A 57,671-nucleotide genomic window follows, 5' to 3' on the forward strand; every position below is an offset into this window, starting at 1 on the left:
GGTGTAGGCTTACCTTATTCAAGAAGCTTAGAAACAAGAGCTGACTATGGTGGTTTAATTCTGATGGCGAAAGCAGGGTATAACCCTCAAGCTGCAATTACTTTATGGCAAAAAATGAATAAATTAGAAGGGCAAGGTGGTGTAAGTTTCTTATCTACGCATCCATCAAATGTTCAACGAATTGAAGCAATGCAAAAGAACTTACCCGCAGCTATGGCAATTTATAATCAGCGCATACAGCAACATTAATGAGTAAAGATGATATTCATCTTTACTCAAAGAGGAGGTTATGGAGCAGGGTTAGGCTGTTGTTTATGAATTTGCTCAATCTCTTCTAAAATTTCTGGACTTAGGTCGACGGAAAATGCACTAATATTTTCTTTAAGTTGATCTAAGTGAGTGGCACCAATAATGGTACTGGTGACAAAAAACTGTTGTTTAATAAAAGCAAGTGCCAATTGTACTAATGAAAGTCCATGCTTTTCTGCAAGTTGAGCGTATTGTTCAGTTGCCCATTCACACTGCGGGTTCGTATAGCGAGTAAAGCGTGAAAACTCGGTAATTCTTGCTCCAGTAGGTCTTGCTCCATGTCTGTACTTACCTGAAAGCATTCCAAACGCCAAGGGTGAGTAGGCTAAGAGGCCTACATTTTCATATTTCGCAATTTCAGACATACCGACTTCATATGTACGGTTTAATAAGCTATAAGGGTTTTGTACGCTGACAAATTTTTGTAAATTTAATTTTTCAGCAATTTGTAAGAACTTCATAGTACCCCATGGGGTTTCGTTAGATAGCCCAATATGACGGATACGACCATGCTTGATTTCTTGTTGTAATGCTTCAAGCGTTTCAGTAAAGGCTGTGATTTGTGCTTCACTTTCTGCAAGTGTATTGCCGTACCCGAGTTTACCAAAGAAATTCGTTGTACGTTCTGGCCAGTGTAATTGATACAAGTCAATATAATCTGTCTTTAGCCTATTCAGAGAGCCATCTAATGCATTTGCAATATCTTTTGCATTGAATTTGGTTTCTCCGTGACGAATATGACTCCCACCAAAGCCAGGTCCTGCAATTTTTGAAGCTAAAAATATATTTTCTCTGTTCTTATTTTTTTTAAACCATTCTCCAATAATTTTCTCTGTTCTACCTTGTGTTTCTATTTTTGGAGGAACAGGATACATTTCAGCAGTATCCCAAAAATGTACATCTTGGCTAAGCGCATAATTTAATTGTTCGAAAGCTTCTTCAAGCGTATTTTGTTCACCAAAAGTCATTGTACCTAGACATACTTCAGGAAGTTTTACGTGGGTATCTGAGAGTGGGTTGAACTTCATATTAGACCTCTGATGCACTTAAATATAAGAGAATAAAAAAGCAAATCCTAAGATTTGCTTTTTTGTCTTAACTTTCTTTGTGTTGTGGCTCGCTTGAGCTTTCTAAAGCACTGTCGTAAATTAGAATAGCTTTGCCTTCTGTTTCAATCATACCTTGCTCTTCTAAGGTTTTGAGAACACGTCCAACCATTTCACGTGAACAGCCGACAATACGACCGATTTCTTGACGTGTAATACGAATCTGGCGACCATTTGGCAATAGCATTGCTGCTGGCTGATGGGCAAGATCGATAAGACAACGTGCAATACGACCAGTAACATCAATAAATGCTAGATCAGTCATTTTACGTGTTGTATTTTTGAGTCTACGAGTGAGTTGCTCAAAAATGGCATAATTAAGGTCAGGATATTCTTTCGTTAACTCTGTAAAGTGTTCATATGAGATTTCAGCAATCTCAGATACTTCACGTGTACGAACCTCAGCTGTTCTATGAGACTCATTGTCAAATAGACCCATTTCACCAAAGAAGTCACCTGCATTTAAGTATGCAATGACGATTTCACGTTCATCATCTTCACGAAGAACAACTGACACAGAACCTTTTAAAACAAGGTAAAGCGATTTAGACTCTTTACCTGCTTCAATAATCGTTGTGCGTTTTGCATAGCGGTTAATATAAGCGACTTTTAGTAAGGCCTTGATAGATTCAGGGAGCTGGTTGGGAGAGAGTGCATCGTTTGCAAATGGACGAAAATTAGCTACCATGATTGTTTATTCCGATATTTAGTATAATAGACACATCGATGTCTTTCACTCATAACTGAGTGTGTGGAAACTCCTTGTGCGTAAAGTATGTTAATATACTTTTGAACACTCATGTAATTTATAATTTTTTTTAGGTAGTTGCAATGCAGTCAACAGTTCAATGGCTTGGGAATGTTGCATTTGAAGCCAAATCTCAAAGCGGTCACACCATAATTATGGATGGTGCACCAAGTTACGGTGGAGAAGACCGCGGTGCTCGTCCAATGGAATTAATTCTAATGGGATTAGGAGGATGTGCATCATTTGATATTGTGACGATATTGAAAAAATCCCGTCAAGATGTGGTTGATGTCAAGTGTGAACTACAGGCAGAGAGGGCAGAGACAGTTCCTGCTGTGTTTACAAAAATACACTTACATTTTGTGGTAACTGGGACATCCGTCAAAGAAAAACAAGTTGCTAAAGCAGTCGAACTTTCTGCCGAGAAATATTGTTCTGCAAGTAAAATGCTTTCAGACGGTGGTGTCGAAATTACGCATGATTTTGAGATTATCGAAACTCAAATATAAAAGTAGCCAAAGGCTACTTTTGTGGGGCTAAGAAAAGCTGTGGGTCGACTCGCGCATCATTTAAGCTCATACCCCAATGTAGGTGAGGGCCTGTAACACGGCCCGTTTTTCCGACTTTTCCTATTTCTTCACCTTGTTTAACCACTTGTCCTTTATGTACTTCAATTTGACTTAAATGACAAAACATACTAATTAAACCTTGGCCATGGTCAATAAGAATTGTATTACCATTAAAGAAGTAGTGACCTATACCAACCACTGTCCCATCCGCTGGTGCAATTACTTTTTGTCCGATTGGTGCTGGAATATCTAAACCTGAATGTGGTGCTCGTTCCTCATTATTAAAAAAACGTTTTCTTCCAAAGGAGTTGGTAAACTTTCCTTGAGTTGGAGTAATAAATTGTGGAAGTGTTTTCCATTTACTTTGGCTAAAAGACGTATAAATTAAGTTTTGCTCTTGAGCTTCTGTTTTATAACGTGCTAATTGGTCACTTGATGGTTCTACGAAATGCTGATCTTTAAGTTTGATATGCTGTTCTGCATAAGGATAAGGTTGAATATCTAAAGGAATAATTTCTTGATCTACTTTGATGTTTATTGTACCAATAGGTGTTGAAAGAGGAATTCCGACAACAGCATATTTCTTGTTATTTTCTTCAGTGATTAAAACACGATGATCTTCATAGGAAACATGTTGTACTTGGTCTGTTAAGGGGATAATAGCTATACCGCCTGGACGAAGTGAGCTTTCAGGAAGCGCAGCGAATGATGTGTTCGTGTATAGTATAGTAAGAAATGAAAGGGCAATGAGCTTGTGCATTTTTTATAAGATAAAATAATGGTTAACTTTTATTTAACGATAATTTATAAGTTTTGTCTAAAAAGTTTAGTATTAAATTGTTATGTATAAGTGGGATTGCGATGAACAAAGGCCATCGCAATCTTGATGTTTTATTAAAACTCGTAATTCAATCTGACTAAGAAATTACGAGGTGTACCCGGCATGGCGACAGAGCGCCAGTAAGATTTGTTTGTGAGATTGTTTACAGCTGCAGTAACACCCCAACGTTCATTTTTATAACCAACAGCCGCATCTAAACGATTAAAGCCAGGAATTTTAATGACGTTAGTAATTCCTGTGTATTGCGAACCCATATAAGTAACGCCTGTTTCAACATATACATTATCTGTAGGTAAGTAGCGAATAAATAAGTTTCCTGTGTTTTTTGCAACCAACGGTAATCTATTACCTATATTTGTTGGTGTTGCTTTATCTTTTTTCACTTTTGCATCGGTGTAACCATAGCCACCACGCACAAAGACGTTATCGATTAGACGACCAATAAAGCTAAACTCTAAACCTTTAGATTCATGCTGTCCAGCAACAGCCCAGTAGTCTGGTTGGTTTTGAGAATCTGGCTGGTAACGGATATTGTTCTTACGAATGTCATAGATAGAGAATTGAGTATTTAAGCGATGATTAAACCATGTGCTTTTAACACCCATTTCATATTGTTCATTGTATTGCGGTGATGAATCTAAGGCAGCAGTTTGGCTAGATGGCACAGCACTTACAGCCATTGAGCCACCAAATGGTGCAAAACTCTTGCTGTACGATGCATAGAAACTTTGGTTTTCCGTAGGTTGCCATACAAAACCGATATTTGGACTGGTTGAACCATTCGTTTCGGAGCGATGTTCCGAAATAGGAATAATTTTTCCGCTTTTGTCTTTACCAATATATTTATCAGATGAAAAATCGTAGTAATCGTAACGTAAACCAAGCATTACTTTGAACTGATCATTAAGTGAAATCAGATCTTGTATAAATACGCCGTAGGTCGTACCTTCGTTATAATTATGCGTGTTATATTGTAGGTCACCTGAACCGCGTGAGCTGAAACGATCACCTGTGAGTGGATTTACAAAACCATAAATTAAAGAGCCATCTTTATTGGTATTTGCTAGGTACGGTTCACGTTGTTCGTATGAAATATCTGAACCAATGAGTAAATTATGTTTAATACTTCCTGTATTAAATTCACCTGAAATATCAAATGTATTGGTGGTGGTTTTATTGTTAGTTTTTTGCCAGTAATAAATTTGTTTAACATAGCCTTGGTAACAGCCTGCATTGGTTGCTGTTGGTTTTGTCGTTGTGGTACACATAGAGCCTGCATAAAAATGATCGAAATTCTGTTTGGCTTCTCTATAGCTTAATGCCCAATGAAACTTCCAATTGGGTACAAATTCATATTTTAAATCGGTTCTTACGGTTTGTAATTCATCGTCGACATAGTCGCCATTTTGTGCATAAGCTGTCTTAATGGATGTGCCTGCAGGTAAAATTGTAAAGTCTGGGCCACGATCTGGAATACGATGTAATTTGTCATACGTATATTGGGTTGTCCATTTTAATGTCTGATCATCATTTTGGTATGTCACACTAGGTGAAACCATGACTTGGCGGTTATGAATGCCCTTACGAAAACTATCTGTTTCTGAGTATTCACTGGTTAGTCGTGCCGCCCAGTTATCATTAATAATACGGTTTAAGTCTAAAGTAGTTCCTCTGTTGTCCCAAGAACCGCCATAGATACCAATTGTACTTTTAGACTTAAAGTTGGCTTCTTTACTGACCATGTTTACCACACCGCCACCTGCGCTGCGACCATACAGTACAGAAGCAGGACCTTTTAAGATTTCAATACGTTCTATGTTTGCTGTACTACGTCTAACTTGTCCACTTTCGCGAATACCATCGCGGTAAATATCGCCTGTATCTGCATTGAAGCCACGAATCGTAATACCATCACCACGCATGTCGTAGTTAGTCGAAACCCCTGGTGTACCCTGCAACATAACACTTAAATCGTTGGTGCCGTAGATCTTATATTTTTGTACATCAATCGTATCTATTGTTTGAGGAATGTCTTTTTTCTTTAACCCATTACGAGAGACACTTGCTTCATCATAATCGATATAACTTTTTACAGGATCAAGCTCACTCATTGCTTCAATTTTTATTGTAGGGAGAGTTGAAGTCGTATTAGGTTCAACCTCAGTTGCCCATGTCATTTGAACTTGAGAGATGAGTAAAGCAATCAGGCTCATTTTAAATAGAGGTGGATGGATAGGCGACATGCGAACTCCTAAGGTTAATATTAATGCTAATAATTCTCATTAGACATATTTTTGTGTCGCAGATTATATTCATAATTAATTCATATTTCATCTACTTTTTAAGAATAATTTAATATTCAATTATTTTTTGGTGAAAATATAGATTTGAACTTGAAAAATGAACCCAATGCACAGATATCTATATAGTCCTTTATTTTTATTAAAGGTAAAATTATTTTATTGAAATATAAAAAGATATTGAATTTTTTAAATGAGACCCTATATAGAAGTTAATTGAAAATTTGTGAGGATAAAAACAATGCAGTTCGAGAAGTTCACAAAAGGTTTAACCCATGCTTTAACTACGGCTCAGTCACTTGCGACAGGCAAAGATCATACGGCAATAGATGCCATTCATATACTTGCTGTGTTGCTAGAAGATTCTGCAAATATTAGCCTTTTACAACAAGCAGGGGCACGATTACCTGAGCTCAAAGAGAAGCTAACGCAGGCACTAAATAATGCACCAACAACGAATACACCTACAGGTGATGTGAACTTAAATCCAGATGCAGTAAAAGTTTTGAACTTGGCTGATCGGCATGCACAAAAAGCAGGCGATGGATTTTTGTCGACAGATTGGGTATTGCTTGCCATGACGGAAACAGCATCAACAAAGTCAATTTTGTCAGATGTTGGTGTAAAAACAGCACAGCTACGTAGTGTAATTGAACATATTCGAGGAAATGAAAAAGTTATGAGTGACAACTACGAAGAACAACGTGACTCATTAAATAAATATACGATTGATTTAACAGAGCGTGCATTGGCAGGCAAACTTGACCCTGTAATTGGTCGAGATGAAGAAATCCGTCGTACTGTACAAGTACTTTCACGTCGTACTAAGAATAATCCTGTTCTAATTGGGGAGCCAGGCGTTGGTAAAACTGCAATCGTTGAAGGCTTGGCACAGCGCATTGTCAATGGTGAAGTACCCGAAGGTTTGAAAGGTAAACGTGTACTGTCTTTAGATTTAGGTGCGTTATTGGCTGGTGCAAAATACCGTGGTGAGTTTGAAGAACGTCTTAAAGCAGTTTTAAATGATCTTGCTAAACAAGACGGTCAAGTTATTTTATTTATAGATGAATTGCATACACTGGTTGGTGCAGGTAAAACAGATGGTGCAATGGATGCAGGTAATATGCTTAAACCTGCGCTTGCACGTGGTGAGCTTCGCTGTGTGGGTGCAACAACGCTCGATGAATACCGCCAATTTATTGAAAAAGATGCAGCATTAGAGCGTCGTTTTCAAAAAGTATTAGTCGATGAGCCAAGTGTTGAAGATACGATTGCAATTTTACGTGGTTTAAAAGAGCGCTATGAAGTCCATCATGGTGTAAAAATTTTAGACTCTGCCATTATTTCAGCAGCAAAAATGTCGCATCGTTACATTACAGATCGTCAGTTGCCTGATAAAGCAATTGATTTAATTGATGAAGCTGCATCACGCATTAAAATGGAGATTGATTCTAAACCTGAGTCTTTAGATCGTTTAGATCGTCGTATTATTCAGTTGAAAATGCAACTTGAAGCAGTTAAGAAAGATGAAGATGCGGGAAGCCAAGCAGAGGTAAAATTACTTACAACACAGATTGATGACTTACAACGTGAGTATGATGATTTAGAAGAAGTTTGGCGTAAAGAAAAAACACTTGTCGAAGGTACAAAGCAGGCTCAAGTGAAACTTGATCAGGCACGTATTGCACTTGAAAAAGCACAACGAGAAGGGAATTGGGCTGAGGCAAGTCGTTTACAGTACGGCGAGATTCCTGAACTTGAAAAAGCACTTGAGCAAGATGAGGGTATTGAAGAAAATGAAGAACCAAAACTCATTCGAACTAAAGTCACGGAAAATGAAATTGCAGAGGTTGTGAGTGCGGCAACAGGTATTCCCGTAGCTAAAATGCTTCAAGGGGAGCGTGAGAAATTACTACAGATGGAAACCTTCTTACATAATCGTGTAGTTGGGCAAGATGAAGCCGTACATGCAGTCTCAAATGCAGTTCGTCGATCTCGTGCAGGGCTATCAGATCCAAACCGACCAAGTGGTTCTTTCTTGTTTTTAGGACCAACAGGGGTAGGTAAAACCGAATTGACCAAAGCATTAGCAAATTTCTTATTTGATAGTGACGATGCAATGATTCGTATCGATATGAGCGAATTTATGGAAAAGCATTCTGTAAGTCGCTTGGTCGGTGCTCCTCCAGGATATGTAGGTTATGAAGAGGGTGGTGTTTTAACAGAAGCTGTACGCCGTAAACCTTATAGCGTTATTTTGTTTGATGAGGTCGAGAAAGCGCATCCAGATGTGTTTAATATTCTTTTGCAGGTATTAGATGATGGTCGTTTAACGGACTCGCAAGGCCGTATTATTGACTTTAAGAATACCGTTATTGTAATGACCTCTAACTTGGGCTCACAAGATGTACGAGAATTAGGTGATAACGCTTCTGAAGATGAGGTTCGTACAGTTGTAATGAATGCTGTAAGTCATCATTTCCGTCCTGAGTTTATCAATCGTATCGATGAGCTGGTGATTTTCCATTCATTGAAAAAATCACAAATTCGTGGCATTGCAGACATTCAGTTGTCTCGTTTACGTTCACGTTTAGAAGAGCGTGAGATTGGTTTAACGATAGATGATACGGCTTTTGATGTATTGATTGAGGCTGGCTTTGATCCAATTTATGGTGCACGTCCACTGAAACGTGCGATTCAACAGCAAATTGAAAATACATTGGCGCAGAAGATATTAGGGGCAGACTTCCAAGCGGGTGATAATATTGTTATTCGTGGCGAAGATGGTCATCTTATTTTTGATCGTATGAAACTCAGTTAATTATTTAAAAAATCCCACTTCATTGTAAGTGGGATTTTTTATGGTCTATTCTCATTCAATAAAGAAAAAAACGTAATTATGATGATTGTGTTACACTGAAGGAATCCAAAGACAGCAACAATAAGAGATGGACATGGATAATATTTCATCTGAGGTTGACCGTTTTATAAAAATAAAAAACTTACTTAATACGTTTATAGAAAAGAATGATTTTCGCCGTGTAAACCAGTATTACCAAGTCATCTATCAAAATAATCTACGATCTATTGAAAAATATGATATTCCATTATATGAAGATGCTGTGTTACTTAGGAATTTCAAGACATTATATTTAGATTCAAATGTTAAAGCGCAGTCTTATATAGAAATACTAAATCTTTGGTTAACCAATGATGAAGGTTTCTTAATTTATATCTTACTCGGAGATTATTGGGCCGAAGTTGCATTACAATATGATTTAGATAACCCTGAGTTTTCTGAGTTGATTCAGCTATTTACTCATGTGAGTACATATTGGTATTTGCGTGCAATCGCAGATACAATTCACGCGCCAGATATTTATTTGGCACTCATGCACTTATATGAAAAAACCAATCAACATTGCGATTTAAATCTAGTATGTCAACATTACAGGTTTGATCCCAGCCAATATAGTACACAAGCATTAAATATTTTTTATCAACAAAATGGTGTACTGCCTCCCCAAGAAAAAATTAGTTTAATTTTAAGGGTGCCCACTGAAGCAGAAAAGGTGAAGCCATGTCTTTATTGGTTTAACCTGAGTATAGAACGTCAACCTTCTGTGATGGCGTTTTCAAGTTACTGTAACCATTTATTAGATAAATATGATAGCTACGAGGAAATTGATAACTTTTTATATAGCTCGGTTTGCCAAGAGCAATCTCACTTACTACTACAGCAATTATATTACTTGCGTTACATTCATGAGTTTAAGGCTCTAATACACGAAACAGAAAAAAATTGGCAAGAAAAACGAGAGAATGGTCAGGAATTAATTTGTTACTTTAATACATTGGTTTTGAATAAAAAACTGATGGCAGACTGTTATATACAACAGATTCTATTTTTTTGTTCTCTTTTAAGTGAAATATCTACATTTGATTCGAAAAATGAATATTTAAAAATACAAGAAAATATTTTCCAATTAATTCAAAGTATTCTTCAAGATTATTCAACTGAATTACAGAGTAATATTGATATTCATCATACATTTTTTAAAGCGGTAATTTTATTTTTTGCAGATAATAGATTTCCTTTTATTGATAAGACATACATACGAGGAAAAATACTTGCTTTGATGGGTGTGTGGAACAATGATATTAGTTTTGCAGTATTACTCTATGCACTTAGATCTTCAGATGAATGGCAAATCTCTGAGGAAACAGCTTCATATATCACACTGTATAATATCTGGGAAAAAAACGCATGTTCTACTTTTGATAGTCAAGTTTTTCAAGCCTATGATTATCTTTATTTAAGTTGTGAATACGATATTCTGATTGAGTTGTTAGAGAAATTTGCGAACTATGGCCATACACCAAGTATGATGTATTTGTTTAAGATCTATTCTGGATTGAGTGACCATAAAAATTTAAATCAATATATACAGATCGATCATGCAGAACAATGGCTTGCACGTGCTTTAGCATTAAAAAATGTTGAGGCATTATTGGTGCAAGGGCGAAGATTGTTGACGCAAAGTTTAAATCAAAGTAATGAGCAAGAACAGAAATACTTAGCACGTAATGCACAAGGACTTCTTGAGCAGACCTTTTGTAAAAAGTCGGTACAAGCCGAAATTAGTTATGGTTATGCACAGTTTTTGATGGAAGAGAGTCAGACAAAACAAAGTGAAGTTCTTCGGCTATATTTTCCTATGTTGATGGAAAATAATAAGTTTAATAAAAAAATGTTGGCTGAGATTGCATATATTTATGCCTTTGCAAGTTATTATGGTAAAGGGATAGAAAAAAATTTATACCTTGCTTATTACTGGGGAAATAATGCAATGTCACTTGATCCTGATGAAGATCGGTATAAAACATTATATGAAGATTTGATTAAACCGAAAACAGGTTGGTTTATTCAGAAAATACAGTATAAGAAAAGAATTAGAGTTTCTAGAGAACATTTACCTGAATGGATGAAAAAGACCATTCCACTTTTCGAGAGGCATTTGGTCTTTGAGTAATTTATTTAAAAAAGCCGAATCATCTGATCCGGCTTTTTAAATTATACGCTATGGTGTTTTATTTGCCATGAGCGATGAATCTTTTGATTACGTTTAAAATCTGACCCAATGGTTTCTTGGGTAATTTCAACCACATCAAACATGCCTTCGATCTCTTCACTCATTTCAAAGCCACGATAGTTATTTGAGAAATATAGTGTTCCATCTGTACTTAAACGGTTCATTGCACGCTTGAGTAAAGAAAGATGGTCACGTTGTACGTCAAATGTACCGTAAAACTTTTTTGAATTAGAGAATGTAGGTGGGTCAATAAAAATTAAGTCATATTGTTCATGACCTTCTTTGAGCCAGTCAAAACAATCACTGGCAAAGAACATATGTTGTTCATCTGCATGATCTACAGTAAGGCCATTTAAAACAAAGTTTTCTTTAGACCAATTTAAGTAGGTATTTGAGAGATCTACACTTGTTGTACTGGCAGCACCACCTAGCGCAGCATGTAAGCTAGCGGTTGATGTGTAGCTATATAAGTTAAGGAAGTGTTTTCCCTTAGCCTCTTGTGCAATACGTAAACGCATTTGACGATGGTCTAAGAACAAACCTGTATCTAGATAGTCTGTTAAATTGACTAAAAGATTGGCACGGCCTTCTTTAACTACAAAACGTTTGGATGCAGTACTCTGTTTCTCATATTGCGTTTTACCAGACTGGCGTGCACGTGTTTTAATGAAGATAGCATCACGGTTAAATCCAGTAACTGCACGGATAGCAGCGAGTGCAAGGTTAAAACGTTTTTTTGCTTTTTCAGGGTCGATTTGTTTTGGTGGTGCATATTCTTGAACATGCAGACGATCACCGTATAGATCAACGGCAACATTGAAGTCTGGTAAGTCTGCATCATATAGCCGTAGACAGTAGATTCCTTCATTTACCGCCCATTTTTTCAATGCTGTCATATTCTTTTGTAGGCGGTTAGCAAAATCTTGTGCGCCTTCAACTTCAACAGGTTGACTTGTCCATCTAGCAAGAAATGGTTGACTATTGAGCAATGGCTTAATAACACCAAAACGAATATAAATTGGCAGTTTACCATTCATTAAACGTAATGTTTGTGTTGCGTCAAATGCAAGCACATCAGCTTGTTCAATTTGAGCTGCAATGACTGCTGCATGTTGGTGAGGGAAGGTCTTTTGAAGTAAAGCAGAAATACCCAAGTACAGTGCACGATTTGATGCCTTGTCACCTAAGCGTTCGCCGTAAGGAGGGTTTGTAACAATAAATGCTTTTTCATCGGCTTCTAAATTAAACGCAGGCCAGTCTGCGAGTGTACGTTCTTCAATTTTTATGTTGTCTAGAATGCTTTCAAAACCTGCAGCAATTAGGTTTTGTCGAGTTGCTTTTACTGCATCCCAATCTGCATCGTAAGCATAAAATTTAGGTAAGGGTTTTGCCAAAGCATCTTGGTGTCTTTGAGCGGCTTCTGCTTTTAGGCTCATCCAAAGTTCATGGTCATGACCATGCCAGCCATTAAAGCCAAATCGTCGAACGAGCCCCGGTGCTCGGTCAGTCAGTATCATAAGAGATTCAATAATAAATGTGCCTGAGCCACACATTGGGTCAAGTACAAGTTTTGGCTGAAGCGCTTGTAATTTTGCCTTATGTAAAATTGCTGCGGCTAAGTTTTCTTTAATAGGTGCTTCAGTCATGACTTGACGATAGCCACGTTTATGCAGAGAGTCACCAGATAAATCTAGACAGTAGTAATGTGTTGTTTTACCTGCAAGAATATAAAGTGTAATTTCAGGTTGTTTGATGTCGATACTTGGACGGCGACCCACAGTTTCCATAAAACTATCAACCACACCGTCTTTGACACGTAGCGTCGCGAATTGTGTATTTACCTTAATATCACGTTCTACGTGAAGGCGTATGGCAAATGTACTTTGTGGTGCAAAAATTAAAGACCAGTCAAAATTAACCGCACCTTCATATAGCTCTTCTGCCACATCACGTACATCATGCGAATGTTCAATCGCATGTTCATAAATTGGCATAACAACGCGAGAAGCAAGGCGTGACCACATACAAATACGATAAGCGGTTTCTAACGTTCCTTTGAAAATTAAACGACCAGCTTTACGTTCTACATCGGTCGCACCTAATTGAGCAATTTCTTCTTCTAATAACAGCTCTAAGCCATCGGCACAAGTAACCCAATAAGTAGATAAACGTTGCGGTGAATTCATGCAAACTTCCAAACCAAAACAAGCAAACGAGGATTTTAACGCATTTTGACCCTCTTTGGCTTGTGTTATTTGTGGCTTTTTTACATGGAGATGACTGCGAATTATTCTTATTTTCCGATACAATATGTCAACTTAGCGCAAGACAAAGGAATCATTGATGCATTTCGCAAAATTGCATACTCCAAGTCAGATTCAACTTAACCAACATGGTCACTTGAAACACTTTGTAACGATCGAAGGGCTATTCAAAGAAACTTTAACTCAAATATTGGACACCGCAGAAACCTTTATTAATGAAAATAACCAGTTAATTACTTCTCCCGTTTTAGAAGGTAAAACGGTGATGAATCTTTTCTTTGAAAACTCTACAAGAACAAGAACAACGTTTGAAGCCGCTGCTAAGCGTCTTTCTGCCAATGTACTGAATATCGATATCGCACGCTCAAGTACATCTAAAGGTGAAACATTAAGAGATACGCTTTGGAATTTACAGGCGATGGCTGCGGATATTTTTGTTGTGCGTCACTCTTCATCGGGAGCGGCGCATTTTATTGCCAAAGATGTCTGTCCAACGGTTGCGATTATTAATGCAGGTGATGGACGTCACGCGCATCCGACACAAGCAATGCTTGATATGCTGACCATTCGTAGAGAAACGAAAAAACCATTTAGTGAGTTAAGTGTTGCAATTATTGGCGATATTAAACACTCACGTGTCGCACGTTCTGATGTGGCTGCATTACAAACGCTTGGGTGTCGTGATATTCGTGTAATTGCACCAAATACATTATTACCATATGGATTTGAAGAATATGGGAGCGAAGTGCGTTTATTTAATAATATGGATGAAGGTGTGAAAGATTGTGATGTCATTATGACATTGCGTATCCAAAATGAACGAATTGACTCGCCAGCACTCGCTTCTCAGCTTGAGTTTCATAAAATGTACGGTCTCAATGATGCACGTTTGGCTCTAGCGAAACCTGATTGTATTGTAATGCATCCGGGACCAATGAACAGAGGTGTAGAGATTACTTCAAAAATTGCCGATGGTTCGCAAGCAGTGATTCTAAATCAGGTAACCAATGGTATTGCTGTACGTATGGCTGTACTTGCATTGTCGATGCAAGGGCAACTTCAAGAGCAAGGTTTAATTGATTCAATTGCACTTTAAGGAAAAAAGACATGACTACCGTAAAAATTGAAAATGTACGTGTTCTAGATCCTGTAACACAAACCGATGCAATTGAAACCGTATACCTTAATAATGCGAAACGTGTTCCTCATTTGGATGAAGTTGCACATGTCATTAATGGGCAAGGTCAGTGGCTCATGCCAAGTATGGTCGATTTATGTGCCCGTTTAAGAGAACCTGGCCAGCAACAGCATGGAACACTTGCTTCTGAAGGAAATGCGGCACGATCGGCAGGAATTTTACATATTTTAACGCCTCCAGACTCAAAGCCAATTGTGCAAGACAATGGTGCATTAATTCATGGTCTTGTTGAAAAAGCATGGAATGATGGCAAGATTCATCTTGCAATTATGGGAGCCCAAACGCAAGGCTTGCAAGGTAAGCAACCTGCAAATATGGCAGGGTTGAAAAAGGGTGGGTGCCGCTTTGTATCTAATGCAAATGCACCTTTTGCCGATGATGATGTTGTATTGCGTACGCTTGAATATGCAGCGGGCTTAGATTTAACTGTTGTGTTTTATCCAGAAGAGCCACAAATTGCAAAAGATGGGTGTGTCCATGAGAGTTTTGTGGCATCCCGTCAAGGTTTGCCGATGATTTCTCCTTTGGCAGAAACTGTTGCTGTTGCAAAATACTTATTAATGGTTGAAGCAACAGGTGTAAAAGCACATTTTAGCTTGTTGTCTTGTGGTGCATCTATAGATTTAATTCAAGCTGCAAAAGAGAAAGGCTTACCTGTTACTGCCGATGTCGCAATGCATCAACTACATCTTATTGATGAATTAATTGATGGTTTTAATTCTTTAGCACATGTACGCCCACCATTGCGTACGTTAAAGGATCGTGAAAAATTAAGAGAAGCAGTTAAAACTGGGGTAATTGATGCAATTTGTACGCATCATGAACCTTTAAGCGGTTCTGCAAAATTAGCACCGTTTGCGGAAACAGAAGCAGGCATTAGTGCTTTTGATACCTATTTACCACTTGGTATTCAATTGGTTAAAGACAATGTTTTTACAGCACTTGAATGGGTAGAAAAAGTGACACTTGCCCCTGCGGTCGTATCAAATATGGTTGAACAGTGGCAAGCAGAAGCAGGTTGGATTTTATTAGACCCAGCTTTATCTTGGGAACTTACAGAAGACTCAATGCTTTCTCAAGGAAAGAATACACCTTTACTTGGACAAACGATGACAGGTCGAGTCATTGAGACCTTTTATCCTACCATTTAAGATGACTGAGGCTTGCACTACTTATGTGTAGTGTGAGTCATTATGTTGCTTTACATTATGCTTTAATTGCAAAAGTACGTTTATTTAAAATAGACTTTTTTTGAATATTGTAAACTTTTAGTGCGATATTCTTATTTTATGTTGAGATTTTTGGTGCAAATGTATCTTATTTGAGCATTTTATGATTAGTAGTCATTAACCCTTATTTTAATGAAAGTTCCTAGTCGTTTTAAAAAGACATTCCTCCACTAAAATTATTTTTTTAATATTAAGAATAAGTCATTTTTCGCTATACGATTTTTTTGTACTGAAATACTGTAAATTTCATGCATAGTCTTTATAAAATTATCATTCTATTTTTTTGAAAATCCTTTCCATACGCAACAAATTTTGAAATTAAAAAAGTTGGTCTGTTTATTGCACTGACTAGATCAGTTCATCAATTTTATCTCAGTCATTGTACTTGAAGGAGTCAGTATGAGAAATGTTTCAAAAAAATCAGTCGTTGTTGCATTAACAGCTCTACCTATGATGTTTCTTGCTGTATCTCAAGCAAATGCTGCAGATACATTGGCTAAAATTAAGAGCAAAGGTGTCCTTGTGATTGGTCACCGTGAATCTTCTGATCCAATTTCATATGTTGCAGATGGTAAAGCAGTTGGTTATGCGGTAGATATTTGTAAGAACGTTGCAGACCAAGTAAAAAAAGAATTAAACATGCCAAATTTAAGAGTGGAGTACAAGGCGGTTACTTCATCTACGCGTCTTCCTGAATTACTCTCTGGTAATATTGATATGGAGTGTGGTTCAACGACAAACTCTAAACAGCGTCAAGAACAAGCTGCGTTCTCAACCAATTATTATGCAACTGAAGTACGTATGGCGGTTAAAGCCAATTCAAATATTAAAAGCATCGCAGATCTTAATGGTAAAGCAGTTGTAACCACACAAGGTACGACTTCTGATAAATACATTAAAATGAGTGAGCGTGGTCAGAAAGTTAATGTAAATAATATTTATGGTAAAGACCATGCCGATTCTTTTGCAATTTTAGCTTCTGGTCGTGCTGCAGCTTTTGTGATGGATGACAATATCTTAGCTGGTCTAATTGCAAAATCTGCAAATCCTAAAGATTTTGCTATTGTAGGACCAGTTTTATCTTCAGAGCCGTACGGCATTATGCTTCCTAAAGATGATCCGAAATTTAAAGCATTGGCTGACCATGTGGTCACAAATATGTGGAAGTCGGGTCAAATGGAAAAACTCTACAAGAAATGGTTTGAAGCACCAATCCCACCAAAAAATATTAATTTACATATGCAACCAAGTGGTTCATTTAAGAAGTTACAAGCACATCCAAACGATACGGGTGTTTAAGACCAACGTTCAGTATATGTTGCACTCTCTTCAAGACAGTGCAACTTTAAATAGTTTGTCTTTATTCTTGGGGGCATTATGTCATTTGGTTCATTGAATTGGACGTCTTTTTGTTTACCATCAAATGAATATGGCTTAGATAAGTCCCAGTGGGCAGAATCTGTATGTAAAGCCATAGGTGGACAAAGTTATTCTCCTGCAGCTGATGCACCGACTTGGTTACAGATGCTTGGTCATGGTGTATTTACCATGGTTTGGACGGCCTGTGCTGCTTTTGTTATTGCATTTTTTTTAGGGTCTTTGTTTGGTATTTTGCGTACGGTTCCACATAAAGGACTGGCCGCAATTGGAAATGTCTACGTCGAAGTATTTAGAAATATTCCTTTAATTGTTCAGTTATTCTTTTGGGCATTCGTATTTCCTGAATTTCTGCCACATAGCTTGAGTGATGGTAGTGGTGAAGTAGTTGCTGGAGGATGGTGGAAGAATTTATTAAATACCCAGCCTGCTATTATTGGTGTTTTTGCACTGGGACTTTATACCGCTGCACGTGTTTCAGAGCATATTCGTGCAGGAATTTTAACAGTATCTCGCGGGCAAAAATTTGCAGCATCTGCCTTAGGGTTTACCGTGTGGCAAAGCTACCGTTATGTGGTTTTACCAGTTGCTTATCGTACTGTATGGCCAACCATTACATCAGAAGCGATGAATGTATTTAAAAATTCAGCGGTATTGTATGCATTAAGCGTCATGAATTTCTTTGCATACAGTAAAGTGATGCGTGAAGAAACTTCACAAGATATTGTCATTTTAGTTTTATCTACACCTGTTTATTTAATTGTAACTTACGCTATTAAGCTCATTATGGTCTGGATCGAACGCCGTATGGCTGTTCCTGGTTTAGGCTCAGGAGGTAAATGATGGATTTTTCATTACTCCAACAAGCAGATATTTATCAGGCTTTACTTAAGGGACTTGGTTTTACTTTATGGGTCACTGTACTTGCAATGATTGGTGGAATTTTAATTGGTACACCACTTGCAATGATGAGATTATCAAATAATGCTTTTGCGCGTAATTTTTCTAAAATATACGTAGATTGTTTTCGTGGTATACCTTTAATTCAAGTCATTTTTATTTTTTACTTTTTATTACCTAAAGTTTTTGAATTTCAGTCAGATACATATTGGGGACCCTTGTTCTCAAGTGTAATTACTTTTGCTGTTTTTGAAGCAGCATTTTTTGCAGAGATTGTACGCTCAGGAATTCAGTCAGTTTCAAGAGGACAGGTTTTTGCAGGTTCTGCACTTGGTTTTACTTATGGGCAGTCAATGCGTCATGTAGTGCTACCTCAAGCATTTCGAAATATGATACCTGTACTTCTTACCCAAACAATTATTTTGTTCCAAGACGTTTCTTTAGTTTATGTAATTAGTGCACCAGATCTATTAGGCAAGGCAGATACACTTGCCAATACATATGGGTCGCAAACCAAACCAACATTTTATTTAGTGGTTGCTATCGTATATTTCTGTAGTTCATTCTTTCTCTCAAAACTTGTCAAAAGACTGCAAGAAAGAATTGCCATTATTCGTTAATAGGGGATTAAAATGCCAATGATCGACATTCAACATATCTCTAAATGGTATGGTGATTTTCAGGTACTTACAGAGTGTAGTACAAGTATTGAAAAAGGTGATGTTGTGGTTGTATGTGGGCCATCAGGCTCAGGAAAATCTACACTCATTAAAACTGTGAATGCCTTAGAACCTATTCAAAAAGGCGATATTATTGTAGACGGCACTTCTTTACAAAATAAGAGTACGAATCTTGCAAAATTTCGTTCAAAAGTCGGAATGGTTTTTCAACACTTTGAATTATTTCCACATATGACTGTTTTAGAAAACTTAACTATTGCACAGGTAAAAGTGCTCAATAGAAATGTTGCAGATGCACAGAAAAAGGCAAAGCAATATTTAGAGCGTGTTGGCCTATTTGCACATAAAGATAAGTTTCCAGGTCAACTTTCTGGTGGTCAGCAACAGCGTGTAGCGATAGCACGTGGATTATGTATGGATCCAATTTGTATGTTGTTTGATGAGCCTACATCTGCTTTAGATCCTGAAATGGTGGGTGAAGTCCTCGATGTTATGGTGCAGCTTGCCAATGAAGGAATGACTATGATGTGTGTTACTCATGAGATGGGATTCGCAAAGAAAGTCTCAAATCGTCTAATTTTTATGGATGAAGGGAAAATTTTGGAAGACTGTCCAACAACAGAATTTTTTGAAAATATTGACGCAAGACACGAGCGTGCAAAGATATTTTTAGAAAAAATACAAGCAGTGCATTAATATCTATACGGGTATTGATTGAGATCAATACCCGTATGAATTTATTACTTAGGGGATTTCAACGTTTTACGACGTATTGAATTCTCAGTAACGACAACATCTTTTTCTTTGGTATTTTTCTTAGTATTTTTCTTTTTCTTTTTAGGTTTTTCTTCTTCAACCTCACCATCTTCGATAGCTTGCCAATAATTGAGTTGTTCCATGACCGCTGCATAGATCGACCCTTTGGTATATTCACCTTTTTTATCGAGCTGTCCAACAGGTTTAGCCATCAATATTTCCAGTGCTTGATCTATCGTTTCAATCGCATGAACATGGAATTTTCCTGCTTTAACATCATCGATAATATCTTGGCGTAGCATAAGGTGCTGCATATTCTGCCAAGGAATAATAACCCCTTGTTTGCCTGTAAAACCTTGCAAGCGACATGCATCATAAAAGCCTTCAATTTTTGCATTGACACCACCAATTGGCTGGACTTGCCCCAATTGGTTCATTGAACCTGTAATCGCCCATGATTGATCAATAGGTAGCTGACTAATTGCAGAAATAAGCGCTGATAGCTCCGCAACAGTGGCGCTGTCTCCATCGACTTGACCATAGCTTTGCTCAAAAGCAAGTGCAGCCGAGAAATGAAGTATTTGTTCACGTCCGAAATGTGCTTTTAAGAAGCTAGACATGAGTAAAACGCCTTTAGCATGTAATGAGCCGCCAAGTTCGACACTTCGCTCGATATCTAAAATATCTCCACCACCTTGATATACGGAGGCAGTTAATCGTGACGGTAGGCCAAACTCTACATCTGCATAATGAATAACAGACAGTGCATTGATTTGACCTAAACGATGTCCTTGCGTTTCGATGAGTTGTGTACCACGTGTGAGATCTTGCCAGTAAAGTTCACGTAAATAACCTAAGCGATATTGGCGATGTTGCAATGCGGTGTTGATATGTTCACTAGTCACAATCTTTCGATCAGCTTGTAAAGCATGATGATGTGACTCACGGATTAAGTCGCCCAATGTAGAAGCATGTAATGAAAGTGAACTTTGATCTTCTGCTTGTCGACTAGAGTCTGTTAGTAAAGCAGCAAGTGCAGAGCGATCAAAAGGAAGAAGTTTATCGACTTGAACATAGTCTGCAATCAGTTGCATATATGCTTGTTCGTTGTCTTCATTACGCTCTAGGGTGTCTGTAAAATCGGCACGTATTTTAAATACACTTCCTAGTTCAGGCTCTGCTTCTAGAATTTCATAATAGATTTCAGGTTCTGCCAAAAGAACGACTTTTAGTTGTAGTGGAACGGATTCGGGTTCAATTGAAATGCTTCCTGTAAGGGTGAGCATGTGCTCTAAAGAAGACAGTTTTAGTTGTCCTGACTTTAATGCACGTTTAAGACCTTGCCATGCATAAGGTTGTTCCAATAAATGTTCAGCTTCTAAAATAAGGAAACCACCGTTTGCACGGTGTAATGCACCTGAGCGAATGAGTGTAAAGTCTGTAGTAATGGTGCCATTTTGTGTCAATTGTTCGACATGCCCAAGCAAATTATAATGAGTAGGGAAGTCTTCAAAGATGACAGGCGCACCGCTGTTTGGTGTGTTACTCACAATGACATTGGCTTGGTAACGTGCAGGAATACGACTAAATTGTGCAGGTGCAAAGTCGTCTTCGTTTTGCTCTAGAATGAGTTCTACATGATCAATAACATCATTTGCATAATGCTCTAGGTAATGATGCAGTCCTTCTACCTGCTTATATTTTTTAAATAACTGTTCAATTTTTGGAATAACAATTTCTTGTGCGACTTCTTTATTTAAATCTGAAACGCGATCTCTCGCATCGTCTTCAAGATCACCTAAGTGTAGTCCAAGTCGCTCAAGTTTTTTATCCATATAACGGATATTTGTTGAAATTTCAGCACGTTTTTCATGACTTAAAGCATCAATGTCTACTTGAGTCATTTCTTGTAAACTATCATCTTTAAGGTGGACAGGCACAAAGCAATTTTGGTCATTACGTGAAACGAGCTTTACACCCATTGTTTCACCTTCTTTAGTCAGCTCTATTAAAGCTTCTTGCTGTTCTCGACCTGTTTGTTGACGTATTTTTTCAATCGATTCTCTGTAGTTTTCAGAGCTAAAACGACGTTCTAAGTGTTTTAACATCGTTTGCCAAGCTTCTTCTAACTGCTTTTGAAATTTAGTGGCTTGACCAGCAGGAAAACGTAAAACAATAGGCTGTCTGGCATTTTCAAAATTATTTAAATAGACCCAATCATCTGGCGTTGGCATGGTCTTCGCGTGTTGTTTGAGTAAGCGTTTAATCATTGTACGCTTACCTAAACCTGCTGTACCTACGGCAAAAATATTGTAGCCTGAGTAGGGCAATGCAATGCCTGCTTCTACAGAAGCACGTGCACGGTCTTGTCCTAGAAAATTGTTAAGAGGCTTAATGCGTCTTGTTGATGCTGGAATTTTATTTAATTTTGGAATATGCGTCAGTTGTTCTGGTTTTAAAGCCGTCTTTTTTAGTGTTTTTTGAATACTAGGTTGGTCAAAAGCGGATTTCAATGGATGTTGAAGTTCTGAGTTTTTTGTCACTGAGTTTACTGGTAATACTGAATTCATCTGATCACATCTATGAGTAAGTAAGAAATCCAAAACTAAACATGAATTGGTTTGATTAAAGGTATACAGATTTTATCTTAAAGATCAAGAAAACGAAGTGAAAAAAATAAATTTAACAATTGTACGGTTGCAACACCTAGTAGAAAAGTTTTGAATATCAGTTTTATATACTAAATATTACTGATAGATACAATGAAGACTTCTAGCCAAGACTGGGCTCAGGCCTTTCGGGCATTTCTTGATCGCCGTGCTTTAATTATGCTTTTTTTGGGATTTTCGGCAGGTGTTCCAATTTTATTAATTTTTTCGAGCTTATCATTGTGGTTGGGAGAGGCAGGAGTAGATAAGAGTGCAGTTACTTTCTTTAGTTGGGCTGCGCTTGGATACTCATTTAAATTTGTATGGGCACCTTTAATCGATGAACTTCCTGTTCCTATACTTACAAAAATTTTAGGGCGCCGTCGAGCATGGTTGCTGATAGCACAATTGTTAATTATTGCTTCAATTGTTGTGATGGCATCTTCAGATCCTTCGTTAGGCAATAGCTATTTAATTCAGATGGCTGTGGGTGCGGTCTTATTGGGGTTTTCAGCAGCAACGCAAGATATTGTAATTGATGCGTATCGTATTGAGCTAGGTGATACGCAAATGCAAACAGTCTTGGCATCTACATACAATGCAGGTTATCGTATAGGTATGATTGTGGCGGGTGCAGGCGCACTATTTCTAGCAGGATGGTTAGGAACATCTAAAGGAAATTATATTTATAATGCTTGGAAATATACCTATTTAATCATGGCGTGTGTCATGGTAGTGGGAGTAATTACGACTTTATGTATTCGAGAGCCAAATGTAACGCGGAAGAATAAAAACTATCATGCTGTGGATTATTTGCGATTAGTATTTGTTTTTTTTATTGCTGTTTCAGCATTTGTTATTAGTTATATTTATTTTGGTCAGATCAGCGAATATTTAGAAAAAGTATGGCTTGTTCAAGATGGCGCATTATTATTTTTATTTGAAATGATACGTTTTATTGTTGCCATATTCTGTGCAGTATTCATTGGAACATGTCTTGTCAAATTTGGTGCTGTTGAAAAGAAAATGGCTATAGACATTTGGATTAGCCCTGTACAAGACTTTTTTCAACGATATGGGATTAAGCTTGCACTATTTTTATTATTACTTATTGGGTTTTATCGTATTTCTGACATTATTGCAGGTGTTATTTCGAATGTTTTTTATCAAGATTTAAACTTTACCAAAGCCCAAATTGCAGAGGCAGTTAAAGTTTATGGCGTTATTTTCTCACTGTTAGGAGGGTTCTTAGGAGGACTGTTGGCTCAGCGTTTTAACATTATGAAATTAATGTTTATTGGAGCTGTATTTGCCAGTGCGACGAATTTAATGTTTATTGGACTGGTGAAGTCGGGAGAGCCTTTAAGTCCAGTGAGTATCTCTCTTGGAGAGAAGCAGTTTACAGCACAACCTGATGATGTCGGATACTGGCATGTAGATATTCCTGTTCAAGATTTTAATGATTTAAATAAGGTCTTAATTCAGAGTTCATATAGTACGCAACCACAAGAGTATGTGCGTACCGAGGTTCCTTTTCTATCTAGTGATAACCAGAAAAAGTTAGAACTTATTCCTTTTAACCATCAAAATACACTGAGTTTAGATACACTATCAAAAGAAGTCGTTATCAGAGGGCAATATGCTTCTTTTGAAGTACCTCTTCGTGAAAAAGATGCTGTACTTGTGTATGTGGGGGGAAAAAGTTTTCCTGCAAAAATAGAAGCATCGGGTAACTTTTCAGCAGTCATAGAAAGTAAATTATTGTTATCTCAAACTGATCATAAAATTCAGGTGAGAATATATGGCAAGAGTGATCAAGAATTAGCAACGAATGTATTAAGTTATAAAGTTGCAGATCATTTAACGACAGCATTAGATATAGATGTCAAACCATTAGATTTTATCCATAACAATAAGCATGAATCTATACGATTAGAGGGTAAAGTCATTAAGTCATATAGTTCTACATGGTTGTACTTTGCAATTATGATAGATAACTTGGCTTCTGGGTTGGCAGGTGCTGCTTTTATTGCATTTTTGTCAAGTTTGACCAGTGTATCTTTTACTGCTGTACAATATGCAATATTCAGCTCATTAATGACCTTAACACCAAAAATTCTAGGTGGATACTCAGGGACAATAGTCACCCATATTGGATATCCGAAATTTTTCCTCATGACAGCTTTGTTAGGAATTCCTATTTTAATATTGGTTTTATGGGTAGCAAAACTATTAAAAGCGCACAATGAAACTACTATCACACACAAAGGATGAATGATAATGCGTATGTTACATACCATGTTACGTGTAGGCAATTTAGATCGCTCTTTGGCATTCTATACTGAAGTATTGGGTATGAAGGTTCTTCGTCAAAATGATTATGAGGAAGGCCGCTTTACTCTGGCTTTTGTAGGCTATGGAAGCGAAGATACACACACTGTTTTAGAACTTACTTATAACTGGGATCAGAGTGAATATACGTTGGGTGATGCTTATGGTCATATTGCTATAGGTGTTGCAGATGCATATGTCGCTTGTGATGAAATTAAAGCAAAAGGTGGTCGTGTGGTACGTGAAGCAGGACCTATGAAGGGTGGTAAAACGGTTATCGCTTTTGTTGAAGATCCAGATGGCTATAAAATCGAACTGATTCAGCAAGATGAATATGCACGTGCATAAATACATTGAAGCTTTAAATAATATTCGCTTACTGGCAGAAAATTAGGTATAATTGTAAGACTTGTTGAGCCTTGCCCTAACCAAATGAGTTTCGGTGGGCCAAAAGAATGGTCTGTTGTGGTGTTGATCTGCACTTTTAGTGCTTTCCTCTAATACATTAGAGAGTGATCAATTGCGATGACAGCATAAGCCTTTCTTAACTTAGGAGTAATCGAGCATGCGTGCCGGTATTCACCCAAAATACGAAAAATTAGTTGCGACTTGTTCATGTGGTAACGTTATTGAAACTAAATCGTCTGTAGGTAAAGATACACTTTACTTAGACGTATGTTCTGCATGTCACCCTTTCTACACTGGTAAGCAAAAAAGTGTTGATACAGGTGGTCGTATCGATAAATTCAAACAACGTTTCTCTGGTATGTCTCGCTCAATCAAGCGTTAATATCTTAGAAATTAAGTTTAAAAAAACGGGCTATTTAGCCCGTTTTTTATTAGTCTTGATTATCTAATAATCTATCTAATTTCTTTTGGAAATAATTACCCTGTAAGAAGCGTGCGTCTACGTTCCAAGCGTTTGCAAAGGTGCTCATGCTATTTAATTGATTCAGAACAAATGCTGTATCTGCACTAAGTTCGGTATAGTACTCTAGGTGTTCCTGAAGTTTTTCTAAGTCTTCATCACTGTTGAGTGCATCAGTTAACTGATCATCTAGATAGCATAGGCTCGGTTGTAATTTTTCAAGTAGTTTGCCATGCGCTTGTACATTTGTACCAAACTGACGTAGTGCAATTTTAATACCTAGATCATCTAGCATTTTCCAAATAGAATGTGACTCTAAACCTTCTTCAATCAGCTCCAATGCACTGAATTTGAGAATGAGTGAATCTTGATTCGCACTACTGAGCATAGCCAGAATTTTCTGTAATAATGGAATAAGCTGATCGCCACCTGTAAGGATATGAGTATTCAGGTTAATGATTAACTTGGTTTCAGGATGCTGTACTGCAAAATTATTCAGTTGTTTACATGCTTCAACGATGACCCAACGATCTAAGATAATCGATAGTGCAGGAGAGTCACGTAAGTCTTTTAGATCAATTAGGTTTACCCACTCATTATTATGAATAATACCGTTCAGCACTTCATACATATAAAGTTGAGCGTCTGTTTTATCATATAACTGTTGGTATTTTAAATGGATATTATTGTCTGCGAGAGCTTCTTTAATATGATCTGTAATTTGTTCTGCAACTGTAAATGCTGAAGAAGCAGCTTGGCTAATTGCTGAAATTTCTACATCAGATTTAAATTTGATCTCAGAACTGATCCCATTTTTTTCTTCAAATGTGAGTGGGTGAGCAAACGCATTAATATAACATTCATTAAAATGTTCTTGTGACTGAATTGGCTGTGTAATATCTGTGACATTTAGATGAAATGAAACGGTATAGTTGTTTTTATTAATTTCAATTAAATTATCTTTAGATAAATGCTCTAAACTCATGAGTTTAGATTTAAGTTGTGTTTGGTCTTTAGCTTGTACTAAGCCAATGTAAATAGAAGGTGTAAGCTTGATAACAGTATTTTGAATCTGTTCATGAAGAAAGTTATTTATAGCAGTAATATAGTTTTCAACTTCATTTGACTGAAGTTTAGCAAGATGTGATTGCTCTTCTGATGAAATTTTGAGTCTAAATAATATAAGCGTATTGAAAGGAATATTTTCAGTTGTAATTTTATGATTAATTGATTCATAGCTATACACGCTACTGGTCGATGAAGAGATTTTTGAATCACCATGGTCTATAATAAGACGCAAACCTTCGTCATCGCTGTTTGGAAAAAAGTTTAGGTCTAAATTTTTATCTTTTAACGAAACATTTTTTGAAACAATAGAGAAATTCATTACCTCAGGTTGAGGTTGACTTACTTTTTTAAAGTTTTGCTTAAACTGTACGGCATCTTCAGGCTGTAATAAATCTAACAGTGGAAGTCCAATAATTTCATCTTCACTTTCAAGATGGAAAAGCTTGAGGTATTCCTCACTAGCTTCCATATGAATACCTTCTTGGATGAGCGCAATTGCATTTGCATTCTCTTTTGCACTTGTTTTTATTTGTGCATCAACTTGTTCTAATTCTTTCTCTAATTTTTTCTGTGATTGTAGCGCTCGACTAAAAGATAGAGTGCGTAATAGTCCAATATAAAAACGCTCAGGATAATCTAGATTAAAAAGGTCATATACACCTTTATTAATATAAGAAAGGTATTGTTCAGGTTGATAGTCTTCAGGATTCAACAACAGTAGTGGAAGCTGAGGCTGTTCTGATGCCTTAATTAAGGTAAGTGCTTGCTCAACTTTTAAATCGTAAGCGCGGCCAAATAAGATAATATCCCATGGTAGATTTAATTGTTTTTCAAAGCTGTTTAAATCATCGAGAAGACTTGCATGAACTTGATGCTTTTTTGTAGAGAGCAGCTCAGTTATTTGATTATACCGGATTTGGTTGTCATCAATAATGAGTAATCGTATTTCAGTTTGTTTCAGCTTATTTTGTAAAAAAGAATTTCTCATTTAAGACTATCCCATAAATCCAATTTTTTAAGAGACTCAGCATGCTTTTCAAGAAAAGTGTTCAGAGTAACTTCATCACTGTCATCAAGTAAATCAAATTCTAAAAGTGTGAAACTTTGATTAATTAGCTTCGCATTCATTAAATAAATTTTAATTTCCTTTTTACCCAAACGTAAAGAAACAGTTTGCTGTTCTTTAAATACTTGAGAACCAGGAACTATAATAGATAAGGATACCTCATTTAGTACATCTTTTCTAACAAGTAATGCAGGATGATAAGATGTAGATGTTTTATTTACAAAAAGTTGAACAGCACAAGGTGTAATATCTTGTGATAAGATTTCAATACCAAATTCAATATGATGGTTTTTTACTTGTTTTAACCAGCGAATCACACCTGCTCGCCAAGGACTTTGTTTATTTTCTTGAACGAGAATGAGTTCTCCTGTACGCAGTTGTTTCGGAATTTCTTGCGTCCATTTCATTCGATATCCATTTACACTGATATCTATAATCGTACAGCTATAAATTTGCTTTTGGCCTTCATCTTCAACAGATAGTTTTTTCGTTTTAATGAGAGGTTTTTGCTGTTTTTTTACATCTGTATCCCACATCGAAGACTGAAGCTCAGAATGCCATGAAGAAGTTTGTCTAGACTCTGAAGATTTAGGAAAATCTTTTAATTTTTCTAAAGTATCTTCGAACTCCTTGCCGTTAGATAAATAGTAATGGGCAGATTGAAGTCCAAATGTAATACAAATGTTAGATGTGAAGTTATAACGCTCGAAGCGACGTTCTGGAGAGTTATTTAGAATATTGAGTGTATGAAAAACAAGTGAGGAAGTTAAATTTTGCTGTTCTATCTTAGAAAGAGATTTTTGGCCTGGTAAATTTACTAAATTAATATGCTCATAGAGCGATTGTGTTTCTAAATAGAGCACACCATCTTCCATATCATTCTGAAAATGATTCATGACTGGTGGGAAGTCTTTATTTAAATCAATGGTGTATCTGGAAAAATTATTTTCTTTTAAAGACAGTTTTAAGAATTTTACCCACTGGAAACTGCATTGATAGAGCTCATAAATTTCGACAGGCCGTACTTGATGTGTATTTAAGATATCAAGTAGGCACATTTGTTTATAAACATCTAAAATTGTTTGTGGTGCTTTTATGCTAGAAGAGAATTGATATTTAGACTTGATGTCCTGATCATCAAAATCATTATCTTGAGCAATGTTATAGAGTTGATGAGCACAACGCCATTGTCCAATGAGTGCACCTTTATATAAAAGTAATTGCTGGTACCTTAATAAATTCAACTGCTCTAATGCAAGATAAATACTTACAATCCGTATTTGTTGTAAGTTCTTACGTTTGAGTACAGAAAATATCGAAAATTTTGCATGATTTAATGTCTTATCTAAATCATGAGCAATATGATTATAAATACGTGCGATATAGCATCTGAATAGCTGAGTAAGATCGGTAACGCCTTCTTGATGATTAATATTGAGTGTATAGCTCCCAATAAAATTCTTTTCTAAAAAACTGATCGTTTGTTCTAACAATGAATGTAGACTTTGAATGAATTGATATCTTAATTCAGGTGCACAATCTAATTCTGATATTTCGACAATAGCATTCAACAAAGCTTTGGAGGAGTCTCCAAGCTGAGAAGAATTAAGTTGGTCAGCCCACTGTTGAATACTTTTTACATTTGTTTCACAAAAGCTTAAAGTTTCGCGAGTGGTCTCATTTGGTATTGTAAAAAAATCTGGAGATAAATTCTGCGTGTCCATAACTCACCAGTTTATTTCAGGATTTCCCATATAAAGGGGTTTTATTAGGTTCTCCCGCAATCTCTCTTACAAGTTTCGGTACGAGATAGCCAGGTAAATTTGCAAGCATTTCTGTATAAATATCGTCTACATATTCGGAATCTAAATCGAAGTGGTGGGCGCCTTTTACCTTATCTAATACGTGAAGATAGTAAGGAGTGATATGGGCCTCAAAAAGACGATAGCTTAACTTTACTAAAGTTTGAGCTGAGTCATTCACACCTTTTAACATGACTGCTTGATTAAAAAGCATAATGTTAGGATGTAAAAGACTTTTAAATTTCTCAATGGTAAAGTCATCTAACTCATTGGGATGGTTAGAGTGTAACACTAGAATGATGCGCATCCTACTTTTTTTTAGTATTTTTGTTAACTCGTTATCAATTCTAGAAGGCAAAACAATAGGTGTACGTGAGTGAATACGTAATATTTTAATCTGTTGAATTGTTTCCAAGCGTTCAATCCATAGCGATAATTTTTCGTTAGAAATTGTAAGTGGATCGCCACCACTTAAGATAATCTCATTGATTTCTGGGTGAGATTCAATATATGTTTTTATATTTAGCCAATCTTGGCTCTTTGGTAAATTTTCTTGGTATGGAAAGTGCCTTCTAAAACAGTATCTACAATGAACTGCACATGCACCAGTAATGGTTAATAGGAATCTTGATTTATACTTATGTAGCACACCAGGCAATTGATTTGCTTCTTCTTCTCCAAGAGGGTCGACAACATATCCATCGTGTTCTTCGAGCTCTAAATGATGCGGTAGAATTTGTAAAAGTAGAGGATCAAGTGGGTCTTCTTTTTTTATTTTTTCTACGAAATGACGAGGCACACGTAATTTAAATGCCTTTGACGCAAGTAATGAACCTGACAATAATTGATCTTTTGATAGGTTTAATATATCAAGGAGCTCTTCTGGATCTGTAATTAGATCACTTAGTTGAGTTTTCCAGTTTTGCTCTTGGTACAAATAGTTTATCATGCCACTTGCTGAAAAAAATGCTAGTCTAGCATTAATCGATTTAAATTAGTAAGTTTGGAGTGTGCCAGCCATGGCCAATTATTCTACAAATGAGTTCAAGCAAGGCTTAAAAGTCATGCTTGATGGTAATCCATGTTCAATTATGGAGAATGAATACGTAAAACCTGGTAAAGGTCAGGCTTTTAACCGCGTTAAACTGCGTAATTTAAAAACAGGTAAAGTATTAGAAAAAACTTTCAAATCTAATGAATCATTAGAGTCTGCAGATATTGTAGAAGTTGAAATGGAATACTTGTATAACGATGGTGAAATGTGGCACTTCATGGATCCAGCATCATTTGAGCAAATTGCTGCAGATAAAACAGCAATGGGTGATGCGACTAAGTGGTTGAAAGACGACTCAAATGAAAAATGTACAATTATGCTATTTAACGGTGTTCCTTTAACTGTGAATGCACCTAATTTTGTTGTTTTACAAATTGTAGAAACAGATCCAGGTGTAAAAGGTGATACTGCTGGAACGGGTGGCAAGCCAGCCAAACTAGAAACAGGTGCGGTTGTACGTGTTCCATTATTTGTTCAACAAGAAGAAAAAATTCGTGTAGATACGCGCACTGGCGATTATTTAGAGCGTGCGTAATTATTTTATACTGAATCATCTTTAATATTAAGGGTCTCTTTATGAGGCCCTTAATTATTATAGTGCATTTGTTGAATTATTTTTGTGCTTTATATTATTTTTCGCACCATAATATTACTTTTATATATATTTATTATTTTTCATCTAATTCATTAGTCTAATAACAGTATTTAATTATTATTTTTATTTTTTAATTATAGTATATTGATTTTCCGCTACTTTTGAATGAATTTTGGGCGGATATATTTTAAGACTATTTTGTTTCTGACGGGGAAAGAAATGAAGAAAATACTATTGATGACGGTAATATTAACATCTTTATATGCAGCTCAAACACATGCCGAAAGTACATTAGATCGAATTAAAACATCAGGAAAAATTACTATTGGTTATAGAGATGCAGCCGATCCTATTTCTTATACAGTGAATGATAAACCTGTGGGTTACGCATTAGATATTTGTAATCAGGTCGTTAGTGATATTAAAAAAACACTAAATAAACCTGATTTGCAGGTGAAATATGAGTTAGTTCATCCAATGACACGTATTCCAGATGTAATTACTGGAAAAATCGATTTAGAGTGCGGAACAACAACCAACACAAAACAACGACAGGATGTAGTAGATTTCTCTACTAGCTATTTTGTAACTGAAGTGCGTATGGCTGTAAAGAGTAATACGAACTATACAAAAATCACTGACCTCAATGGCAAAGCAATTGTAACAACAAAAGGTACAACTTCAGATAAATATATTCGAACTTTAAAACGAAATGATTTAATTGATGTTAAGAATATTTTTGGTTCTGATAATAATGAAGCATTTGCTTTACTTTCTTCAGGTAGAGCTTCTGCATTGGTTATGGACGATAATACTTTGGCTGGTTTAATTGCAAAATCAGGACATCCACAAGATTATAAAATGATAGGTCCAGTATTATCAAAAGAACCATATGGGATAATGATTGCTAAAAATAATCCTCAATTAAAATCCATGGTAGATCATGTTATTCATAAAATGTGGATTTCAGGTGAAATGGCAAAACTATATAAAAAATGGTTTCAATCACCTATTCCACCAAATAACTTAAATTTAAACATTGCACCAAATAGCTCATTTAAACAATTTGAAAAAGTACCCAATGATGAAGGTATCGATTTATCCTAAATTGCTTTAGATAAAAGAGACTTCCTTGAAGTCTCTTTTTTATTAATATATAGAAAATATAACTATTCTTAATTAAAGTATTGTAAATTCTACACTCATTTTTTCACATAAATTTATATAATTGTGATGGAGTTTATATTTTGATTAGTTTTAGTAAGTTTTTATTATCAATGACGGTTATCTTCTCTGGTTTTACAACAGTGCATGCTGAATCAGGGTATCGTGTATGTGGCGCATTTGCATATGTTCCTGGTTCTGGACAGCTTACCAAGGGTTTAGTTACCAAAGTTTCCAAAGGAAATGGTGGAGACACTTGTGGTAAAAAAGTAAGTTTTATGACCAACTACTATGCAAATGCTTATAAAGGCGAGAAAGCAGACCAGTCTATGAAAATGATAACATGTGAAGATTTTTCTAATCATATGGGAATATCAGGTGACATTTGTAGATCTATGCAAGTGAACAAAATTTATAAATACAATACGATTTATGATCGGAATCCAGCTGTAAAGAATCCAACGGTAACATTTTGGCATAATTAAAATTAGACCACCTACGTTGTAGGTGGTACTTATAGATTAATAATAAATATACAAAAAAGATAAAATGTAAATAAATTTTATATTATTATTTAATTTGTGACATGTGTCACATTTTAATAATTTTGAGTTTTAGTTATGTTTAACAGAATTTTTTTATCTATTTTATTATTATCTGGAACAACACTTATTTATGCAGAACCTGGCTATCGAGTTTGTTCTGTCTTAAACCAAAGCGATATGCGTACTGGATTAGTGGTAAAGGTTGCAAAAGAAAATAAGGACGATACTTGCGGTAAAAAGGTCAATTTTATGCGTAGTTATTATGGAAACGCATATCCTGGCCAACAGGCAACATTTAATACGCGGTTAATGACATGTGAAGACTTTTCACAGGGTTCTATTCGAGCAACAGGCGATGTTTGTAAATCGATGCAAGTCAATAAAATCTATAAATATACAGTCAAAACACAATATACAGATGCTGGGGTTAAATTTTGGCATAATTAATTTATAAAATGTTATTTTTCAAATATGGAGTATTTAATTGAAAAAATTAAGAAAAACATTTTTTTATTCAATTTTTATGACGGTTATTTCTTTATTTGGTTTTACCACACTACATGCAGAATCTGGTTATAGAGTATGCGTGGTGACGAACGATACAATTTTTATCAATCCTGAAACTAATTTAGTGAGAGGTTTAGGACGAGGACTTGTTGTTAAAGTTGCGAAAGAAAATAAAGACAATACTTGTGGTAAAAAAATAGCATTCATGCAACAAAACTATGGTTTGGCTTACGCAGGCGATAAATCAAAGTATAAATTTGTGATGCAACAATGTGAAGCTTTTTCAGAAGTCATTGGTTTAGATAAAGCAGATTTATGTAAATCAATGGAAGTGAATAAAATATATAAATATAGCTCAAAATATGGATACCCACATGGGGTTTCCAATCCGAGCTTAGTGTTTTGGCATAATTAATACTAAACCGCCTATATGGCGGTTTTTTTAATGTTGGATGAATGACACAACATGAATAAATATTAGTTTTCTAATCATAATGATAATTTCAATATAGAGCAGTAAGTAAATGCTCTATTTATAAAATGATAAGGAATAAAACAATGACAACAAACAATGAAACCTCCGAAGAAAATACTACAGTCACAACTGAATCTATAGTGACTAATATTACTGATGCAACATCTCAAAGTATATTCAATCAAAAGAGTATTACGATTGTTGAAAGTAGTAATGAATTAGAAAAACTAGATAAATGGGATTTAAGATCCGTTTATGTCAATAACGATGGGAAATATGATTATTCAGTTTCGAAGTCATTATGGGTAAAAGATGAAACTTACAATACTTATGACTTTAAAAGTGCACAGCCGATTCAATATTATTTTGATCAATTGAATGATTGGAATGATGCAATTGAATTAGCGCAACTGAATATGTTTATTAAGGGTTATTCGCCTAAAATGATTTTCCCTTCCGGTGTGATTAAAATTAAAAGGCCTATTTGGGGTGCAGCAGCACTAGGAATGTACTTAAATGAAAAGTATCCAGATTTAGGGATATACAATAGTACAAATAATACTTTTTTAGCTTACCCGCCTTTAATTATTGAAGGTCAAGGGAGAGATGCGACAACAATTGAGTTTGCGGGAGGGAAAGGACGAGGCACTCCAGACGATTTGACTTGGGTAAATTATGGAGCAATTCATACAGCACCATATGATGTATTGGAACAATGTAGTGGAAATGCAAAGATTTTTTATCATCAGGGCTATTGGACTAGAGTAAATTTAAAAGGATTTACACTCTATGGTTATAACTCAGATACAAATGGTGATCGACCAAACTGTCATGGGATTGTGTTATTTAGGGGGAATCGTGCATTTGTAAGTGATGTTGTTATTAACTGTTTTAATGGTGCAGGGTTATTGTGTGATGGATATTACGATTCATTTTTAGAAAAGTTTGAAATTTTTCAATGTGGTCGAATGTCACCTGTTTATGGTGAATATAAAACAAAAAAATTAACCACATTAGATTATCAAACATATGCACCCTTACACGTGATGAAATCTGATATTGGTGATGGATGGGACAATTGTAACTTTCTACGTTTCTTAAACTTTCATATAGAAGATAATTATAATGCTGTAGCCGATATTATTGTAACAGGGGACTCCTCACCAATTTGGATTGAAAATATACATTTCGAATGTGATAGTTCTGATGGAATTGGCCAGTTAGGTACAAAAACCGTAATTGCTTTAGGTGAATATGGTGTGAGTCGATTTGCACAGGACGGTATTGAAAATTATGTATATGGCTCTGAGAAATTTACAGGTAATGGTGGAGGGTATGTATATTGGTCTAGAGGAGCTGGCTATGTACCAACCTATGCTGATGGAATAGTCTTAGGTCAATATACACAATTAAATATTGATAATTTAGAGTTTCCTAATGCTTTAAGTGTATCTATAAATGGAGGTAATGCAAGTGCCTTGCTAAAAGCAAATAAATGTAGCTTCGGTAGCATTAATAATTCAGCAAATGCCTCTCAGATACAGTTAACTGATTGTAATATTTCAAGTTATAAACAAAGCTACGGCTTGTGTCCTGTAATGAATAATGTAAATGTATCGGGACCTATAGAGATAAACTATAGTCTCAGTACTCTAGAAAATATGATTGTTTTGAATAATGTAACCTGTGAATATGCTACAGGAACAATTCAATATGGAAACGTAAATTTGGTGTCTACAAGCTCAACTACGGGTACGACATTATTTATATCTGATGGAAGCAATAATATATATGATAATTATATAGTAAATACATTAGGAGAATTAAAATGAATAATAAAACAATGAATATTTCAAGAAGTATAGATCTAAATGAATTTAATGCACTTGGTTCATATATTTTTACAGTAAGTTTAAATACTTGTTTAAATATACCTTCAGATCAATTAACAAATACAATAAAGAGTTGGAGGTTAGAGATTTTTTCTAACACAACTGATTTAACAATACGAACTCAAGTTCTTGTTATTCCGCAAGAGGGCAATGAATACGCAAGGTATGAACGTACTGTAAAAAATACTGTAGGCGGAAGCAATTTCGGAGGTGGAACTATTTCTGTTCAATCATGGCATAAGGTTTACTTCCAAGGAGATCTCATTAATACGAATTTAGAGTTTGATAAATCAGCAACTTATAATATCGGATCATCATCGAATACAGTAAACAATCTGTATATGCAAAATGCAGTTACAGTGGTTTCTGATGAAAATCATAAAACAGAAATACAAGATATTCCCGATAATGTTCTAGAAGCATGGTCTAAAGTTAACTTTCAAATGTATAAGCTAAATAGCGAAGTACAAGAAAAAGGTGAAATTGCTCAATTCCATTTTGGTGTAATTGCTCAGCGTATCAAAGAAGTGTTTGAGCATGCTGGGCTTAATTTTAATGATTATGGACTACTAACCTATGAAAAATGGAATGCAGTTCAAGCGGTTGAATATATGCCAGCAACCTACGATAAAGAAGGGAATCAAATCTCACCTGAAATAAAAGCAGTTGAAGCAAAAGAAGCAGGAGAGATTTACATGGTGCGTTATGATGAGTGTATAATTCTAGAAATGGCTTATCAACGGAAACGTCTTGCAAATTTAGAAGAGAAACTTAAAGCCTAGAGAATGTATTTGTTGGAAAACCCATCAATAGATGGGTTTTCTTTTTATAGAGGACTGCGCTATTTAAATTTTTATGAGTATAGTGATATTTGCCCAGAAGAAAAATAATCTAGTGAGTGTTATAAGATAATAAAGAAGTAAATAAAACTTTTAAACACAAATTATAGATTTTATGTAGAAATGAAACAGATGCATATGACTGTATTACAATGTGTGAAATCAATTATTTTTAAATTTTGGTCTACTCCCAAAATAGAATAGACCAGAAGCTATCTAAATGATTATAATTTTTAATATAAACAGAAATTTTTAACCACCAACCATCATCCCACCATTTGCATGAATGGTTTGGCCAGTGATGTAAGACGAATCGCTACTTGCTAAAAACACAAAAATTGGCCCCATTTCGCTCGGTTGCGCACAACGTCCCATTGGTGCACCACCACCATAGTTTTCAACCAATTGAGGATCTGTTTGTCCTAAGGTTGCAGGTTGAAGTGGGGTCCAAACTGGGCCTGGAGCAACCGCATTCACTCGTATACCACGATTCATAATCTGATTGGACAATGCACGTGTAAAGATAATTTGTGCACCTTTTGTGGTTGAGTAATCAATAAGATTGCCAGGTGCAAGGTAGCCGTTTACAGATGAGGTGTTAATGATAGTATCGCCTTCATGTAAGTGAGGTAATACAGCTTTACTTAAATAAAACATAGAATGAACATTCACTGCAAAAGTATCTAACCATTTTTCATCTTCTAATGTTGCTAGATCTTCATTAATAAATTGAGTACCTGCATTATTTACAAGAATATTTATTTTTGAAAAGTCTTTTAGAACTTGTTGTACTAAATTCTGACATTCTTCACTATAACGTAAATCTACTGGGTAAATCCGACATGTGCCTCCCTGATTTTCAACCCAACTTTTAACCCATTCAGCATCTATTTTTTCCATTTCACAGTCTTTTATATAAGTAATTGCAACCTCAGCTCCTTCTTTGACAAAATGCAAAGCTGCAGCGCGACCAATACCACTGTCTCCACCTGTAATAAGAGCAACTTTACCTACCAATTTACGGCTGCCTAAATAGTCTTCTGAAATAAACTCTGCTTGTGGTTGAAGTTGAGCATCACTGCCAGGAAATTCTTGTTTTTGAGCATGTATATTAAATTTATTCGTCATTATTTGAACCTTTTCATTTTTATATATTTAAGTGCAACACATTACTGCGCTTTAAGGCGAATCTGTGCAGTAAATATGTTTCATAAATTAAAAATTATGTAATTTATGTATAAGTTCTAAAAAATTGAAGTTATGAGATATATGGATTGAGAATAGTTAAGACAATATGAAATGCTAATATTCTGTAAAAATGTCTGAATCATTATAAAAGATATAGTACGATTGTTTTTGTGAACTAATTCACAATTTATTCGAGTTGATTTATGAAATTTTTTAAAAATAATTTACTCAAACTTCTGAGTTTTTTGACGGTTATTGGTGGGTTTGGATTAACAAATGCATATGCTGAATCTGGCTATAGAGTATGTGCAGTTTATCATCAGGTTGATGGAAAAGAGTTTCCTGCAGATGGTTTAGCGACAAAAGTTGCAAAGGAGAATAGCGGTGATACATGTGGTAAAAAATTATCATTTATGACTAATTATTTTGGAAATGCTTATCCTCGTGTAAAACCAACAAATAATTTTAAAATGGTTACATGTGAAGACTTTTCAAAGCATATAGGTACGGATTTTAATGAAGATATTTGTAGGTCGATGGAAGTAAATAAAATATACCAATATCACTACTACAGATATACATCTAATAAAGGAAAAACTTATTATTCTAGAATGCCAACACTTAAATTTTGGCATAATTAGATAATATTTTACATACTGTAATTAAAAACCAAATAATATTTATTATTTGGTTTTTTTCTATGTAATAGAAAATAAAATAGATTTATAAAATGTTGTATAGCGGTTAAGACAATAATAATTACTTAAAAATGATAAATAGATCACATATTATCGATTTGTATTTAATTTAATACATTTATAAATTTATATTAATATTTTAGGTGAAATATGATAACCAATGAAAATACTATAGCAGAAACAAATAATACATTAAATGAAAGTCAGTTTAATGAAACGTATGCGGTAGATCTAAAGTTAAAAGGTGCAAAAGGTGATGGTATATCAGATGATAGTAAGTATGTATTTGATGAATTAAATAAAGGATATCGTATATTCAATGGAGGTATATATGCAGTTTTTGATAGGACTATTATTCACTCTCTTAAGTTTACTTCAGGAAATGCATATTTAATGTATGAAGGAAATAAATATCCTTTTGGTAATATTGTAAATCAACATATTGAATTAAATGTACCAAGTGTTTTTTATAATATTCAACACTGCTTTGAATGGTTAGATGGTAAAAGAATTATTGGTGACTCCAGTGTGACTATTAAAATTGCCGATGGAGTTTATCAGCAATCATGGGTAAATACTGTGAATCATGTAGATGGTAATAACATATATATTCGTGGAAATGAAGCAGATCGATCAAAATGTATTATTGAAGTTGATAATTTAAATAATCGAGATTGCTTTCTTATTTCTAATAAATGCTCTTTAGGCTGGTTAAATGGAATAACAATTAAAGGAATGAAAGGCTGGCTGAGCGAAGGCACATGGGCAACACAATGTTATGGTAGTGGTATTCGAGCAATTGATGGCTCTTCGATTGTTTGTGGGACAGAAATTGAAATTGATAAAATGTACTACGGTATGCGCTCTATGCATGGTGCAACAATTTCAGCAATAGGAAAAAGCGCAGACAATATTAAGGGCGGTGGAGTTCGTGTTACAAATGCTGGTGATGTTGGTTTTCATGCTCATGCTGCGACCATTTATTGTAACTGTGCAGAAGCTTCAAATGTAGGTCATAAAACAGAAGGTTTAGGCTTCGGATTTTGTGCTGAGGCAGGAGGTTATATTGTCTGTGAATATGCATGTGCAACTAATAATATAAAAGCAGGATTTTATGCACTTAGTCAGGGAACGGTCTGGGCACATGGCGTCAATTCTAGTAATAATTTATATGGTGTTTTGGCTTGGGGTGGAACGGTCGAATGTAATAGTTTAGGAAAATATCAAACTATACTCAATAATAACTTAATTGCTGGTATCCGAGCTACATATGGGGGGTTGGTTGGTGCGAATTCAGCAAAAGTAATTTCAAATACAATGGGGATACTGGCTGACGAAAATGGAATCATTGATGTTACAGCTGTGCAATCTAATGACAATGCACAGCATGGTTTTAGTGCTATATCTGGTGGATATATTACAGGTAATTCTGCCGTTTCAGAGAGAAATAATATTAATGGGTTTAATGCCGAAGATGGAGGAATAATTAAATCCATTGACTCTAGTGCAAATGACAATGGAAGTTATGGTTATTTTGCTAAGAATCATTCAAAAATATTTTGTAAGGGATTTGGGGGAATGAGAAATACTCTATTTTGTTCTCCTTTACAAAACTCAATTACAGAATTGGCAGGAAATAATAGCTCATTTATTATTGATGTTTAATTTCAAGCATCCCATGAATGCAAAATTCATGGGATGCTTGAAAAATATGCGCTAAGAAAGGTCTATCTGTTTTAAGTAGTTGTAAATCACAATTTTTGCTGCTTCCATAAGCTGAGATGCATATCTTTCATTTTCTGTTCTCAGGTGTTTGATATCAATATTTGCTTGTTTTAATTCACAGTGATGTCCGATGAGCCATTTTTCTAAGTGTTCATCGTCTACTTCTAAATGAAATTGTAAAGCGAGCGTATTTTTAAATTGAAATGCTTGGTTGGCATAGTGAGCAGAGCTAGCAAGATGTTGAGCATTTTGAGGCAATTCGAATGTATCACCATGCCAATGTAAAACAGGAATGTTTAAAAGAGGAGACAATATGTTGTCATCTAATTGAGGTAGGGTGAGGGTACTCCAACCAATTTCTTTGATAGAACCAGCGTATACATTTGCACCAAGTGCTTTAGCAATAAGTTGGGCACCTAAACAAATACCTAATGTGGGTTTATTTTCTTCAAGTCTTTTTTTGAGAAGGTCTATTTCTTGTTGTAAAAATGGATAATCTTCGACGTCATTGACACCAATAGGACCACCTAAAATAATTGTTAGTCCATCATAGTTGAATGCTTTAGACAAATCATCTACGCCAGCTTCGAAGTATCTAATGCGATATCCCTTTTGATAAAAGAGATCTTCAAGTGAACCTAGGTCTTCAAATGCAAGGTGTTGAATTGCGTAAATTGTTTTAGCAAATTTTTGCATAATAGAACCCTATGATGGTTAGGAAATGGGTGTTTAGACTAGCATTATTCTTGAATAAATCAATGAATTTACATCTTTTGAAATAAGATGAATGAATTAAATTTAAAGAGAGAAACTTAACTTTTTCATAAAAAATAGTTAGGCTATAGCATTCATTTTTAGAACATGGTCTTATGAAGCAAGAAACTGCATTGAAACTGTTAAAAGCGGGTGAAAATGTGTTTTTGACGGGGTCAGCAGGAGCTGGCAAGACGTATACACTGAATCAATATATTCAATATTTAAAAGCACGTAAGGTTACTGTTGCAATTACGGCATCTACGGGCATTGCAGCCACACATATGAATGGGATGACTATTCATACATGGGCTGGCATTGGAATTAAGGATCATTTATCTGATGATGACCTTAAACGTCTAAAAGAACGAAAATATTTGAAAGAGCATTTAGAAAGTGCCCAGGTGCTTGTTATAGATGAAATCTCAATGTTGCATGCGAAGCAATTGAATCTAGTCAATCAAGTTTTAAAGTATTTTAAAGAAACCGATCAAGCATTTGGTGGTATTCAAGTGATTGTTGCAGGTGATTTTTTTCAGCTACCTCCTGTAGGAAAAAATAGTGAAAAAAATAGAGCTAAATTCTGTTTTATGTCAGATGCATGGGTAGAAGCAAAATTTAGAATTTGCTACTTAACTGAACAGCACCGACAAGAAGATGCAATACTTGATCAAATATTAAATGCGATTCGTGCGCAGTCTTTAACACCACAGCACTATCAGGCGTTAGCTTCAACAACCTCACAAGATATTGGTGAGACCTTTACACGTTTATATACACACAATATGGATGTTGACAGTTTAAACATCGAACATTTAAGTCGTTTAGAGGGTAAATCACATGAATTTACTGCCAATGTAGACGGTAATGCAAAGTTAATTGAAACACTTAAATCTTCAGTACGTGCACCAGAAGCACTCAGCTTAAAAAAACATGCCAAAGTTATGTTTGTAAAAAATAACTTTGATATGGGCTATATTAACGGTAGTTTAGGCGAAGTTGTGGGGTTTGAAGATGATGACGAATTTGGATTATTACCTAAAGTTACTTTAACAGATGGTACGACATTAGTTGTTCCACCTGAAACATGGTCTGTTGAAAATGATGAAGGTAAAGTTATTGCAAGTTTCCAACAAGTTCCGTTAAGGCTTGCATGGGCAATTACGATTCATAAAAGCCAAGGTATGACCTTAGATGCTGCTGAAATTAACTTAAGTCACACCTTCGAGAAAGGTCAAGGCTATGTTGCCTTATCACGCTTAAAATCTTTACAAGGGTTACGTTTATTGGGTTTTAACGATGAAGCGCTGGCTTTAGATAGTTTGGCAATAAAAGCAGATCATCGTTTTCAAGAACTGTCGCAAGAAGCAGAAATAAATTTTGAACACGTAGATCTCTCGGTTCAGCATAAAGCATTTATTCGCCATTGTGGTGGAACCTTAAACGAAAAAGAAATTGAGCGAAATCAAAAAAGATTAGGTCAAGGTCAAGCACAAAAAAGCTATGGTGCTGCAACCTTGGAGGAAACGAAAGAGTTATTTGAAAATGGCTATGAAATTCAAGATATCGCTCAAGAACGACAACTTACGCCGTCTACCATTATTAACCATTTAGGAAAATTACAGAAAGAAGGGCTGGATATTTCTGTTGCTCATCCAGGGGATGAGGTAGTCGAGCAAGTTCGTAAAATTTATAAAAAACTTCAGCGAACAAAACGTACAGAAAACTTTAACGATGATGGTTCAATTCGTTTACGACCTATTGTTGAAGCGACGCAGCCACGAATGGGATATGACCAAGTTCGTCTTGCATTACTTTTTATTGAATAAACCTCGTCATATACGAGTTGTGAAATAACACTGTAAATGTAAGTAATTAAAACAAGAATACTTACTGACATAGTGCTATGGTGTTATTTCATTCATGGGATTTTATTTATTTGTCAGTTGATATTATTCAGACGAAATAAACAATAACGAGATAAGGGGAAAGTAGTGCGGTTATATATTTATGAACATTGTCCATTTTGCTTAAGAACACGCATGATTGCGGGTTTTAAAAATTTACCTATTCAATATAGCATTATTATGGAAGGCGACAGTGAAACACCAATTCATTTGGTGGGTAAAAAAGTGGTGCCTATTTTACAAAAGTCGGATGGTCAATACATGACAGAAAGTCTAGATATTGTAAAATATTTAGATGATTTGAGTCCTCCATATTATGCTCAAGGTGAGGTAAATACAGAAATTGAGGCATGGATTAAGAAAAATTCATCACTCATTTTTAGATTGATTGTACCAAGATTTACACAAAGTGATTTCAAAGAGATCTCTACACCTGAAGCAAGACAGGCATTTATTGAAAGAGAAACGGCCTCTTTTGGCGACCTTAAGCAGTTGTATGAAAATAGTGAACCAGATATTCATGCAATGAATACGTCTTTAACAGAAATAGATTCATTGATAGAGCATCATGAAGAGATGAATATAACAGACTTTATGATTTTCCCATGGTTACGTTCTTTAAGTATAGTTGAAAGCTTAATATTTCCATCTCATACAAAACGCTATATGAATAGGATTGCTACAGCAGCAAAAGTAAATTTACTATTTGATCAGGCAAGATAATATTCAATTATCATATATTAATAAAACCAGTATATATATACTGGTTTTATTGCACTAAAATAGCGTTTTTCTTATATATTGCACATCAAGTGTGCATATTCTTTAGTTAAAAGGTCTATAGACTTTAGTTTAATTTATTATATAAAGATATGATTTTTATAGTTAAATTTATAAAAAAGAAGAATTACACTTTCTTGACCAAATAAAAAAAAAGCGTATTGTGAATGTGAAGTGATAAAAAAGAAGGAAACACCTGAACCTTTCTAATATTTCTATGGAAAGAAACATTACATTTAAACAGGAAATCACCATTTCATCTTAGATTATTTCGTTAAAACCAAGGTTGGCATTATATATGCATAGTTTTATTCGGATGAATAGTGAAAATTTCAAATATTTAAAAGATAATTAGGTGTGTTTATGACACAAGCAAAGTCAACCAATCTTTCACAAGGATTAAAAAATAGGCATGTTACGATGCTTTCTATTGCAGGAGCAATTGGAGCAGGCTTATTTGTTGGTTCTGGACACGCAATTGCAGCGGCAGGTCCCGCTGTTTTAATTTCTTATATTGTTGCAGGTACATTAGTTGTACTTGTAATGCGAATGCTTTCAGAGATGGCAGTTGCACAACCCGATAGTGGATCGTTCTCAACTTATGCAGACCGCTCTATTGGAAAATGGGCTGGTTTTACAATTGGCTGGTTATATTGGTGGTTCTGGGTGTTGGTTATTCCATTTGAAGCCAATGCTGCCGCAGCTATTATGCATTCTTGGATACCGGATGCACCAGTTTGGCTACTTGCTTTTCTAATTACTATTGCTTTAACAGTAACAAACTTATTTAGTGTAAAAAACTATGGAGAGTTTGAGTTTTGGTTAGCAACCATTAAAGTAGGTTCAATTATCATCTTCATTATGATTGGTTGTGCTGCAATTTTTGGTTTTTCTTTAAATCCTTCTGTCAGTGGTGTACAACATTTATACGACCATGGTGGTTTTTTGCCAAATGGTTGGGGTGCAGTACTGGGTGCATTGTTAACAACGATGTTTTCATTTATGGGTTCTGAAATTGTAACGATTGCTGCAAGTGAGTCTAAGGATCCTGAAACACAAATTACTAAAGCAACGAACTCAGTCATATGGAGAATTGGTTTATTCTATATACTGTCTATTTTCATTGTGATTAGCCTTGTGCCATGGAATGACCCAACTTTGGCTAAAATTGGTTCATACCAAGCAGTTTTACAATTATTAAATATTCCATATGCGAAACTTATTGTAGATATTGTTGTATTAACTGCTGTAACAAGTTGTTTAAACTCTGCATTATATACAGCATCCCGTATGGTATTTTCGCTTTCTAAGCGTGGCGATGCACCGCACTTCGTACAAAAGTTGAATAGCCAACAAACACCAGTTTATGCAGTATTACTCTCTACGGCTGTCGCTTTTATCTGTACTTTTGCAAACTATGCTGCTCCAGCAGAAGTGTTTAACTTTTTGTTAGATAGTTCAGGCGCTATTGCATTGCTTGTGTATCTCGTTATTGCATTTTCTCAGTTGAATATGAGAAAGCAATTGATCAAAACAGGTGAACCTATCCGTATGAAGATGTGGCTTTACCCATATTTAACATGGGCTGTCATCATTTTTATTATTGCAGCATTGGGTATTATGGCATTTGATCCAAAACATGTTCACGAAATTACTTCGACAGGAATTTTATGCTTAATTGTTGTAATTTCTGGTGTAATTGTATCTAGACGACATCGTACAAAAAAAGCGGTGAAATATAATACAGCGCAAGACCAGTTATAATAAGAAAGACGTTATAGAAAGTTATTTATGGCATGAGGGTAATACTCCACCTCATGCCATTTTTTATTGGTTATTTTAAAGCTTGAGGTGTAGTCGAACCATAAGAGATACTTTTATAAGAGGGAACAAATTCACCTGTATTTGCATCTCTGCCTTGTAGTAAGTACTTGGCACTGTCTTGTCCGTATGTATCTACAGCAAGCTTAGAAAAATGCCCTATGTCTGTGGTTGGTTTTCTTAACCGATTTACAATGAGAACTTTCTCTGTTTCTTTAAAGTCTTGCATCATGTTTTGGTCGCCCTCGCTGTCACCTGCAATAAAAATAGGACCATAACCATACTGGCTTACTAAGAATTTTTTAATCATTTGGCTTTTGCCTATACCTTGAGTTTGAAAGTATCCTTTTCTAAACTCTGGCAAAATTCTTCCTTGAGCATCTCTTTCTAGTTCCATTGCCAATACATGTTTTTCATTTACGCCGTAGCCAATTTTGGGATTAGATACAATTTCTTTAACCACATCAATGAATGATGCAGAGCATACATAGACTTGAATTCCATTTTCTTGGAATGTCGCAAATAGATTTTGCATTTCTTTATACGGACGTAAACCATTATCCCAACGAATTGAAACAACACCTGCTTTACCTGCAAGTGACTCAGGAGAAGTCCATTTAATCGGTTCAATGTTCTGTCGCTTTTGCCACTCTACGGTATGTTTAACTAGATCTCGTACTTCAGGCGCAGTAAAACCTGTAAATAGATAGGTAACCCAAGGGTATGATACATCATGTGCAAATGTGTCGCCGATTGCAGCATAGAGATAACGCATTTTTGTAATGAAGTTGCTATAGTTTGGATTTTGACGAACCTGTTCGAGTGTTTTTGTACCTTCTAAGCCTTTATAGTGATGATATAGCCATGTATAGCTTTCAATAATATCGGGTGCGACTTTTTCGATATTTACAGATTGTCCTTGAGCATTATTGTATTCAGAAACAAAGTCTTTATCGCTGATATTTTTTCGAATGATACTATTGAGTTGTTCAGGAGTTACTTTGAAGCGTAGATGCTCCAATTGATAGATCAATGTAGCTTCTTCGATATCTAGAAAAACGGATGTATTGTCAAAATCGGCAACAATATAAGAGGGTTTCGCTGGATTGTAGTTTGGACTATGTTTGCCGTATTTTAAAATAAGTGAATTAATTTGCTGTCGGTTAAATTGATCCCAATGTCCTTCGGCTAATAAAGGTATATTTTGTGTGTGTGCCACTTCTTTAGCATAGGTACCAAAAGGCGTAATAGCACTAATTGCAAGCGCAAGAGAAATACTGAAATGTTTTTTTAAATTGCTCATTTTAAGTAATGAATTTCTATATTGAATAAGCAAAATAATATAGGAAAGCTCTATGACATTATCATTAATAAATAAAATAAAGTTTTGCTAAATGTTCCATGTATAAAAATTTTGCTCTCCAGTCTCTAAAATTTCTAAGACTTGAGCTTCGCCTGAAGATTCTCTCCAATCACCGAGTACAATTCGTTGCTGATCGTGTATGTAGTATTGATGAGGACGATGCGTATGGCCATGAATAAGTATATCTACACCTGTTAAAGCATCTTCTACAGCATGATGATTTACATCCATAATTTGATAGGCTTTGTTTTGCTGAGAAGCTGTACTTTTTTTACGAAAGCCATTAGCAAGTTTTTTGCGAAAGTTTAGAGGTGTTCTTTTTAGTAGCTCCAAAAGCAATGGATTTCTAATGATTTTTTTAAATCGTTGGTAGGAAATATCATCGGTACATAATGCATCGCCATGCTCTAAGCGATACTTTTTATGATGAATTGTCAGTACATAGGTATCGGGTAAGAGTTGACCTGAAAACTGGTTTAAAAATTTTTGTCCAAGTGCAAAGTCTCGATTACCAACTTGAAAATAAATATGATTACCTGCTTGGGTAAATAACTTAAGATATTGAACAATTTCTTCTAGCCATGGGGCAGTATCATCATCGCCAATCCAAGCATTAAACCAATCACCTAAAATGTAAAGCTGGGTATGTTTATCTCTATAATATTCAAGCAATGCCAAAAACCCCCGAACGAGTCGAGGGTGATTTTGAGATAAATGTAAATCTGAAATAAACAGATAAATCACTAAATACTCAGTTTAACTTATTCAGCAATAATTTTAGCAGATTCGATGACAACATTTTCCAGTGGTACGTCTGCATGGTAGCCACGGTTGCCAGTACGAACATTTTTAATTTCGTTTACGATGTCCATACCTTCAACAACTTTACCAAATACAGCATAGCCCCAACCTTGTGTAGTTTTACCACTGTGGTTTAAGAAGCTGTTATTTTTAACATTAATAAAGAATTGTGCAGAAGCAGAGTGAGGTGCTTGAGTACGCGCCATAGCAACAGTACCTACATCATTGCTTAGACCGTTGTCAGCTTCATTCTCAATTGAATCGCGTGTTACTTTTTCTTTAAAGTTTTCATCAAAGCCGCCACCTTGAACCATAAAGCCATCAATCACACGGTGAAAGATAACACCATCGTAGAAGCCATCACGTACGTATTCTAGAAAGTTTGCAACTGTTTTTGGTGCTTTTTCGCTATTTAATTCAAGAACAATACGTCCTTTATTTGTATTTAATTCAACTTGAGGCAAACTCATATTTGTATCTCCTATACATGGACTAAATTAGCCATGGGTTTTTGGTTGAGAGAAGCATAAGCAAACTGTAAACTAGATAGCAAGTATAAACGTTAATTATCTTAGAAAAAAAGTTAAGATAACGTTTCATTCAGTCAAAATTTAACTTTATAGAAGTGAATTATCTATTATGAAGCCAAATGATGTTGTTTCAGATCTGCCAAATCACCCGACACAAAACAGTCAAGCCTCTACTGATTCTGTGCAGCAAGAACAACAACCCGGCTTAGATTTTGTACGCCAAGTGATTACTGATGATTTAGCACAAGGTCGTACAAGCTCAGTCGTTACACGTTTTCCACCTGAACCAAATGGCTACTTACATATTGGTCATGTAAAAGCAATTTGTCTAAATTTTGGTGTTGCTGAAGAATTTAAAGGCGTATGTAATTTACGTTTTGATGATACAAACCCAGACGCAGAAGAACAAGAGTACGTTACTGGCATTGAAAATGATGTGAAATGGTTAGGTTTTCAATGGGATGGTGAGGCGCGTTATGCATCAAAGTATTTTGATCAGTTGTATACGTGGGCTATTCAACTCATTGAACAGGGCGATGCATATGTCGATTTACAATCTCCTGAAGAAATTAAATTAAATCGTGGTAACTTTGTAGAGCCGGGTAAAAACTCACCTTACAGAGAAACAAGTGTAGAAGAAAACTTATCACGTTTTGAAAAAATGCGTGATGGTGAGTTTGGCGAAGGAAAAGCTGTACTTCGTGCAAAAATTGATATGTCTAGTCCGAATGTACATATGCGTGATCCAATTTTGTATCGTGTATTACATGCATCACATCATCAAACAGGCGATAAATGGAAAATTTATCCAATGTACGACTATGCACATCCTTTGTCTGATGCTATTGAAGGTGTAACTCATTCATTATGTACCTTAGAATTCCAAGATCACCGTGCATTTTATGACTGGGTTGTTGCGAAGGTAAATTCAACTGCTGTACCTCGTCAGTATGAATCATCTCGTTTAAATGTGGACTATACAATTACCTCTAAACGTAAGTTACGCCGTTTAGTAGAGGGTAACTATGTTCATGGTTGGGATGACCCTCGTATGCCAACAGTGGTAGGTATGCGCCGTCGTGGCTTTACAGCGGAAGGTTTACGTGACTTCTGTAAACGCGTTGGTGTTTCTAAAACAGATGGTATTGTCGATGTTGCGATGCTTGAGTTCTGTATTCGTCAATCATTAGAAAATACGGCTGCCCGTGGTATGGCAGTACTTAATCCACTTAAAGTAACACTGACTAACTTATCTGAAGCAATGGATTTGGTACATGCACGTCATCCCAATGTAGATATGGGCGAGCGTACGATTCCATTAACCTCAGAACTGTATATCGATCGTTCAGACTTTGAAGAAGTTCCACCAAAAGGCTTTAAACGTTTGGTGCCAGAAGGTGAAGTAAGATTACGCCATGCTTATGTGATTAAGTGCGATGAAGTCGTTAAAGATGCTAATGGTGAAGTGGTTGAACTTAAATGTTCAATTGATCCTGACACATTGGGCAAGAAACCTGAAGGGCGTAAGGTAAAAGGTGTTATTCATTGGGTATCTGCTGAGCATGGTCTGCCTGCTGAAGTACGTATTTACGATCGTTTATTTACAGAAGCTGACCCTGAAGTCGGTGAAGATTTCCTAGATAACTTAAACAAAGACTCTTTGAAAGTTGTTCAGGCGATTATTGAACCTGCTTTGGCAAATGCAAAAAATGAAGAACGTTTCCAGTTTGAGCGTGAAGGCTATTTCGTAGCAGATCGTTATGATCACTCTAGTGATAAACCTGTATTCAACCGTATCTTGGATTTAAGAGATAGCTTTAAACCAGAAAAATAAGCGCTTTTAGTTAGATTACTGTCCTCACAATCTTAATGATTGTGAGGATTTTTATTTTTTTGTATACGTTTTAAAAAAAGATGAATAGGGCCTTCCATTTTTGCTTTATCCCTCAATTTCTTTTTTATATACAATACCAATGCGAAACTTGCGGTTGCAACAGTAATAAAAATACCATTCATATAACTCATTAAAGAGCTAATGTAGCCAATAGTTGTAAGCCTACGCATCATCTTTTCAACTTGTGGGCTATCTTCTATACCTGTAATTGCCCATGAACATAAATGCTCGCAGTTATTCATAATTAAATGATAGTGGTTTTCATTCATACGTAAACGCATTCGCCGTACTACAGCACGACCTTTAAATTTTGGATTTTTGTAGGTACGAATATGTAATGGCTTATGATGTGAAAATTTTTCAAGTTTTGTAATTTCAATAGGATGCTTTTTAAAGAAATGGGCAAATCCAGAGTAATGGATGACGCGGCCTTTACCTGCATAAATACCGTGGTGCGTATAACCAAAGTGTTTCACTAAAAGATGTGAACCAATTGGAATATTTAAGGCATGATGTTGTCGTTTTCTCATAGCAGAAACAAAAGTATCTATATGAAACCTGAGTAATTATAACAAAATTATTGGCTTTTCTAACGGTTTCCTCACAAATGCTCACGAAAAGTCATTTTAGAAAAGTTAAGGTTGGCATGTGCTTTGCTTGGTCATTCCTATAAAGAAATGATAAGGATAAAGTGATGAAGCAACGTCAAATCGCTTATGAAGATGAATATCTCGGATTAAATAAAAGTATTGCTTATGGATTACAACACGTTTTAACAATGTACGGTGGAATCGTTGCACCACCATTAATTGTAGGTTCTGCAATTGGTTTGACACACATTGAAATTGGGATGTTAATTACTGCTTCTTTATTTATTGGTGGATTGGCAACACTATTGCAAACGCTTGGTATGAAATGGTTTGGAGCAAAACTCCCTCTTGTTCAAGGTGTTTCTTTTGCAGGTGTAGCAAGTATGATTGCAATAGGAACAACAGGGGGTGGTTTTCAAACAATACTTGGGGCAGTTTTGGCCAGTTCACTTATTGGATTAATTGTTGCACCATTTTTTTCAAGGATTATTCGATTTTTTCCACCTGTAGTGACAGGTAGTGTGATTACAATTATTGGATTTTCTTTGTTGCCTGTTGCACTCAATTGGATAATGGGGGGGAACAATAAAGCATCAAATTGGGGAAGTTTATCTAATTTGGGTTTAGCTGCATTTACATTAACTGTTTTACTTGTGTTTAGTCGCTTTGGCACGATTGGACTACGTCGAGTTGCAATTCTATTATCAATAGTGATTGGTACTGTATTCGCTTATGCTTTAGGGTATTGTAATTTTTCAGGAGTAGCAGATGGTCAGTGGCTTGCTATTCCAAGCTTTTTATCATTTGGAATGCCTATATTTAGTATCCCTGCGATCGTTGCTATGTGTATTGTTATGATCGTAACGCTGACAGAAACAACAGCAGATATTTTAGCAGTCGGTGAAATTGTTGGCAGTGAAGTGACACAGCAACGCATCGCCAACGGACTGCGTGCAGATATGCTATCTTCTGCGATTGCACCATTTTTTGGGACCTTTATGCAAAGTGCATTTGCTCAGAATGTTGGATTGGTTGCAATTACAGGAGTAAAAAGCCGTTTTGTTGTGGCAGCAGGTGGCATGATTCTTATTTTACTGGGATTATTTCCTATTATGGGAAGATTTATCGCTGCAATACCCGCACCTGTTTTGGGTGGTGCAGGTATTGTCCTGTTTGGCTCGGTGGCGGCAAGTGGTATACGAACACTTGGACAAGTCGATTTTAGCGATCAAAAGAATTTAATTATTGTTGCTGTGGCACTATCTGCAGGCATGATTCCCATGATTAATCATGACTTCTTTATTCATTTCCCAAAGTGGGTGCAAATGATGTTTCATTCAGGAATTAGCATTACATGTGTCATGGCAGTAGGATTAAATATCTTTTTTAACCATTTACGTGTAAAGAAGCCAATATCTAATTCTGCGTCCTCCTCACTTTTGTCACATAAATAACTATTTAGGAAATATCTCGTGGTCGAGTAAATAATTTGATTCGATAATCTTTTTTATAATATAAAGGTTATCTTTTTTACGAATAAGAAGGACTTGTGTGTGGGTAGGGATCTCACCAAATTCAGAACATACCATGACATAGTGAATTTGACCGTATTCATCTCTTACACGTGCTGTTGCCTGAATTTCTGGTTTTGCGCTACCTGTAGAAATAGTCGCCAATCGACCCAAAAGATTAAGTTCTCTATGAATAAATTTAGGCTTAATGACTTGGTCTAAGCAATGAATCATAAAAATAGTAAAAAATAATGCTGTAACGAGTGTAGGTATAAGCACATAAATACTTGAGGCAAAAGATTGCTGATAAGCATAATAGGCGAATTGGAAGAAGTAGCCTGCAAAGCTAAAATTAATCAGGAAGAAAACTAAAATGAGTGTTCGAGAGAACTTGATTTGTAATAGCGGGTTATTTGGTCGAAAAGGAATAAGCCGTTTTAAAAATCTAAATGGTGAAATACCAATATAAAGCCCAAGTGTTTCCGATGCACTTAAGAGAATGAATGTTACTACGCACAGATGAAAAGGGAGTAGTTCTGGACTTTGTAAGAAATTATCTAGGCTATTATTCATCATAACGTTGCTTATGCGAGATAAATGCCGCCGTCAGAATGAACTTGAATAGGAACAACTGTAAGTGATTCTCCCAAACAAGGCCCAGAGATACATTCACCAGTTTCGACCTGAAATAATGCACCATGGGTTGAACACTGGATGAATTCTTTGTCTTGGTCTAAAAATTCATTTTCTAGAAACTCAAGTTCTACTTGTAGGTGAGGGCAAATATTTTTATAAGCAAAAAATTGGCCATCGCGTTGAGTAATAAATAATGTGCCATACGCCGTTGTATCAAAAGCGCGCGCTTCTCGGTCGGGAATATCATTCGTCATACAAAGTTTTAACATTCTTCCACCACATTCCTTGTTGTAGCTGACTTTGTATTTTACCATAAAAAAGCATATTACAAACAAATAGAGGTCGATTGTGTATGATCGGGCCCCCATGTTCTATAGCCTTGAGTATCGATATGAATTTGGCCTGTTGTATAAGTACCTAAGCCCATATTTAGATCTGAACCGTACTGTTTCCAGAATTGGCATAATTTAAATTTTGTTTTTTCAATATTGGTATAATCTTTTGCTGTAGGGTGTTCAGGGCCAATACGAAAATCAATTGCAGCATTTAAGATATGACGAGATGAAACAGCACCACCTGCACAGCGGTTCATCTGAAAGTCACGATAGGCAGATGTTACTTCAAATTGTGTTAGTGTTTTTGTGGCCATAAGGTATCTAAATACCTTTAAAGTTGGAACTTGGTTTTCCCAAACTGTTTTTGGAGGAATTAAATATTCTTCTCGTCCACATTGTTTCCAATCTCGAGCTGTTCTTAATAACTCAAAAGTAGGAATTACATTGTTTACATTATTCTTTGTTAAAAAATCTTCATAGGCTTTGACATGTTGTAAATGATTGTCTTGAGAAATCCATAAGAAGTAGGACGAAGGAATTTTTTTAATCAGATAATAACTTGGAATAGGGTTTACAATTAAAGGCACAGAAGGTTTTGCGGAACTTGAGCCACATAAAAGAAAGAGAATAGATGTAATTCCAATTTTTCCCAATTTTAGCGTATTTGGCATAAGTCATAATATAGATATTTTAATTATGAACACATTTTATAGTTGAAAATAAAAATAGGATATTTAATTTAAGTAAATATTTGAGTGATAAAAAAGACCAGCATATGCTGGTCTTTTTTTATTTTTCTAAATATTGAAGCTTGTCTGCTTTACCATTCCATTCTTCACGATCTTCTGGTTGCTCCCCAATCTCGGTAATGTTTGGCCATTTCTCAGCAAGTTCAGCATTGAGTTCAATGAAGACTTCTTGTCCTGCTGGTAGCTCATCTTCTGAAAAGATTGCATTTGCAGGGCATTCAGGCTCGCATAAAGCACAGTCAATACACTCATCTGGATGAATGACAAGGAAGTTTGGACCTTCGTAGAAGCAGTCTACAGGACAAACTTCAACGCAATCTTGATATTTACATTTAATACAGTTTTCAGTGACAACAAAGGCCATAGCGACAGCTACCTAAAAAATTTGGTGTTCATCTTTAATTGCTATATTGTAGGCAAAAAATGGGGCAAGTAACAATTCCTTTTATTGATATTAATTATTTAAATCTATGAAATACCCATTTCTATATGATTTTTACTGATAATGAGAATTAATATCAGTATGTTATTTACTGTATTCCACCAAATATCACATCAAATTAAAGAATAATTGCCAATTTTAATGATTTGAGGAAGATGTCATGAACTCTTCTTATATTTGTCATATTTTGTTCAAAAAGATACGTGATGCTGAGAATGAAGTTTATTTTAATTGAACTTTCAACTGTGTATAAAAATACGGAAGGTAGAATGAATATTAAAGCAGAACTTAACTATCAGAAACAAATGAAGAATGCGAAACGTGGTGGACACAAACCCAATATCGCAAAAGATGTGAATAAACATAAAGTACAAAAAGTACAAAAATTAATTAAAGAATTAGAAACAGAATATATGGAACATTGGGAATTCTGGCGAGAAAACTCTGAAATGTATGATCAAGGATATGCAAATGCAATTAGTCATGTACAAAATAAGCTTGTAGAAATATTACAAGTGAAATAAGCATAAAGCCATGCAATCTACTAAGGAGTGCATGGCTTTGTATATTTATTTTGGAGGATGCCACGCAAATGAAGCTGGCTGAATAGGGTTTGGAATTAATTTTAAGCTAAAGAACAGATTTCCTAAATCTTGCTGGGACTGTAAAACCACAGGTGTAAGTGGTTTAACGGAATTAGGATTTGGTTTGGTTGTTAGTACTTTTTCTGCAATATTCAGGTTTAGGCCTGTACTATTTGCCAAAATTTGTGCTGTTTCTTTGGGGTGGGTATTAATCCATTGGTCTGTTTCATTCAGTACTTGTAATACTTTTTTTGCACTATCTGGGTGTTGTTGAATAAAACTTGGCTGTGCAAGGTAATAACCATAGGTTTTAGGAAGAGTTGTTGAGTCAAAAACAGCTTTTGCTGTACCAGATAGTTCAGTAGCACTGACGTATGGTTCCCAAACAGCCCATGCATCTATGGCTTTCTTATCCAACGCTGCGCGTGCATCTGAAGGAGTCAGCCAAACAGGTTCGATATCTGCCCATGTAAGATGAGCCTTTTGTAAAACTTCTGCTAAGAAATTATGTGCACTTGATCCTTTGGTTAAACCAATACGTTTACCTTTTAGATCTTCAATTGATTGTATATGACTATTGTTTGGAATAAGTAGGGCATGACCACGTTTTGCAGCTTCTTCATAACCCAGATAGTTGAGTTTTTTTCCTGCCGAAAGCGCAAACACAACAGGTGCATCGCCTGTATAACCAAAGTCAATCGCACCTGCAGAAAGCGCTTCTAATGTAGGTGGTCCTGCTGGAAATTCATTCCAACTGATTTTCACATTTGGAAATTCTTTTTCAAAAAAATGATTTTGTTTTGCGACAATGAGCTTAAGTGCTGCTTTTTGATAACCAATATTGAGCGTGGTAAGTGCCTCACTTGTATGAGGTGAGTTAGTTTGAGCTGACTGCACATGATCAGATTTTTGGCATCCCAGTGTTGAAATGCTAATTGTAAGAATTGTCGCTGTTGTTGCTAGAAAACTTTTCATCGTATTTTCAATAAATATAAATTTATATGTAATGTATAGCGTTTCTTTTGTTCCTAAAATCTGAATATTTTATATACTTATTAAAAAACCGAGCATAGGTAAGCTCGGTTTTTTGGTTTTTTTGCAAAAGTTAAGATGAGTGTTTGAGCAACGCTTTTAGCTGATAAAGCTGATCTAATGCCTGACGTGGTGTCAGGTTGTCGATATCTATTTCAGTGAGTGTATCTTCAACAACGGATTGTTTAGGTACTTCAATCAACCGTTCGACAGTTTCAACAGAAGGCATGTCCAACGATGGTTGTTCCTCTGAAAATAGGTCATTTTGAACGCTTGTATTTGTGGCAGTAATATTTTGTTTTTCTAAAATTTTTAGACGTTTTTGAGCCTCTTTAATGACGCTTATAGGTATGCCCGCCAGTTTTGCAACTTGTAGGCCATGACTTTGACTTGCAGGGCCTGCCTGTACTTTATGTAAAAGGATTAGGTTTCCATTCAGTTCCTTCGCTGTCACATGATAGTTATCAATCGTACTTTCATGCCCAAGTTCGGTAAGTTCAAAATAATGTGTTGCAAATAAACACAAGCACTTAATGCGTTTAGATAAATCGAGTACACAGGCCCATGCTAAAGATAAGCCATCATAGGTACTGGTACCGCGACCAACTTCATCCATAAGTACGAGAGATTGCTGAGTGGCATGATGCAAAATCTGAGAGGTTTCTGTCATCTCTACCATAAATGTAGATTTACCTGTAGACAGATCATCTGCTGAACCAATACGAGTAAAGATGCGGTCAATTGGCCCAAGAGTTGCACTTTCTGCAGGAACAAAACTACCGCAATAGGCAAGTAAGCTAATAAGGGCTGTTTGTCGCATAAATGTTGACTTGCCACCCATATTTGGCCCAGTAATAATAGCAAGACGATGATGGCTATTTAGTTGTGTACTATTGGGTGTAAAAGGAGTTTTACTGACAGCCTCTACGACTGGATGCCTACCTGCAACAATATGAACGCCTACTTCAGGACTAAAGTCAGGGCGTGCCCAGTGGCGTATACGTGCTTGATGTGCAAAATTAGCAAGAACGTCAATCTGAGCAATGGCACTACTCATTAATTGTAATTCAGCAATGTTTGCGCGCAACTGTTCTAAAAGTTGTTCAAACAGCATTTTTTCACGTGCCAGTGCGCGAGATTCACTAGATAGTACTTTATCTTCAAAGCCTTTTAACTCAGGTGTAATATAACGTTCTACATTCTTAAGTGTTTGGCGACGGATGTAGTGACTTGGTGCTTGCTCGGCTTGTGCTCGTGTAAGCTCAATATAATAACCACTTACACGGTTATAACCAATTTTGAGCGTATTTATTCCTGTTGTTTGTCTTTCTTTAGCCTCTAAGTCAATTAAAAATTGCCCTGCATGGTCACGAATTTGTCTTAGTTCATCAAGCTCAGCATCGAATCCTTCAGCAATAACATTGCCGTCACGTAAAAGAACGGGAGGGTTTTCGACAATAGCAGCTCCTAAATGCTGGTGTAATGCTTCTACGTCGCCAAGATCTTCATTGAGTTGTTGTAAGAGCTTTGGTGCAGAATTATGCTGAAGAAGTGGTAAAAGTGATTCGTGTAAGTAAGGGATTTGTGCGCAAGCTTGGCGAAGTTGTACCAAATCTCGAGGACGAGCAGAACCTAAAGCTACACGACTTAAAACGCGTTCAATATCTCCAATTTCTTTAAGAGCTAAACGAATTGGAGACTCGTAGTAGCCAGTTAGTATTTGTTCTGTTGCTTCTAAACGTGCTTCTAAAATGGCACAGTCTCGCACAGGTTGCATGAGTGTACGACCAAGAAGTCGGCTTCCCATTGCGGTTTGACAATCATTAATTAAATTAAAAAGTGATGTACCATGTTCGAATAGTGGCTCAATAATTTCTAAATTACGCCGTGTAACAGGATCTAAAGCAATAAAATCTTGGCTTTGTTCTAGTGTAATGTTTCGAATATGTGGTAGGGCTGTTTTCTGCGTTTCTTTTGCATAGTGAATAAGTGCAGCAGCCGCCGATTTTGCAAGTGGTAAGTGATCAACACCAAAACCTGATAGGGTGGCTACGTTAAACTGGTCACAAAGAGTTTTATCTGCATTTTTGGAATTAAAGTCGACATTT

At 35.8% G+C, this 57,671-nt stretch carries 49 protein-coding genes (1 of these 49 running past the window's edge); 28 read left to right on the plus strand and 21 right to left on the minus strand.

Features of this window, described 5'->3' with window-relative positions; all coding sequences use genetic code 11:
• A partial coding sequence (locus tag I2F23_RS07110; RefSeq protein WP_195771868.1) for a M48 family metalloprotease occupies window positions 1-249 on the plus strand: 249 nt, incomplete at its 5' end.
• Between the two features lie 38 nt (window positions 250-287).
• Here I2F23_RS07110 and I2F23_RS07115 read toward each other — a convergent pair.
• Together I2F23_RS07115 and crp are read right to left on the minus strand one after the other, a co-directional pair.
• The gene (locus tag I2F23_RS07115; protein WP_195771869.1) at window positions 288-1,337 is read right to left on the minus strand and encodes an NADP(H)-dependent aldo-keto reductase; all 1,050 of its coding nucleotides are present in this window, start codon (window positions 1,335-1,337) and stop codon (window positions 288-290) included.
• A 67-nt stretch (window positions 1,338-1,404) separates the two neighbouring features.
• Window positions 1,405-2,103 (minus strand): cAMP-activated global transcriptional regulator CRP, encoded by a 699-nt coding sequence (crp, locus tag I2F23_RS07120; RefSeq protein ID WP_195771870.1) that lies wholly within the window; start codon window positions 2,101-2,103, stop codon window positions 1,405-1,407.
• A 143-nt stretch (window positions 2,104-2,246) separates the two neighbouring features.
• Here crp and I2F23_RS07125 point away from each other — a divergent pair, with 143 nt between their 5' ends.
• Entirely contained in the window at window positions 2,247-2,672 is a 426-nt protein-coding gene (locus I2F23_RS07125; RefSeq protein ID WP_195771871.1) for an OsmC family protein, read from the plus strand.
• Between the two features lie 13 nt (window positions 2,673-2,685).
• On the opposite strand, the gene I2F23_RS07130 is transcribed toward I2F23_RS07125, so the two are convergent.
• Together I2F23_RS07130 and I2F23_RS07135 are read right to left on the minus strand one after the other, a co-directional pair.
• Window positions 2,686-3,492 carry a peptidoglycan DD-metalloendopeptidase family protein gene (locus I2F23_RS07130; RefSeq protein ID WP_195771872.1) on the minus strand — a complete coding sequence of 269 codons (807 nt, stop codon included), beginning with the start codon at window positions 3,490-3,492 and terminating at the stop codon, window positions 2,686-2,688.
• Between the two features lie 134 nt (window positions 3,493-3,626).
• The gene (locus tag I2F23_RS07135) at window positions 3,627-5,816 is read right to left on the minus strand and encodes a TonB-dependent receptor (RefSeq protein ID WP_195771873.1); all 2,190 of its coding nucleotides are present in this window, start codon (window positions 5,814-5,816) and stop codon (window positions 3,627-3,629) included.
• Between the two features lie 298 nt (window positions 5,817-6,114).
• Between I2F23_RS07135 and clpB the strand changes: the two genes are divergently transcribed.
• Window positions 6,115-8,694, plus strand: a complete 2,580-nt coding sequence (clpB, locus tag I2F23_RS07140; RefSeq protein ID WP_195771874.1) for an ATP-dependent chaperone ClpB — start codon at window positions 6,115-6,117, stop codon at window positions 8,692-8,694.
• Between the two features lie 133 nt (window positions 8,695-8,827).
• Window positions 8,828-10,906, plus strand: a complete 2,079-nt coding sequence (locus I2F23_RS07145) for a hypothetical protein (RefSeq protein ID WP_195771875.1) — start codon at window positions 8,828-8,830, stop codon at window positions 10,904-10,906.
• A 41-nt stretch (window positions 10,907-10,947) separates the two neighbouring features.
• Here the strand turns inward: I2F23_RS07145 and rlmKL are convergent, their stop codons facing one another.
• Entirely contained in the window at window positions 10,948-13,152 is a 2,205-nt protein-coding gene (gene rlmKL, locus I2F23_RS07150) for a bifunctional 23S rRNA (guanine(2069)-N(7))-methyltransferase RlmK/23S rRNA (guanine(2445)-N(2))-methyltransferase RlmL (RefSeq protein ID WP_195771876.1), read from the minus strand.
• Window positions 13,153-13,309: 157 nt separating this feature from the next.
• On the opposite strand from rlmKL, the gene I2F23_RS07155 reads away from it, so the two are divergent.
• From I2F23_RS07155 to I2F23_RS07180, 6 genes are all read left to right on the plus strand, one after another.
• The gene (locus tag I2F23_RS07155) at window positions 13,310-14,326 is read left to right on the plus strand and encodes an aspartate carbamoyltransferase catalytic subunit (protein ID WP_195771877.1); all 1,017 of its coding nucleotides are present in this window, start codon (window positions 13,310-13,312) and stop codon (window positions 14,324-14,326) included.
• 11 nt (window positions 14,327-14,337) lie between these two features.
• A complete protein-coding gene (locus I2F23_RS07160) occupies window positions 14,338-15,579 on the plus strand; it encodes a dihydroorotase (protein WP_195771878.1) in 1,242 nt (413 codons plus the stop codon).
• A 528-nt stretch (window positions 15,580-16,107) separates the two neighbouring features.
• Entirely contained in the window at window positions 16,108-16,956 is an 849-nt protein-coding gene (locus I2F23_RS07165) for an amino acid ABC transporter substrate-binding protein (protein ID WP_195771924.1), read from the plus strand.
• Window positions 16,957-17,034: 78 nt separating this feature from the next.
• Complete coding sequence (locus tag I2F23_RS07170) at window positions 17,035-17,877, plus strand: amino acid ABC transporter permease (RefSeq protein ID WP_195771879.1); 843 nt, start codon at window positions 17,035-17,037, stop codon at window positions 17,875-17,877.
• On the plus strand, window positions 17,877-18,554 hold the full coding sequence (locus tag I2F23_RS07175; RefSeq protein WP_195771925.1) for an amino acid ABC transporter permease: 678 nt from the start codon (window positions 17,877-17,879) through the stop codon (window positions 18,552-18,554). The genes I2F23_RS07170 and I2F23_RS07175 overlap by 1 nt, the downstream gene beginning before the upstream one ends.
• Window positions 18,555-18,566: 12 nt before the next feature.
• Window positions 18,567-19,310: an amino acid ABC transporter ATP-binding protein gene (locus I2F23_RS07180; RefSeq protein ID WP_195771880.1), complete on the plus strand. Its 744-nt coding sequence runs from the start codon at window positions 18,567-18,569 to the stop codon at window positions 19,308-19,310.
• A gap of 44 nt (window positions 19,311-19,354) precedes the next feature.
• Here the strand turns inward: I2F23_RS07180 and I2F23_RS07185 are convergent, their stop codons facing one another.
• On the minus strand, window positions 19,355-21,940 hold the full coding sequence (locus I2F23_RS07185; protein ID WP_195771881.1) for a Lon protease family protein: 2,586 nt from the start codon (window positions 21,938-21,940) through the stop codon (window positions 19,355-19,357).
• A 192-nt stretch (window positions 21,941-22,132) separates the two neighbouring features.
• Here I2F23_RS07185 and I2F23_RS07190 point away from each other — a divergent pair, with 192 nt between their 5' ends.
• From I2F23_RS07190 to rpmE, 3 genes are all read left to right on the plus strand, one after another.
• Entirely contained in the window at window positions 22,133-24,292 is a 2,160-nt protein-coding gene (locus I2F23_RS07190; protein WP_195771882.1) for an AmpG family muropeptide MFS transporter, read from the plus strand.
• Window positions 24,293-24,298: 6 nt separating this feature from the next.
• The gene (gloA, locus tag I2F23_RS07195) at window positions 24,299-24,697 is read left to right on the plus strand and encodes a lactoylglutathione lyase (protein ID WP_211140201.1); all 399 of its coding nucleotides are present in this window, start codon (window positions 24,299-24,301) and stop codon (window positions 24,695-24,697) included.
• 217 nt (window positions 24,698-24,914) lie between these two features.
• Entirely contained in the window at window positions 24,915-25,139 is a 225-nt protein-coding gene (rpmE, locus tag I2F23_RS07200; protein WP_023271811.1) for a 50S ribosomal protein L31, read from the plus strand.
• 49 nt (window positions 25,140-25,188) lie between these two features.
• On the opposite strand, the gene I2F23_RS07205 is transcribed toward rpmE, so the two are convergent.
• Genes I2F23_RS07205 through epmB form a run of 3 tightly spaced genes read right to left on the minus strand, consistent with a single transcriptional unit; the run spans window position 25,189 to window position 30,102 of the window.
• The gene (locus tag I2F23_RS07205; RefSeq protein ID WP_195771883.1) at window positions 25,189-27,273 is read right to left on the minus strand and encodes an EAL domain-containing protein; all 2,085 of its coding nucleotides are present in this window, start codon (window positions 27,271-27,273) and stop codon (window positions 25,189-25,191) included.
• Window positions 27,270-29,075 (minus strand): GTPase, encoded by a 1,806-nt coding sequence (locus I2F23_RS07210; RefSeq protein ID WP_195771884.1) that lies wholly within the window; start codon window positions 29,073-29,075, stop codon window positions 27,270-27,272. The genes I2F23_RS07205 and I2F23_RS07210 overlap by 4 nt, the downstream gene beginning before the upstream one ends.
• Before the next feature lie 16 nt (window positions 29,076-29,091).
• A complete protein-coding gene (gene epmB, locus I2F23_RS07215; protein ID WP_195771885.1) occupies window positions 29,092-30,102 on the minus strand; it encodes an EF-P beta-lysylation protein EpmB in 1,011 nt (336 codons plus the stop codon).
• A gap of 70 nt (window positions 30,103-30,172) precedes the next feature.
• On the opposite strand from epmB, the gene efp reads away from it, so the two are divergent.
• The 7 genes from efp (at window position 30,173) to I2F23_RS07250 (ending at window position 36,167) form a co-directional block, all read left to right on the plus strand.
• Window positions 30,173-30,742, plus strand: a complete 570-nt coding sequence (gene efp, locus I2F23_RS07220) for an elongation factor P (RefSeq protein ID WP_195771887.1) — start codon at window positions 30,173-30,175, stop codon at window positions 30,740-30,742.
• A 279-nt stretch (window positions 30,743-31,021) separates the two neighbouring features.
• A complete protein-coding gene (locus tag I2F23_RS07225) occupies window positions 31,022-31,909 on the plus strand; it encodes an amino acid ABC transporter substrate-binding protein (protein ID WP_195771888.1) in 888 nt (295 codons plus the stop codon).
• A gap of 140 nt (window positions 31,910-32,049) precedes the next feature.
• Window positions 32,050-32,451, plus strand: coding sequence for a hypothetical protein (locus tag I2F23_RS07230; protein WP_195771889.1), 402 nt, complete (start codon window positions 32,050-32,052; stop codon window positions 32,449-32,451).
• Between the two features lie 135 nt (window positions 32,452-32,586).
• Window positions 32,587-32,958: a hypothetical protein gene (locus I2F23_RS07235; RefSeq protein ID WP_195771891.1), complete on the plus strand. Its 372-nt coding sequence runs from the start codon at window positions 32,587-32,589 to the stop codon at window positions 32,956-32,958.
• 37 nt (window positions 32,959-32,995) lie between these two features.
• Window positions 32,996-33,433, plus strand: coding sequence for a hypothetical protein (locus I2F23_RS07240; RefSeq protein WP_195771892.1), 438 nt, complete (start codon window positions 32,996-32,998; stop codon window positions 33,431-33,433).
• Window positions 33,434-33,576: 143 nt separating this feature from the next.
• Window positions 33,577-35,325, plus strand: a complete 1,749-nt coding sequence (locus I2F23_RS07245; protein WP_195771894.1) for a hypothetical protein — start codon at window positions 33,577-33,579, stop codon at window positions 35,323-35,325.
• Complete coding sequence (locus I2F23_RS07250) at window positions 35,322-36,167, plus strand: tail fiber domain-containing protein (protein ID WP_195771896.1); 846 nt, start codon at window positions 35,322-35,324, stop codon at window positions 36,165-36,167. The genes I2F23_RS07245 and I2F23_RS07250 overlap by 4 nt, the downstream gene beginning before the upstream one ends.
• Window positions 36,168-36,476: 309 nt before the next feature.
• Here the strand turns inward: I2F23_RS07250 and I2F23_RS07255 are convergent, their stop codons facing one another.
• The gene (locus tag I2F23_RS07255) at window positions 36,477-37,352 is read right to left on the minus strand and encodes an SDR family oxidoreductase (protein WP_195771897.1); all 876 of its coding nucleotides are present in this window, start codon (window positions 37,350-37,352) and stop codon (window positions 36,477-36,479) included.
• A 263-nt stretch (window positions 37,353-37,615) separates the two neighbouring features.
• Between I2F23_RS07255 and I2F23_RS07260 the strand changes: the two genes are divergently transcribed.
• On the plus strand, window positions 37,616-38,053 hold the full coding sequence (locus I2F23_RS07260; protein WP_195771898.1) for a hypothetical protein: 438 nt from the start codon (window positions 37,616-37,618) through the stop codon (window positions 38,051-38,053).
• Between the two features lie 207 nt (window positions 38,054-38,260).
• Entirely contained in the window at window positions 38,261-39,775 is a 1,515-nt protein-coding gene (locus I2F23_RS07265) for a hypothetical protein (protein WP_195771899.1), read from the plus strand.
• A gap of 51 nt (window positions 39,776-39,826) precedes the next feature.
• Here I2F23_RS07265 and I2F23_RS07270 read toward each other — a convergent pair whose 3' ends face one another.
• A complete protein-coding gene (locus I2F23_RS07270) occupies window positions 39,827-40,531 on the minus strand; it encodes a glutamine amidotransferase (protein ID WP_195771901.1) in 705 nt (234 codons plus the stop codon).
• A 173-nt stretch (window positions 40,532-40,704) separates the two neighbouring features.
• Here I2F23_RS07270 and I2F23_RS07275 point away from each other — a divergent pair, with 173 nt between their 5' ends.
• The 3 genes from I2F23_RS07275 to gabP all read left to right on the plus strand — a co-directional run bounded on the left by I2F23_RS07275 (window position 40,705) and on the right by gabP (window position 45,039).
• Window positions 40,705-42,417: an AAA family ATPase gene (locus tag I2F23_RS07275; RefSeq protein ID WP_195771902.1), complete on the plus strand. Its 1,713-nt coding sequence runs from the start codon at window positions 40,705-40,707 to the stop codon at window positions 42,415-42,417.
• 165 nt (window positions 42,418-42,582) lie between these two features.
• On the plus strand, window positions 42,583-43,218 hold the full coding sequence (gene grxB, locus I2F23_RS07280; protein WP_195771904.1) for a glutaredoxin 2: 636 nt from the start codon (window positions 42,583-42,585) through the stop codon (window positions 43,216-43,218).
• 420 nt (window positions 43,219-43,638) lie between these two features.
• Window positions 43,639-45,039, plus strand: coding sequence for a GABA permease (gabP, locus tag I2F23_RS07285; protein WP_195771905.1), 1,401 nt, complete (start codon window positions 43,639-43,641; stop codon window positions 45,037-45,039).
• A gap of 70 nt (window positions 45,040-45,109) precedes the next feature.
• On the opposite strand, the gene I2F23_RS07290 is transcribed toward gabP, so the two are convergent.
• The 3 genes from I2F23_RS07290 to I2F23_RS07300 form a co-directional block, all read right to left on the minus strand.
• On the minus strand, window positions 45,110-46,399 hold the full coding sequence (locus tag I2F23_RS07290) for a haloacid dehalogenase-like hydrolase (protein WP_228284773.1): 1,290 nt from the start codon (window positions 46,397-46,399) through the stop codon (window positions 45,110-45,112).
• An 87-nt stretch (window positions 46,400-46,486) separates the two neighbouring features.
• On the minus strand, window positions 46,487-47,203 hold the full coding sequence (locus I2F23_RS07295; RefSeq protein WP_195771906.1) for a UDP-2,3-diacylglucosamine diphosphatase: 717 nt from the start codon (window positions 47,201-47,203) through the stop codon (window positions 46,487-46,489).
• 17 nt (window positions 47,204-47,220) lie between these two features.
• On the minus strand, window positions 47,221-47,730 hold the full coding sequence (locus I2F23_RS07300; protein ID WP_195771907.1) for a peptidylprolyl isomerase: 510 nt from the start codon (window positions 47,728-47,730) through the stop codon (window positions 47,221-47,223).
• A gap of 169 nt (window positions 47,731-47,899) precedes the next feature.
• Between I2F23_RS07300 and I2F23_RS07305 the strand changes: the two genes are divergently transcribed.
• Window positions 47,900-49,624, plus strand: a complete 1,725-nt coding sequence (locus I2F23_RS07305) for a glutamine--tRNA ligase/YqeY domain fusion protein (RefSeq protein ID WP_195771909.1) — start codon at window positions 47,900-47,902, stop codon at window positions 49,622-49,624.
• A 32-nt stretch (window positions 49,625-49,656) separates the two neighbouring features.
• Here the strand turns inward: I2F23_RS07305 and I2F23_RS07310 are convergent, their stop codons facing one another.
• Window positions 49,657-50,214 carry a lecithin retinol acyltransferase family protein gene (locus I2F23_RS07310; RefSeq protein ID WP_195771910.1) on the minus strand — a complete coding sequence of 186 codons (558 nt, stop codon included), beginning with the start codon at window positions 50,212-50,214 and terminating at the stop codon, window positions 49,657-49,659.
• A 164-nt stretch (window positions 50,215-50,378) separates the two neighbouring features.
• Between I2F23_RS07310 and I2F23_RS07315 the strand changes: the two genes are divergently transcribed.
• Entirely contained in the window at window positions 50,379-51,728 is a 1,350-nt protein-coding gene (locus I2F23_RS07315; RefSeq protein WP_195771911.1) for a nucleobase:cation symporter-2 family protein, read from the plus strand.
• On the opposite strand, the gene I2F23_RS07320 is transcribed toward I2F23_RS07315, so the two are convergent.
• From I2F23_RS07320 to fdxA, 4 genes are all read right to left on the minus strand, one after another.
• On the minus strand, window positions 51,729-52,358 hold the full coding sequence (locus I2F23_RS07320) for an OB-fold-containig protein (RefSeq protein ID WP_195771929.1): 630 nt from the start codon (window positions 52,356-52,358) through the stop codon (window positions 51,729-51,731).
• Window positions 52,359-52,369: 11 nt separating this feature from the next.
• Window positions 52,370-52,690 (minus strand): Rieske (2Fe-2S) protein, encoded by a 321-nt coding sequence (locus I2F23_RS07325; protein WP_195771913.1) that lies wholly within the window; start codon window positions 52,688-52,690, stop codon window positions 52,370-52,372.
• A 56-nt stretch (window positions 52,691-52,746) separates the two neighbouring features.
• Window positions 52,747-53,427: a D-Ala-D-Ala carboxypeptidase family metallohydrolase gene (locus I2F23_RS07330; protein WP_195771914.1), complete on the minus strand. Its 681-nt coding sequence runs from the start codon at window positions 53,425-53,427 to the stop codon at window positions 52,747-52,749.
• A gap of 118 nt (window positions 53,428-53,545) precedes the next feature.
• A complete protein-coding gene (gene fdxA / locus I2F23_RS07335; RefSeq protein WP_195771915.1) occupies window positions 53,546-53,869 on the minus strand; it encodes a ferredoxin FdxA in 324 nt (107 codons plus the stop codon).
• Window positions 53,870-54,222: 353 nt separating this feature from the next.
• Here fdxA and I2F23_RS07340 point away from each other — a divergent pair, with 353 nt between their 5' ends.
• Window positions 54,223-54,471 (plus strand): hypothetical protein, encoded by a 249-nt coding sequence (locus I2F23_RS07340; RefSeq protein ID WP_407648006.1) that lies wholly within the window; start codon window positions 54,223-54,225, stop codon window positions 54,469-54,471.
• 45 nt (window positions 54,472-54,516) lie between these two features.
• On the opposite strand, the gene I2F23_RS07345 is transcribed toward I2F23_RS07340, so the two are convergent.
• Together I2F23_RS07345 and mutS are read right to left on the minus strand one after the other, a co-directional pair.
• Window positions 54,517-55,506 carry an aliphatic sulfonate ABC transporter substrate-binding protein gene (locus I2F23_RS07345; RefSeq protein ID WP_195771919.1) on the minus strand — a complete coding sequence of 330 codons (990 nt, stop codon included), beginning with the start codon at window positions 55,504-55,506 and terminating at the stop codon, window positions 54,517-54,519.
• 130 nt (window positions 55,507-55,636) lie between these two features.
• A protein-coding gene (gene mutS, locus I2F23_RS07350) for a DNA mismatch repair protein MutS (RefSeq protein ID WP_195771931.1) crosses the window boundary here: on the minus strand, window positions 55,637-57,671 show its 3' portion. It continues 578 nt past the right edge of the window; only the last 2,035 of its 2,613 coding nucleotides appear in the window; its start codon lies beyond the right edge, outside the window — the gene reads right to left on this strand; the stop codon is at window positions 55,637-55,639.

The organism is Acinetobacter pollinis, assembly GCF_015627175.1.
GTDB classification, from domain to species: Bacteria; Pseudomonadota; Gammaproteobacteria; order Pseudomonadales; family Moraxellaceae; genus Acinetobacter; species Acinetobacter pollinis.

Coding starts and splice junctions, on each gene's coding strand:
- I2F23_RS07165 (WP_195771924.1), top strand. CDS start 16,108: ATGATGTTTCTTGCTGTATCTCAAGCAAATGCTGCAGATACATTGGCT.
- I2F23_RS07180 (WP_195771880.1), top strand. CDS start 18,567: ATGCCAATGATCGACATTCAACATATCTCTAAATGGTATGGTGATTTT.
- I2F23_RS07270 (WP_195771901.1), bottom strand. CDS start 40,531: ATGCAAAAATTTGCTAAAACAATTTACGCAATTCAACACCTTGCATTT.
- I2F23_RS07160 (WP_195771878.1), top strand. CDS start 14,338: ATGACTACCGTAAAAATTGAAAATGTACGTGTTCTAGATCCTGTAACA.
- I2F23_RS07130 (WP_195771872.1), bottom strand. CDS start 3,492: ATGCACAAGCTCATTGCCCTTTCATTTCTTACTATACTATACACGAAC.
- I2F23_RS07305 (WP_195771909.1), top strand. CDS start 47,900: ATGAAGCCAAATGATGTTGTTTCAGATCTGCCAAATCACCCGACACAA.
- I2F23_RS07225 (WP_195771888.1), top strand. CDS start 31,022: ATGAAGAAAATACTATTGATGACGGTAATATTAACATCTTTATATGCA.
- I2F23_RS07135 (WP_195771873.1), bottom strand. CDS start 5,816: ATGTCGCCTATCCATCCACCTCTATTTAAAATGAGCCTGATTGCTTTA.
- I2F23_RS07245 (WP_195771894.1), top strand. CDS start 33,577: ATGACAACAAACAATGAAACCTCCGAAGAAAATACTACAGTCACAACT.
- I2F23_RS07330 (WP_195771914.1), bottom strand. CDS start 53,427: ATGCCAAATACGCTAAAATTGGGAAAAATTGGAATTACATCTATTCTC.
- efp (WP_195771887.1), top strand. CDS start 30,173: ATGGCCAATTATTCTACAAATGAGTTCAAGCAAGGCTTAAAAGTCATG.
- I2F23_RS07325 (WP_195771913.1), bottom strand. CDS start 52,690: ATGTTAAAACTTTGTATGACGAATGATATTCCCGACCGAGAAGCGCGC.
- I2F23_RS07235 (WP_195771891.1), top strand. CDS start 32,587: ATGTTTAACAGAATTTTTTTATCTATTTTATTATTATCTGGAACAACA.
- I2F23_RS07170 (WP_195771879.1), top strand. CDS start 17,035: ATGTCATTTGGTTCATTGAATTGGACGTCTTTTTGTTTACCATCAAAT.
- I2F23_RS07145 (WP_195771875.1), top strand. CDS start 8,828: ATGGATAATATTTCATCTGAGGTTGACCGTTTTATAAAAATAAAAAAC.
- I2F23_RS07115 (WP_195771869.1), bottom strand. CDS start 1,337: ATGAAGTTCAACCCACTCTCAGATACCCACGTAAAACTTCCTGAAGTA.
- gloA (WP_211140201.1), top strand. CDS start 24,299: ATGCGTATGTTACATACCATGTTACGTGTAGGCAATTTAGATCGCTCT.
- I2F23_RS07125 (WP_195771871.1), top strand. CDS start 2,247: ATGCAGTCAACAGTTCAATGGCTTGGGAATGTTGCATTTGAAGCCAAA.
- I2F23_RS07260 (WP_195771898.1), top strand. CDS start 37,616: ATGAAATTTTTTAAAAATAATTTACTCAAACTTCTGAGTTTTTTGACG.
- crp (WP_195771870.1), bottom strand. CDS start 2,103: ATGGTAGCTAATTTTCGTCCATTTGCAAACGATGCACTCTCTCCCAAC.
- I2F23_RS07210 (WP_195771884.1), bottom strand. CDS start 29,075: ATGGACACGCAGAATTTATCTCCAGATTTTTTTACAATACCAAATGAG.
- I2F23_RS07275 (WP_195771902.1), top strand. CDS start 40,705: ATGAAGCAAGAAACTGCATTGAAACTGTTAAAAGCGGGTGAAAATGTG.
- rpmE (WP_023271811.1), top strand. CDS start 24,915: ATGCGTGCCGGTATTCACCCAAAATACGAAAAATTAGTTGCGACTTGT.
- I2F23_RS07185 (WP_195771881.1), bottom strand. CDS start 21,940: ATGAATTCAGTATTACCAGTAAACTCAGTGACAAAAAACTCAGAACTT.
- I2F23_RS07290 (WP_228284773.1), bottom strand. CDS start 46,399: ATGAGCAATTTAAAAAAACATTTCAGTATTTCTCTTGCGCTTGCAATT.
- fdxA (WP_195771915.1), bottom strand. CDS start 53,869: ATGGCCTTTGTTGTCACTGAAAACTGTATTAAATGTAAATATCAAGAT.
- I2F23_RS07315 (WP_195771911.1), top strand. CDS start 50,379: ATGAAGCAACGTCAAATCGCTTATGAAGATGAATATCTCGGATTAAAT.
- I2F23_RS07265 (WP_195771899.1), top strand. CDS start 38,261: ATGATAACCAATGAAAATACTATAGCAGAAACAAATAATACATTAAAT.
- I2F23_RS07190 (WP_195771882.1), top strand. CDS start 22,133: ATGAAGACTTCTAGCCAAGACTGGGCTCAGGCCTTTCGGGCATTTCTT.
- I2F23_RS07310 (WP_195771910.1), bottom strand. CDS start 50,214: ATGAGAAAACGACAACATCATGCCTTAAATATTCCAATTGGTTCACAT.
- I2F23_RS07255 (WP_195771897.1), bottom strand. CDS start 37,352: ATGACGAATAAATTTAATATACATGCTCAAAAACAAGAATTTCCTGGC.
- clpB (WP_195771874.1), top strand. CDS start 6,115: ATGCAGTTCGAGAAGTTCACAAAAGGTTTAACCCATGCTTTAACTACG.
- I2F23_RS07320 (WP_195771929.1), bottom strand. CDS start 52,358: ATGAATAATAGCCTAGATAATTTCTTACAAAGTCCAGAACTACTCCCT.
- epmB (WP_195771885.1), bottom strand. CDS start 30,102: ATGATAAACTATTTGTACCAAGAGCAAAACTGGAAAACTCAACTAAGT.
- I2F23_RS07175 (WP_195771925.1), top strand. CDS start 17,877: ATGGATTTTTCATTACTCCAACAAGCAGATATTTATCAGGCTTTACTT.
- rlmKL (WP_195771876.1), bottom strand. CDS start 13,152: ATGAATTCACCGCAACGTTTATCTACTTATTGGGTTACTTGTGCCGAT.
- I2F23_RS07155 (WP_195771877.1), top strand. CDS start 13,310: ATGCATTTCGCAAAATTGCATACTCCAAGTCAGATTCAACTTAACCAA.
- I2F23_RS07345 (WP_195771919.1), bottom strand. CDS start 55,506: ATGAAAAGTTTTCTAGCAACAACAGCGACAATTCTTACAATTAGCATT.
- gabP (WP_195771905.1), top strand. CDS start 43,639: ATGACACAAGCAAAGTCAACCAATCTTTCACAAGGATTAAAAAATAGG.
- I2F23_RS07250 (WP_195771896.1), top strand. CDS start 35,322: ATGAATAATAAAACAATGAATATTTCAAGAAGTATAGATCTAAATGAA.
- I2F23_RS07300 (WP_195771907.1), bottom strand. CDS start 47,730: ATGAGTTTGCCTCAAGTTGAATTAAATACAAATAAAGGACGTATTGTT.
- I2F23_RS07205 (WP_195771883.1), bottom strand. CDS start 27,273: ATGAGAAATTCTTTTTTACAAAATAAGCTGAAACAAACTGAAATACGA.